General features: G+C 65.4%; 44 protein-coding genes. 23 read left to right on the top strand and 21 right to left on the bottom strand.

Translation table 11 applies throughout. The features are described 5' to 3' along the window. Window positions 1–69: 69 nt before the first annotated feature. Window positions 70–615, bottom strand: a complete 546-nt coding sequence (locus J8847_RS18355) for an SRPBCC family protein (protein WP_211526155.1) — start codon at window positions 613–615, stop codon at window positions 70–72. Between the two features lie 283 nt (window positions 616–898). Between J8847_RS18355 and J8847_RS18350 the strand changes: the two genes are divergently transcribed. Together J8847_RS18350 and J8847_RS18345 are read left to right on the top strand one after the other, a co-directional pair. Beyond that, on the top strand, window positions 899–1,303 hold the full coding sequence (locus tag J8847_RS18350) for a GFA family protein (RefSeq protein ID WP_211526154.1): 405 nt from the start codon (window positions 899–901) through the stop codon (window positions 1,301–1,303). A gap of 115 nt (window positions 1,304–1,418) precedes the next feature. After that, on the top strand, window positions 1,419–3,737 hold the full coding sequence (locus tag J8847_RS18345; protein ID WP_211526153.1) for a UvrD-helicase domain-containing protein: 2,319 nt from the start codon (window positions 1,419–1,421) through the stop codon (window positions 3,735–3,737). An 89-nt stretch (window positions 3,738–3,826) separates the two neighbouring features. Here the strand turns inward: J8847_RS18345 and J8847_RS18340 are convergent, their stop codons facing one another. The 3 genes from J8847_RS18340 to J8847_RS18330 are packed head-to-tail and all read right to left on the bottom strand — an operon-like array spanning window position 3,827 to window position 6,086. After that, entirely contained in the window at window positions 3,827–4,612 is a 786-nt protein-coding gene (locus J8847_RS18340; RefSeq protein ID WP_211526152.1) for a BPSS1780 family membrane protein, read from the bottom strand. Continuing rightward, complete coding sequence (locus tag J8847_RS18335; protein WP_211526151.1) at window positions 4,609–5,568, bottom strand: homoserine kinase; 960 nt, start codon at window positions 5,566–5,568, stop codon at window positions 4,609–4,611. The genes J8847_RS18340 and J8847_RS18335 overlap by 4 nt, the downstream gene beginning before the upstream one ends. A 56-nt stretch (window positions 5,569–5,624) precedes the next feature. After that, window positions 5,625–6,086 carry a hypothetical protein gene (locus J8847_RS18330; protein ID WP_211526157.1) on the bottom strand — a complete coding sequence of 154 codons (462 nt, stop codon included), beginning with the start codon at window positions 6,084–6,086 and terminating at the stop codon, window positions 5,625–5,627. Window positions 6,087–6,278: 192 nt separating this feature from the next. Here J8847_RS18330 and polA point away from each other — a divergent pair, with 192 nt between their 5' ends. Further along, the gene (gene polA, locus J8847_RS18325) at window positions 6,279–9,053 is read left to right on the top strand and encodes a DNA polymerase I (RefSeq protein WP_211526150.1); all 2,775 of its coding nucleotides are present in this window, start codon (window positions 6,279–6,281) and stop codon (window positions 9,051–9,053) included. 79 nt (window positions 9,054–9,132) lie between these two features. On the opposite strand, the gene J8847_RS18320 is transcribed toward polA, so the two are convergent. Next, entirely contained in the window at window positions 9,133–10,323 is a 1,191-nt protein-coding gene (locus J8847_RS18320; RefSeq protein WP_211526149.1) for an MFS transporter, read from the bottom strand. Further along, on the bottom strand, window positions 10,320–12,176 hold the full coding sequence (locus J8847_RS18315; protein WP_211526148.1) for an IucA/IucC family siderophore biosynthesis protein: 1,857 nt from the start codon (window positions 12,174–12,176) through the stop codon (window positions 10,320–10,322). The genes J8847_RS18320 and J8847_RS18315 overlap by 4 nt, the downstream gene beginning before the upstream one ends. Window positions 12,177–12,448: 272 nt before the next feature. Here J8847_RS18315 and J8847_RS18310 point away from each other — a divergent pair, with 272 nt between their 5' ends. The 3 genes from J8847_RS18310 to J8847_RS18300 all read left to right on the top strand — a co-directional run bounded on the left by J8847_RS18310 (window position 12,449) and on the right by J8847_RS18300 (window position 15,494). Next, complete coding sequence (locus J8847_RS18310; protein ID WP_229513005.1) at window positions 12,449–13,654, top strand: DUF4382 domain-containing protein; 1,206 nt, start codon at window positions 12,449–12,451, stop codon at window positions 13,652–13,654. Between the two features lie 88 nt (window positions 13,655–13,742). After that, on the top strand, window positions 13,743–14,642 hold the full coding sequence (locus J8847_RS18305) for a dienelactone hydrolase family protein (protein ID WP_211526147.1): 900 nt from the start codon (window positions 13,743–13,745) through the stop codon (window positions 14,640–14,642). A gap of 114 nt (window positions 14,643–14,756) precedes the next feature. Beyond that, entirely contained in the window at window positions 14,757–15,494 is a 738-nt protein-coding gene (locus J8847_RS18300; RefSeq protein WP_211526146.1) for a ZIP family metal transporter, read from the top strand. Window positions 15,495–15,624: 130 nt separating this feature from the next. Here J8847_RS18300 and J8847_RS18295 read toward each other — a convergent pair whose 3' ends face one another. From J8847_RS18295 to J8847_RS18285, 3 genes are read right to left on the bottom strand one after another with little or no spacing between them, the layout of a single operon-like run. Further along, complete coding sequence (locus J8847_RS18295) at window positions 15,625–16,479, bottom strand: sulfurtransferase (protein ID WP_211526145.1); 855 nt, start codon at window positions 16,477–16,479, stop codon at window positions 15,625–15,627. Window positions 16,480–16,487: 8 nt separating this feature from the next. Then, on the bottom strand, window positions 16,488–17,408 hold the full coding sequence (locus J8847_RS18290) for a DMT family transporter (RefSeq protein WP_211526144.1): 921 nt from the start codon (window positions 17,406–17,408) through the stop codon (window positions 16,488–16,490). A gap of 12 nt (window positions 17,409–17,420) precedes the next feature. Continuing rightward, window positions 17,421–18,494, bottom strand: a complete 1,074-nt coding sequence (locus J8847_RS18285; RefSeq protein WP_267876289.1) for an aromatic ring-hydroxylating dioxygenase subunit alpha — start codon at window positions 18,492–18,494, stop codon at window positions 17,421–17,423. Here J8847_RS18285 and J8847_RS24245 point away from each other — a divergent pair. From J8847_RS24245 to dxs, 4 genes are all read left to right on the top strand, one after another. Further along, window positions 18,387–18,752 (top strand): hypothetical protein, encoded by a 366-nt coding sequence (locus J8847_RS24245; RefSeq protein WP_229513001.1) that lies wholly within the window; start codon window positions 18,387–18,389, stop codon window positions 18,750–18,752. The genes J8847_RS18285 and J8847_RS24245 overlap by 108 nt on opposite strands. Window positions 18,753–18,980: 228 nt before the next feature. Beyond that, window positions 18,981–19,229 (top strand): exodeoxyribonuclease VII small subunit, encoded by a 249-nt coding sequence (locus J8847_RS18280; RefSeq protein ID WP_211526142.1) that lies wholly within the window; start codon window positions 18,981–18,983, stop codon window positions 19,227–19,229. Continuing rightward, complete coding sequence (locus J8847_RS18275) at window positions 19,226–20,119, top strand: polyprenyl synthetase family protein (RefSeq protein WP_211526141.1); 894 nt, start codon at window positions 19,226–19,228, stop codon at window positions 20,117–20,119. Before J8847_RS18280 ends, J8847_RS18275 begins: the two co-directional genes overlap by 4 nt. Next, window positions 20,120–21,991 (top strand): 1-deoxy-D-xylulose-5-phosphate synthase, encoded by a 1,872-nt coding sequence (dxs, locus tag J8847_RS18270; RefSeq protein WP_211526140.1) that lies wholly within the window; start codon window positions 20,120–20,122, stop codon window positions 21,989–21,991. A gap of 122 nt (window positions 21,992–22,113) precedes the next feature. On the opposite strand, the gene J8847_RS18265 is transcribed toward dxs, so the two are convergent. Together J8847_RS18265 and J8847_RS18260 are read right to left on the bottom strand one after the other, a co-directional pair. Further along, a complete protein-coding gene (locus J8847_RS18265) occupies window positions 22,114–22,812 on the bottom strand; it encodes a 2OG-Fe(II) oxygenase (protein WP_211526139.1) in 699 nt (232 codons plus the stop codon). 35 nt (window positions 22,813–22,847) lie between these two features. After that, entirely contained in the window at window positions 22,848–23,402 is a 555-nt protein-coding gene (locus J8847_RS18260) for a cob(I)yrinic acid a,c-diamide adenosyltransferase (RefSeq protein WP_211526138.1), read from the bottom strand. An 81-nt stretch (window positions 23,403–23,483) separates the two neighbouring features. On the opposite strand from J8847_RS18260, the gene J8847_RS18255 reads away from it, so the two are divergent. From J8847_RS18255 to J8847_RS18240, 4 genes are read left to right on the top strand one after another with little or no spacing between them, the layout of a single operon-like run. Next, entirely contained in the window at window positions 23,484–24,977 is a 1,494-nt protein-coding gene (locus J8847_RS18255) for an FAD-linked oxidase C-terminal domain-containing protein (RefSeq protein WP_211526137.1), read from the top strand. A gap of 10 nt (window positions 24,978–24,987) precedes the next feature. Further along, on the top strand, window positions 24,988–26,043 hold the full coding sequence (gene glcE, locus J8847_RS18250) for a glycolate oxidase subunit GlcE (protein WP_211526136.1): 1,056 nt from the start codon (window positions 24,988–24,990) through the stop codon (window positions 26,041–26,043). A 1-nt stretch (window position 26,044) separates the two neighbouring features. Beyond that, entirely contained in the window at window positions 26,045–27,265 is a 1,221-nt protein-coding gene (gene glcF, locus J8847_RS18245) for a glycolate oxidase subunit GlcF (RefSeq protein WP_211526135.1), read from the top strand. Between the two features lie 40 nt (window positions 27,266–27,305). Then, window positions 27,306–27,620 carry a hypothetical protein gene (locus tag J8847_RS18240; protein ID WP_211526134.1) on the top strand — a complete coding sequence of 105 codons (315 nt, stop codon included), beginning with the start codon at window positions 27,306–27,308 and terminating at the stop codon, window positions 27,618–27,620. Here J8847_RS18240 and J8847_RS18235 read toward each other — a convergent pair. Next, window positions 27,617–28,915 (bottom strand): sodium:proton antiporter, encoded by a 1,299-nt coding sequence (locus tag J8847_RS18235; RefSeq protein ID WP_211526133.1) that lies wholly within the window; start codon window positions 28,913–28,915, stop codon window positions 27,617–27,619. The genes J8847_RS18240 and J8847_RS18235 overlap by 4 nt on opposite strands. 221 nt (window positions 28,916–29,136) lie before the next feature. On the opposite strand from J8847_RS18235, the gene J8847_RS18230 reads away from it, so the two are divergent. Continuing rightward, window positions 29,137–31,176 (top strand): glycoside hydrolase family 97 protein, encoded by a 2,040-nt coding sequence (locus tag J8847_RS18230; protein ID WP_211526132.1) that lies wholly within the window; start codon window positions 29,137–29,139, stop codon window positions 31,174–31,176. 4 nt (window positions 31,177–31,180) lie between these two features. Here J8847_RS18230 and J8847_RS18225 read toward each other — a convergent pair whose 3' ends face one another. Further along, entirely contained in the window at window positions 31,181–31,663 is a 483-nt protein-coding gene (locus tag J8847_RS18225; RefSeq protein WP_373999939.1) for a glutathione peroxidase, read from the bottom strand. A 164-nt stretch (window positions 31,664–31,827) separates the two neighbouring features. Between J8847_RS18225 and J8847_RS18220 the strand changes: the two genes are divergently transcribed. Next, a complete protein-coding gene (locus tag J8847_RS18220) occupies window positions 31,828–32,160 on the top strand; it encodes a DUF805 domain-containing protein (RefSeq protein WP_211526130.1) in 333 nt (110 codons plus the stop codon). 41 nt (window positions 32,161–32,201) lie between these two features. Here the strand turns inward: J8847_RS18220 and J8847_RS18215 are convergent, their stop codons facing one another. Together J8847_RS18215 and J8847_RS18210 are read right to left on the bottom strand one after the other, a co-directional pair. Continuing rightward, complete coding sequence (locus J8847_RS18215) at window positions 32,202–33,338, bottom strand: PilT/PilU family type 4a pilus ATPase (protein ID WP_211526129.1); 1,137 nt, start codon at window positions 33,336–33,338, stop codon at window positions 32,202–32,204. A gap of 19 nt (window positions 33,339–33,357) precedes the next feature. After that, entirely contained in the window at window positions 33,358–34,401 is a 1,044-nt protein-coding gene (locus J8847_RS18210; protein WP_211526128.1) for a type IV pilus twitching motility protein PilT, read from the bottom strand. 74 nt (window positions 34,402–34,475) lie between these two features. Between J8847_RS18210 and J8847_RS18205 the strand changes: the two genes are divergently transcribed. Both J8847_RS18205 and proC read left to right on the top strand, forming a co-directional pair. After that, complete coding sequence (locus J8847_RS18205) at window positions 34,476–35,189, top strand: YggS family pyridoxal phosphate-dependent enzyme (protein WP_211526127.1); 714 nt, start codon at window positions 34,476–34,478, stop codon at window positions 35,187–35,189. A 1-nt stretch (window position 35,190) separates the two neighbouring features. Next, window positions 35,191–36,003 (top strand): pyrroline-5-carboxylate reductase, encoded by an 813-nt coding sequence (gene proC, locus J8847_RS18200; protein ID WP_211526126.1) that lies wholly within the window; start codon window positions 35,191–35,193, stop codon window positions 36,001–36,003. 162 nt (window positions 36,004–36,165) lie between these two features. Here proC and J8847_RS18195 read toward each other — a convergent pair whose 3' ends face one another. The 5 genes from J8847_RS18195 to ubiA form a co-directional block, all read right to left on the bottom strand. After that, window positions 36,166–38,379: a S8 family serine peptidase gene (locus tag J8847_RS18195; RefSeq protein ID WP_211526125.1), complete on the bottom strand. Its 2,214-nt coding sequence runs from the start codon at window positions 38,377–38,379 to the stop codon at window positions 36,166–36,168. Between the two features lie 271 nt (window positions 38,380–38,650). Then, window positions 38,651–38,953 carry a hypothetical protein gene (locus J8847_RS18190; RefSeq protein WP_211526124.1) on the bottom strand — a complete coding sequence of 101 codons (303 nt, stop codon included), beginning with the start codon at window positions 38,951–38,953 and terminating at the stop codon, window positions 38,651–38,653. After that, window positions 38,943–39,320: a phage holin family protein gene (locus tag J8847_RS18185; RefSeq protein WP_211526123.1), complete on the bottom strand. Its 378-nt coding sequence runs from the start codon at window positions 39,318–39,320 to the stop codon at window positions 38,943–38,945. The genes J8847_RS18190 and J8847_RS18185 overlap by 11 nt, the downstream gene beginning before the upstream one ends. Beyond that, window positions 39,320–39,619, bottom strand: a complete 300-nt coding sequence (locus J8847_RS18180) for a YqjD family protein (RefSeq protein WP_211526122.1) — start codon at window positions 39,617–39,619, stop codon at window positions 39,320–39,322. Before J8847_RS18180 ends, J8847_RS18185 begins: the two co-directional genes overlap by 1 nt. A 41-nt stretch (window positions 39,620–39,660) precedes the next feature. Further along, entirely contained in the window at window positions 39,661–40,515 is an 855-nt protein-coding gene (ubiA, locus tag J8847_RS18175; RefSeq protein WP_211526121.1) for a 4-hydroxybenzoate octaprenyltransferase, read from the bottom strand. Window positions 40,516–40,727: 212 nt separating this feature from the next. On the opposite strand from ubiA, the gene J8847_RS18170 reads away from it, so the two are divergent. The 3 genes from J8847_RS18170 to J8847_RS18160 all read left to right on the top strand — a co-directional run bounded on the left by J8847_RS18170 (window position 40,728) and on the right by J8847_RS18160 (window position 43,409). Continuing rightward, window positions 40,728–42,230 carry a PhoX family phosphatase gene (locus tag J8847_RS18170; RefSeq protein ID WP_211526120.1) on the top strand — a complete coding sequence of 501 codons (1,503 nt, stop codon included), beginning with the start codon at window positions 40,728–40,730 and terminating at the stop codon, window positions 42,228–42,230. Window positions 42,231–42,259: 29 nt separating this feature from the next. Then, window positions 42,260–42,841: a PEP-CTERM sorting domain-containing protein gene (locus J8847_RS18165; protein WP_211526119.1), complete on the top strand. Its 582-nt coding sequence runs from the start codon at window positions 42,260–42,262 to the stop codon at window positions 42,839–42,841. Between the two features lie 109 nt (window positions 42,842–42,950). Next, window positions 42,951–43,409 (top strand): N-acetyltransferase family protein, encoded by a 459-nt coding sequence (locus J8847_RS18160; RefSeq protein ID WP_373999938.1) that lies wholly within the window; start codon window positions 42,951–42,953, stop codon window positions 43,407–43,409. On the opposite strand, the gene J8847_RS18155 is transcribed toward J8847_RS18160, so the two are convergent. After that, window positions 43,410–44,999: a DUF4139 domain-containing protein gene (locus J8847_RS18155; RefSeq protein WP_211526117.1), complete on the bottom strand. Its 1,590-nt coding sequence runs from the start codon at window positions 44,997–44,999 to the stop codon at window positions 43,410–43,412. A gap of 179 nt (window positions 45,000–45,178) precedes the next feature. Here J8847_RS18155 and J8847_RS18150 point away from each other — a divergent pair, with 179 nt between their 5' ends. Beyond that, a complete protein-coding gene (locus J8847_RS18150) occupies window positions 45,179–45,640 on the top strand; it encodes a YaiI/YqxD family protein (RefSeq protein ID WP_211526116.1) in 462 nt (153 codons plus the stop codon). 98 nt (window positions 45,641–45,738) lie between these two features. Further along, window positions 45,739–46,749, top strand: a complete 1,011-nt coding sequence (locus J8847_RS18145; protein ID WP_211526115.1) for a family 43 glycosylhydrolase — start codon at window positions 45,739–45,741, stop codon at window positions 46,747–46,749. Window positions 46,750–46,912 lie beyond the last annotated feature (163 nt).

The following is a 46,912-nucleotide window of genomic DNA, read 5'->3' as shown; positions in this document are numbered from 1 at the left end:
TTGAAGAAGGACCTTAACTGAACGGCATTACACCATGAAGGTGGCGTTTTTCATCAGCAGGCAAGCGAATCAGTGCTGGCTGATCTTCCCACGCCAGGCGCCAGTCTCCGACCCGCGCTTCTCCAGCAGCTCCTTGAAGTTCGACAGGTTGGCGCGCGCTTCCATGCGCACCGCGCCGAAGGCGTCGCCGATCGCCTCCATCGCACCTTCCGGCTCGTAGTCCATCTGCAGCGCGATGCGGGTGCAGGTGTCCGAGATCTTGTGGAAGGTCACCACGCCGCCGTTCTTCACGCCGGTGACGCTGCGCCATGCGATGCGCTGGTCCGGGATCTGCTCGGTGATTTCGGCATCCCATTCCTTCTCTTCGCCGGCCACGTTCGCGCGCCAGTGCAGGTGCTTGTCGTCCAGCTGGCGGATTTCCTTCACGCTCTTCATGAATTGTGGGAAATCTTCGAACTGGGTCCACTGGTTATAGGCGGTGCGGACAGGCACGTTCACTTCGATCGTTTCGACGATCGACGAGCTGGCGCCATAGCCCTTGTTTTTCTTCAGTTGCTTCGACAGCATCATGCCACCCACAGCGAGGGCGGCGACAGTAACCACGCGATTCAGCATTTTCTGATCTCCTTAAGGGCAAGAAGCGGCGCCGCATGCATCCACGATGTGGCCCATACCGATAGGCATGCGGTCAGCCGGCTTCGGCTTCAAAAACGACCTTGGTGTTGATAAGGCAGGCCACGCGATCCGTTGCGCGAATTGTTGCGATTCGTCGCAAACCTTCCATTTAAAATAAGCGAAAAGACAATCAGGCGGCGCGCGAAAGGCTGGGGTCCGCTGGCCGCGCTTCATATAGATGAGCTCGATTCGTCGAGCTGTTTTTTCTCGGCAAGGAGAACGCATGAGCTTGCGAGGCGGATGTTATTGCGGCGCCGTACGCTACGTTGCGAACGGCAAACCTTTCAACAGTACCTTGTGCCATTGCACCGATTGCCGCAGGGTATCCGGCGCGCCCGCGCTGGCCTGGTTCAGCGTCAAGTTTGCCGATCTGCACTGGACCGGTACGCCCACGCGTTTCTCTTCCAGCGCCGGCATCGAGCGCGGCTTCTGCCCGTCCTGCGGCACCACGCTGAGCTTCCACGACAGCCGCTGGCCTGAGGAAATCGACATCGCCACCGCCACCCTCGACGATCCTGAACAACTGCCGCCCGGCGACCATACCTTCGCGCGCAGCCGTCTCGGCTGGATGAAGCTGTGCGACGATCTGCCCGCCTACCCGACGACACGCTCGGCCGGCATGGGCTAGTGTCCTCGGGGCGCACCGTTGGCGCACTTTTAACGCTGTCGAAAAGGCAAGGCGCGTCAAGGAAATCACCCATCGAGCGGCGATTCTCCGTGTCACCGGACGGTATAATGGCCGGATGCAGAATCTCCTCCATAACCTCAATCCCGAACAACTTGCCGCCGTCACCCTGCCTCAGCAGAGTGCGCTGATCCTGGCTGGCGCCGGCTCTGGCAAGACCCGCGTGTTGACCACGCGCATCGCCTGGCTGATCCAGACCGGGCAGGTGTCGCCTGCCGGCATCATGGCGGTCACGTTCACGAACAAGGCCGCCAAGGAGATGCTGACCCGCCTGTCCGCCATGTTGCCCGTCAATACGCGCGGCATGTGGATCGGCACCTTCCACGGCCTGTGCAACCGCCTGCTGCGCACGCACTACCGCGACGCGGCGCTGCCCCAGACTTTCCAGATCCTCGACTCCCAGGACCAGCTGTCGCTCATCAAGCGCATGCTCAAGGCCCACAACGTCGACGACGAGAAGTACCCGGCCAAGAACCTGATGTATTTCATCAACAACGCGAAGGAGCAGGGCCTGCGCGCGGGGCAGATGGAGGCCTACGATCCGATCGAGCGCCGCATGGTCGAGCTGTACGAGCTCTACGACCAGCAATGCCAGCGCGAAGGCGTGGTCGACTTCGCCGAGCTGCTGCTGCGCTCCTACGAACTGCTGGCGCGCAACGCACCGCTGCGCCACCACTACCAGATGCGCTTCCGCCATATCCTGGTGGACGAGTTCCAGGATACCAACGACCTGCAATACAACCTGCTCAAGCTGCTGGCGGGGCAGGGCGAAGCGGGCGGCGGCGCGCTGTTCGCCGTGGGCGACGACGACCAGAGCATCTATGCCTTCCGCGGCGCGAACGTCGGCAACATGACGGCCTTCGAGCGCGACTTCCAGGTCAAGAACCTGATCAAGCTGGAGCAGAACTACCGTTCGCACGGCCACATCCTCGACAGCGCCAACTACCTGATCGCCAACAACGCCAAGCGCCTGGGCAAGAACCTGCGCACCGACGCGGGCCAGGGCGAGCAGGTGCGCGTCTACGAAGCCTCGTCCGACCTGGAAGAGGCGCAGTGGATCATCGAGGAAGCCAAGAGCCTGATGTCGGCCGGCATGCCGCGCAGCGAGATCGCCATCCTGTACCGCTCCAACGCGCAGAGCCGCGTGATCGAACATGCGCTGTTCGCGGCCGGCCTTCCCTACACCGTGTACGGCGGCCTGCGCTACTTCCAGCGTGCCGAGGTCAAGCACGCCATCGCTTATTTGCAGCTGATGGATAACCCGCACAACGACTCGGCTTTCCTGCGCGTGGTGAACTTCCCGACGCGCGGCATCGGCGTGCGCTCGATCGAGCAGCTGCAGATGGCGGCCGACACCTATGGCATTTCGCTGTACGCGGCGGTGCCCTACATGACCGGCAAGGCCGGTTCCTCGCTGGGCGCCTTCGTGAAGCTGGTCGAATCGGCGCGCTTCGAGACCCAGCAGCTGGCGCTCCCCGAATTGGTGCGCGTGGTGCTCGAGCGCAGCGGCCTGCTGCAGCACTACCAGAACGAGAAAGAGGGCGCGGACCGCATCGAGAACCTGGAGCAGATGGTCAACGCGGCCACCCAGTTCGTGCAGGAGGAAGGCTTCGGCGTCCAGGCGCCGGCCCACCTCGGCCCGCCGGCAGCGCCGCAGGCCGGCGAAGCCTTGCTCGACCAGGACGGCATCGAAGTGCTGGACGGCGGCGCGCCGCTGCCCACGGTGATGTCGCCATTGTCGGCCTTCCTGACCCACGCTTCGCTGGAAGCGGGCGACGCCCAGGCGCAAGCGGGCCAGGACGCGCTGCAGCTGATGACGGTGCACTCGGCCAAGGGCCTGGAATTCGACGCGGTGTTCATCACCGGCCTGGAAGAGGGCCTGTTCCCGCACGAGAGCAGCGCGCGTGAAACCGACGGCCTGGACGAGGAACGGCGCCTGATGTACGTGGCGATCACGCGCGCGCGCCGGCGCCTGTACATCAGCTTCACCCAGCAGCGCATGCTGCACGGCCAGACGCGCTTCAACATGAAGTCGCGCTTCCTGGAAGAGCTGCCGGAAGAGTCGCTCAAGTGGCTGTCGCCGCGCGTGCAGACCAACTGGTTCGCCGGACGCAAGTCGACGACGGCCTGGGACGATGCGGAATTCCGCAACGGCACCGACAACCGGATCGCGCAGCAGATCACCCAGAAGTCCAGCAACGGCGGCGGCAGCGGCTGGCGCGTGGGCGAGGCGGTATCGCACGCCAAGTTCGGCGAGGGTGTGATCGTGAATATCGAAGGCGGTGCGGGCGCGGCGCGTGCGCAGATCAACTTCGGCTCTGCCGGGATGAAGGTGCTCGACCTGTCGGTGGCGAAGCTGGAACGCTTGTCCCGTTAAATTTCACCACTACCTATAAAACGTCATTGCCGCCAGTGGCGGGAATGACGTTTACAGGGGGCGGGCCTGGCGTGTAGCGGTGACGGCGCTTACTTGGTCAAATCCACCTTCGCCGCCACATCCTGCACCTGCGGCTTCCCAAAAATCTCCCGATACGCCGCATACATCGCGCACTGCAGCAGCAGGATGAACAGGAACATCAGCCACATCAGCAAGACCCGCATGAGGTTGCTTCCACCCAGCAGCGCCGACAGCACCACCGTAATCGCAAAGAAAATACCGAACCAGGCCAGCAGCAGCACGATGAACACGCGGGCGCTGCGCAGCACGGCGAAGAAGCTGTAGAAGGCGGCTTTCCCCGCCGTCATCTTTTGCCAGTAGGTGAGCGGTCCCGCGAAGCACATCGCCATCATGCCCGCCAGGCTCAGCACGACGGTCAGGAACATGCTCAGCATGAAGGAAGCCGGCAGCATCACCGGCTGGCCGTCGGCGCGGCTCTGGCGCGCCATCTCCTGCAAGGCTTCCGGATCGATCGTGGTCTGCACCAGGATCAGCTGGATGACGCCAATGCCCAGGTAGACCAGGCCGATCTTGCACAGCGCCGCAAATGCCGGTTTGCGGAATCCCGTCAGCAGCACCCCGGGCGTGACCCGCTGGCCGTTCTCGATCATCAGGCAGGCCTGCATGAAGGCCATCGAGAACGACGGAATCAGCACCGCAACGATCAGGCCCCCGAGGAAGGGGATGGCGCTGATGGCGATGCTGATCAGGATGTTGGCGAAGAGCAGGGCGGTCAGCGCGGCAGGCTGTTGGCGAAACAGGCCGGCGCCTTGCTTGAGCCAGGTCCAGCCGGTAAGTGCAGGCAGTTTGTTCATGTAGGCAGTTCAGGCGCGGGGCTGTTGATGCGTTCGCGCAGGATGCGTTCGAAATGGGTGGGATCGTGCGGCGTGAGCAGCTCCGCCGCACGGGGAATATGCAGATCGTACAGGCGCGACAGCCAGAATCGCAAGGCGCCCGAGCGCAGCATGGGCTGCCATGCGGCCTGTTCGTCGGCCGTGAAGGGACGCACCGCATGGTAGGCATCGAGCAGGGCGCGCACGCGCGCCGCGTCCAGCACGCCCGTGGCCAGCTCGACGCACCAGTCGTTGACGGTGACGGCCACGTCGAACAGCCAGGTGTCGCAGCCGGCGAAATAGAAGTCGAAGCAGCCGGTCAGGCGCTCGCCTTCGAACATGACGTTGTTGCGGAACAGGTCGGCGTGCACCGGCCCGCGCGCCAGGCGGCCATAGGTGGCGCCGGCGGCGAAAGCCTGCTGGAAGGCGACTTCGTCGCGCAGCAGCGTGGCTTTGGTCTCGCTCAGGTAGGGCATGACTTGCGGCGCGGTGGCGCTCACCCAGTCCAGGCCGCGCAGGTTGGGCTGCTGCAGCGCGAAGTCCTGCGCCGCCAGGTGCATGCGCGCCAGCATGCGGCCCACTTCGGCGCAATGCACCGGCTGCGGATCGAGCTGGGAGGCGCCGCTCAGGCGGCTGACGATGATGGCCGGCTTGCCGTGCAGGGCCACCACCAGCTCGCCGTCCTGGTTGGGAACGGGGGCCGGCACCGGGATGCCGCGCTCGGCCAGGTGGCGCATCAATTGCACGTAGAAGGGAAGCTGCTCGAAACTCAGGTTCTCGAAAATCGTCAATACATACTCGCCCTGCTCGGTCGTCAGGAAGAAGTTGCTGTTGTCGATGCCGGAGGAAATGCCTTCGAGCCGGAGAGCCTGGCCGAGGGCGAATTGCTTGATCCACTGGGTAAGGTCATCCAGCGAGACCGCGGTGAAAACTGCCATGTGCTAGCAAAGTGTCAGGTGAGTGATGCTGGCGGCCGCCGCGCGGCCGCACAGGATTATTGTTTCCGGGTCTGTTCGAGCGGGGGCGGGGGCGGCGCTTCGGCGCGGGCCGGCGTACCGGGCTTGGCCGGGGCCGGGGCTACCGGCTGCTCGGTCGCACCCTGCTTCTTGGGATTGCCAAAATCGAACTCCATCACCTGCCATTGTGGGGCACGGATTGCACTGCTCTGGGCATCGCCTGGTTGGGCGTTGCCTGCTGGAACGTTGGGCTTCATGATGTAGCGGCTGGGGCCGCTTTGCACTTCCACCTCGGTGACCTGGCCATTCTGCTTTTTCTCCGTGATGCGGGTACGTTCTTTCGGCGGAATGGTGGTGGCCGGCACGTCGCTGCCCGGCTCGATACGGTCGAGTTTCGGCGGTTCCTGGCTCGGCGGTTGCTGCTGTTGCTGGGCTGCGGCGAGGCCGGAGGCAAGCAGACACAGCGTTAGGAGGGCGGAGCGGGAAGATGTGCGCAGCATGATGGTCACCTAGTGTCGTTTAGTCCATTTTAACAAACGGCGTCGCTTCCCTGTGAAAACTGTGTTTTGTCCCTATATAGAGACGAAGTCCCCGACGGGGAAGTTGTGCTTTCTCCAATCCGATTCTGCGATAATGCCGGACACCCGGCGCGCCGCTGTTGGCGCCTTTCGCCCCACCCAGATTTTCGCCCTATGGACAATACCCTGCTGCTCGTTGACGGTTCCAGTTATCTCTATCGCGCCTACCACGCGCTGCCCGACCTGCGCAGCCCGGACGGCTTCCCGACCGGCGCCATGCACGGCATGGTCAACATGCTGCGCCGCCTGCGCGCCGACTTCCCGGCGGCCTACATCGCCTGCGTGTTCGACGCCAAGGGCAAGACCTTCCGCGACGACCTTTATCCGGAATACAAGGCCACGCGCGCCTCGATGCCGGAAGACCTGGGCAAGCAGATCGAACCGATCCACGAAGTGGTGCGCCACATGGGCTGGCCGATCCTGATGGTCGAGGGCGTGGAAGCGGACGACGTGATCGGCACCCTGGCCGTGCAAGCCTACGCGCGCGGTATGAACACCGTGATCTCCACCGGCGACAAGGACCTGGCCCAGCTGGTCAACGACAAGGTCATGCTGATCAACACCATGACCAACGACAAACTCGACGAAGCGGGCGTGATCGCCAAGTTCGGCGTGCCGCCGAACCGCATCATCGACTACCTGACCCTGATCGGCGACACCGTCGACAACGTCCCCGGCGTGAACAAGTGCGGCCCCAAGACCGCGGTCAAGTGGCTGACCCTGCACGGCTCGCTCGACGGCGTGGTCGAGAACGCGCACAGCATCACCGGCGCGGTCGGCGAGAACCTGCGCGCGGCGCTCGAATGGCTGCCGAAGGGCCGCGAGCTGATCACCGTGAAGACCGACTGCGACCTGGCCGGGCACGTGATCTCGTTCGAGGAAACCCTGGTCGGCCGTCCCGAGGACGCCGAGGCCCTGCGCGACTTTTTCCAGCGCTACGGCTTCAAGACCATGCTGCGCGACCTGGGCGGCGGCGGACGTGCGGACGGCGCGGTCGCCCCTGGACGCGGCGCCGGCCCCGGCGGCGCCCCGCTGAATTCGCCGGAAGGCGCCAGCGGCCACCTGCCGGGCATGGCCATCATCAAGGGCGAGTACGAGACCGTGCTCACCGACGAACAACTGGACAAGTGGCTGGCCCTGGTCGACGCGGCCGAGCTGACCTCGGTCGACACCGAAACCACCTCGCTCGACCCGATGGCGGCCGAGATGGTCGGCATCTCGCTGTCGGTGGAAGCGGGCAAGGGCGCCTATATCCCGGTGGCGCACCGTTACGCCGGCGCGCCGGACCAGCTCTCGCGCGAGCACGTGCTGGAGCGCATGCGCCCCTGGCTGGAGAACCCTGACAAGCCCAAGCTCGGCCAGAATCTGAAGTACGACATGCACATCTTCGAGAACCACGGCGTCAAGCTGAAGGGGATCGTGCACGACACCCTGCTGCAGTCCTATGTCTTCGAGTCGCACAAGCCGCACGACATGGACACCATGGCCATGCGCCACCTGGGCTACACCACGATTCCTTTCGTCGACGTGTGCGGCAAGGGCGCCAACATGATCTGTTTCGACCAGGTCGAGCTGGGCCGCGCCACCGAATACGCGGCCGAGGATTCCGACATCACGCTGCGCCTGCACCAGACCATGCTGCCCCATGTCGAAAGCGACGCCGGCCTCACCCGCATCTACCGCGAGATCGAGATGCCGACCATGGAGGTGCTGCAGAAGATCGAGCGCAACGGCGTGCTGATCGACAGCGCGCTGCTCGAAGTGCAGTCGTCCGAACTGGGCAAGCGCCTGCAGGAGCTGGAACAGCAGGCGTACGAGCTGGCCGGCGGCCCCTTCAACCTGGGTTCGCCCAAGCAGATCGGGGAGATCTTCTTCGGTAAACTCCAGCTGCCGGTCATCAAGAAGACCGCCACCGGTGCACCCTCGACCGACGAAGAGGTGCTGCAGAAGCTGGCCGAGGATTACCCGCTGCCGAAGATCCTGCTCGAGCACCGCGGCATGTCCAAGCTGAAGTCGACCTATACCGACAAGCTGCCGAAGATGGTCAACCAGAAGACCGGCCGCGTGCACACCAACTATGCGCAGGCGGTGGCCATTACCGGCCGTCTGTCCTCGAACGAGCCGAACCTGCAGAACATTCCGGTGCGTACCGCCGAAGGCCGCCGCATCCGCGAAGCCTTCGTGGCGCCGCCGGGCAGCGTGATCGTCTCGGCCGACTACTCGCAGATCGAGCTGCGCATCATGGCGCACATCTCGGGCGACGCGGCGATGCTGAAGGCCTTCGCGGAAGGCGAGGACATCCACCGCGCCACCGCGGCCGAGATCTTCGGCGTGCCGGCCGAGGAAGTGCAGAGCGAGCAGCGCCGCTACGCCAAGGTCATCAACTTCGGCCTGATCTACGGCATGAGCGCCTTCGGCCTGGCCCAGAACCTGGGCATCGAGCGGGGCGCGGCGGCCAGCTACATCGACCGCTACTTCGCGCGCTTCTCGGGCGTGAAGCAGTACATGGACGAGACCCGCCTGCAGGCCAAGGCGCGCGGCTACGTCGAGACCGTGTTCGGCCGCCGCCTGTGGCTCCCGGAGATCAACTCCCCGAACGGCCCGCGCCGCGCCGGCGCCGAGCGCGCTGCAATTAATGCGCCGATGCAGGGCACGGCGGCGGACCTGATCAAGCTGGCCATGATCGCGGTGCAGGGCTGGATCGAGAGCGAGAAGCTGGCGACCCGCATGATCATGCAGGTGCATGACGAACTGGTGCTCGAAGTGCCGGAGGCGGAGCTGGAACTGGTGCGGGTCAAGCTGCCGGAATTGATGGCGGGCGTGGCCGAGCTGAAGGTGCCGCTGGTTGCAGAGACGGGCGTGGGCAAGAACTGGGAAGAGGCCCACTAATAGCGCCTCCATCACCGCTAACCCTAAAACCGTCGTTCCCGCGCAGGCGGGAACCTAAGTTCGTCGAGTAGCCGTAAACTTAGGTTCCCGCCTTCGCGGGAACGACGGGACGGCGGCTGCGGATCAAGCGTATGCCGATGGCGGAAACGCCATACACCCCCGCCACCGGCCAGAACATGTGCTCCACCGGCACCCAGGCCAGCATCACCCCGCCCAGCCCCGCACCCACCAGCGCCCCGGCCTTCGCCGCACTGTTCCCCGCCCCCAGCACCATTCCCTGTTCGCCACTGCCCGCCTCACGCGACAGCAGCCCGTAAAACACCGGCAGTAGCGCCGCCAGGCAGATGCCCCACATCAGCCGCACCAGCAGGACCAGCTCGATCCCGCGTGCCAAGGCCTGCAGCGCCACGATCCCCACGCACGCCCAGCAGATCCACTCCACCTGCCTCAGCACCTGCTGGCGCCCCAGCCTGTCGAAGCGCTTTCCCCAGAACGGCGCCGCAAGGCACAGCCCCAGCGCCGTTGCGCCATAGCACCAGCCGGTCGCCTGCCTGGACAAATGCAGCACATCGTCCGCATACAGCCCGAAGAAGCTCTGCGGCATCATCTTCCCGGCCTGGACCAGCACGATCCCCGACAACAGCCCGCCCATCACACCGTGCAGGACCGGGCTTTGGGATGCCTTGCCGGCAGCAGGAGCCGAGCGGAACCCGGACACCGCCGGGAGCACGAACGCCGCCACGACCGCGCAAGCCAGGCAGACGGCAGCCGCAGTCAGGTTCACCGTGCGGAAGCCCTGCACATCGAACAGCCAGCCGCCAGCCACCGGCCCGGCGACCGAGCCGATCGCCGTCGCCACCTGCAAGCGCGTCATCAGGATGGCGCGCTCCTGCCTCGACACCAGCGTCGTCCCGTAGGCCTGGGCCGCTGCGATGAATCCCGCCAGCGCCCCTTGCACGAGGCGGATGCACAGGATGAGCGCCACGCTGTCGGCCAGCGCAATCCAGCACTGGGTCGCCGCCAGTGCGAGCAGGGCGCGCAGGATCATCGGCTTGTGGCCCACCCGGTCGCCGAACCGCCCCCACCAGGGCGTGAAGCACATCGCCGTCACCATCGGCCCGGCGTAGGCGATGCCGCTGGCCCAGGCCAGGGTCTGAGGCGACAGGCTTTCCAGCGCGCGGAAATGCAGCGGCCAGAACGGACCGCTCATCTCCATCGCGCCCATCGAGACCAGCTGGATCGCGAACAGCCAACGGAGCGCTGGTGTCATGGCGTCGTCTTCAAGGGATTCGGCATGGTGCCGTGGACGTCGTCCGAGGTATCGCTCAGGCGCATGCGCAGGAAGGACTTGGCCGGCCAGTCTTCTTCGAGCAGGGCGCGGCGCTCGGTCTCCCAGCGCGACGGATCGGCGCGCCCGCGCAAGCGCTCGAAGGCCAGCTCCACCTCCTGCCGCAACACGCCCCAGTAGCGGGCCTGCGGATGCCCGTAGGTGCGCGACAGCAGCAGCGCCAGCTCCACGACGTGGCAGAGCAGCACCGCATGCAGCAGCTTGTCGCGCACGGGTTCGTCGGTCTCGTACACGGTGTGGCCGGGGCGGTAGGCCTCGAGCGTCAGGCCTGCGGCGCGCAATGTTGGGCCATGCACGCGCAGGTCGCCGAAGTCGCGCGCCAGCAGCTGCACCGGCTCGTAGCGCTCGTTCACCATGATGAAGCTGTTCTGCTGGTGGGCTTCGAAGGCGATGCCGTACAGCAGATAGGACGACAGCGTCGCGCCCAGGACGGTCGCGGCATAGCGCCGGAAGAAGGCGACGGCGCCGGCGGCATCGTCGCCACAAGCCAGCGCCACCAGCTCGGTGACCAGCGGCCGGCCGCTGAACGGCGAATCCGCGAACAGGCTCCCGACAGGGATCGGGAACAGCTCCAGCGTGCGCTTGGCCATGGGATTGGCGCGGTACAGAATGGCCAGGTGGCGCGCCCGGTCGTCATTGCCGTCCGGGTCGATGTAGTGCACCCCGACGTCTTCGTGCACGATATCGAGCACGCCGCCGAAGCCGGCTTCGCGCTCGACGATCGTGCGCAGCAAACGAGTCAGGCGCGGGCCCATGACGGCCGACTTGGGCGACACGGTGCGCTGCACGCTGGTCAGGCGCAGCGATACCGGCAGCTTCATGTGCGGCAGCGCCGGCGAGCCCTCGGGAACGACGGTCCGGAACGACATGGTGGGCGTCGCCGCAATGGCGGCGTCCTGCAGCAGCAACAGGTCGCCGCGCGCGATGTCGGCGGCGAACTGCTGCGGGATCTGGCGAGCGGCCTGGTAGGGATGCAGGGGCAGGGGCAGCCATGCGGCGGCCTCCTCGCCGGCCGCGCGCAAGGCGTTCTCCCAGCGGCCCCAGGCTTGCGGGAAGGTGCGTGCGAACCAGGTGCGATAGCCCGTCTCGTCGCCGGCGAAAGCGACCTGCGCCCGGGTTGCGCGCAGCGCCGCCAGCGGCACGTCCAGCTGCGCCTGGAACTCGGGCGAGAGCGCCTTCACCTCCTCCTGCGACAGCCCGAGCTTGGTCTTGAAAGTGGGATGCCAGGGATGGCCGAGGGTGCCCCATTGTTCCAGCAGCAGCGCGGGATTGGCGTGGCCGCTCAGGCGCAAGGCCGCGATGAAGTGCTCGTGCACCGGCCCGAAGCTGTCGACCAGCTGCGGAGCCCAGGACTGCCTGTAGCGCAGGCACAGCACGTCGTTGTCCAGGCTGTTGTCGAGCTCCTGGACCAGCCTTTGCACATCCTCCGCCGCGGGTTGGCCGGGCAGGGAAGGTGCGATGCAGGCGAGCAGGGCGGAGGCGGTCGTGATGGGTTGAGGACCCTGTCCGCTGCGGAACCAGGCGATTGTCCCGTCGATCCGGCAATCGCCGATGCGGCCGAGCTGCAAGCCTTCGAAGCGCAGCATGGCTTGCTGCGGCCAGAGCGGGAGCCAGGCCACCCGGCCTTCGACGATCAGGTGCTCCCGATGCAACAGGTGTTCGCGGAACAAAGCCTGCAGCATGCGCTGCAAACCGCGGCGGCTGGCCTGCGCCAGCGCCAGAGCAGCGTCGGAATCGGCATGCGTATCGGAGATCGGTTTCAGGAGTGCGTTCATAGTTTGCCTTCTCGCATTTAACATTTGTATTAACGGGACGGCAAGATAACGTAAACGATAATGATTATCAATCGCATTCGAAGGCACGGCCGTGTTTTATGCGAATCGGGCAAAAATTTCCATGTGGAAATAATGAAACAGAATGCTTGGCTTATCTGTAAAGACTGTAAGCAAGTGTTTCAATGTGCGTTAGCTCACATAAAAGTTGCTTTTTGGAATGTTAGGATAGCCTCAACCGTCGACGTCCGGCGGATTCACAAGGTACGCATAACATGTCCAAGACCCCATTCCGTTTCGCCCTGATGGGCGCCTCCGCTCTCAGCGCCGCCGTTCTCGTCGCCTGTGGCGGCGGAGGCGGCGACTCGGCTCCGGCCGCGCCGGTCAGCACCATGGGCACCCTGGCCGTCTCGATGACCGACGCGCCGGCCTGCGGCTTCGACGCCGTCAACGTGACGGTCTCCAAGGTGCGCGTGCACCGCAGCGACACCGCGGCGGAAGGGGATACCGGCTGGACCGACATCACCCTGAGCCCGGCCAAGAAGGTCAACCTGCTGAACCTGACCAATGGCGTGCTCGAAGCCCTGGGCCAGACCTCGCTCGAAGCGGGGCGCTACACCCAGCTGCGCCTGGTGCTCGACAGCGCCGCTAATGCCAACACCGTCGTGCCGACCGGCGGCACCGCCGAGAAGGCGCTGGTCACCCCGAGCGGCATGCAGAGCGGCATCAAGCTGATCGGCCAGTTCGACGTGGCCGCCGGCCAGAAGAGCGACGTGGTGCTCGACTTCGACGCCTGCAAATCGGTCGTCACCCGCGGCCAGGGCAGCTATGCGCTCAAGCCCGTGGTCAAGGTCATTCCGGCTGCGATCAACGGCATCTCGGGCTTCGTCAGCACCGCGGTGCTGGGCAGCGGCGTACAGGTGTCGGCGCAGCAGAACGGCGTGCTCGTGAGCTCCACCACCCCGAACGCCACCACCGGCGAATTCTTCCTGTCGCGCCTGGCGCCGGGCAGCTACGACGTCGTGCTGACCGCCGCCAACAGCGCCGCCAGCGTCATCGCCGCCGTGCCGGTCGCCTCGACCACCAGCACCACGGCCCTGAGCACCGCCGCAGCGCCGCTCGTGCTCGCACCGGGCAACACCGGCTCGATCGCCGGCACCGTCACCATGACCCCGGCCAGCAGCGAAGCAGCCTACGTCTCGGCCAAGCAGAGCTTCGCGTCCGGTCCGACCGTGACCATCAAGTACCAGGGCGCGGACCTGACGACCGGCGCCTACACCCTGGCCAACCTGCCGGTGGCCGCGCCCCAATACGCGACCTACAGCGCCACCCTGCCGCTGAGCTTCAGCGCCAGCACCGCCACCACGCCGGGTAAATACCGCGTCGAGGCGGCCGCGACGGGCTATGCCGTCAAGGGCGTGGATGCCGTGGACATCACCGCGGCCAACCAGAGCGGCGTGAATTTCACCCTGACGCCGTAAGCGACGCTGTAGAAGCTTCGGCTCTAGCGTGCGCCCCCGAGGTCTTTGCTAAACTAGCAAGCCTGTCCAACCGACTAAGGGGGTGAGCATGAAAGATCTCGTATCCGATGGCAGCAGCCTGGTGGGCGCCAGCGCTTTTGGCGACGGTGTCGACCGCCGCGGTATCGACCGCCGCGGCTTTATCAAGGCGGCGGTCGGCAGCGGTTTCGCCGCCGCCTCGCTGCCCGTCGTCGCCCAGACGATGATCAAGACCGACACCGACGGCCTCGACGCCGGCGACCACATCGTCGTCATCGACGGCCAGGATGTGCCGGTCTACCGCGCCCAACCCAAGGACCGCACCAACCTGCCGGTGGTGCTGGTCATCTCCGAAATCTTCGGCGTGCACGAACACATCAAGGACGTGACGCGCCGCTTCGCCAAGGCCGGCTACCTGGCCGTGGCTCCCGACCTGTTCGTGCGCCAGGGCGACGCCACCAAGGTGGCGAACATCGCCGACCTGATGCGCGACATCGTCTCCAGGACGCCGGACGCCCAGGTGATGTCCGACCTCGACACGGTCGTCAAGTGGACCAGGCAGCGCGGCGGCAATACCGACCGCCTGGGCATCACGGGCTTTTGCTGGGGCGGCCGCATCACCTGGCTGTACGCGGCGCACAACCCCAACGTGAAGGCCGGCGTGGCCTGGTACGGCCGCCTGGTGGGCGAGGCCTCCGCCAACCAGCCCAGGCATCCGATCGACATCGCCCAGAACCTCAAGGCGCCGGTGCTGGGCCTGTACGGCGCCAAGGACCAGGGCATTCCCCTGGAGTCGGTGGAACGCATGCGCAAGGCGCTCGACGCGGGCAACAGCCGTTCGAAGATCCACGTCTACCCGAATTCGGGACATGCCTTCAACGCCGACTACCGTCCCAGCTTCAACGCCGCCGACGCCAAGGACGGCTGGAGCAAGGCGCTCAACTGGTTCTCCACCCACGGCGTGGCCTGATCTTGCACGGCCGCGGGCCGGGGACGGTACAATCTCCGGTTTGCGGTTGTTCGCAAGACCAGTACAAGAGGCTTACAAATCGATCCCATTCTCGGCTCCATCCTGCTGGCGACCATGGTCGCCGGTGTCCTCAGCATCACCGGGGCGGCCATTTTTTCGTTCGCGCTGCTCTCGAAGGCGGTGGAGCGGATGGTCAGCCTGTCGGTGGGCATCATGCTCGCGACCTCGCTGCTGCATGCCTTGCCGGACGCCTTCGAATCCGGGGCCAATACGCGCAGCCTGTTCGCGACCCTGCTGGGGGGATTGCTGACCTTCTTCGTGCTCGAGAAGCTGGCGATCCTGCGCCATTCGCACCACCACGAGGGCGACGGGCATCATCACGCCCATGGGCACGACAAGCACGAGGCGGGCAAGTCCGGCTGGATGATCCTGCTGGGCGACGCGATGCACAACTTCACCGACGGCATCCTGATCGCGGCGGCCTTCCTGGCCAATCCTGAACTCGGGATCGTGACCGCGCTGGCGATTGTCGCGCACGAGATTCCGCAGGAGATCGGGGACTTCATCGTGCTGCTCAACGCGGGCTTTTCGCGCCTGCGCGCGTATGTGTTCAACCTGCTGTGCAGCCTGATGTCGGTGGCGGGGGGATTGCTGGGCTACTTCACGCTCGATAATGCGAGCGGGCTGATTCCCTACGTGCTGGTGTTCGCGTCGTCGGGGTTCATTTATATCGCGGTGGGGGATTTGATGCCGCAGATGCAGCGGCGGACGACGCCGCGGGAGTTTCTGCCGCAGGTGGCGCTGGTGGCGCTGGGGGTGGGGGTGGTGCTGGTGCTGAAGCGGCTGGTTTGAAGTTTGTAGCTGCTCGGCGAACTTAGGTTCCGGCCGAGGGGGACGCCGAGTCCCGGAACGACGGTTTTAGAGCTTGCCACTAACGCTTGAGTCGTCGTCCCGGCGAAGGCCGGGACCTAAGTTTGCGTGATCAATCAGAACCTTTAGCAACAGGCCGCGCCGCATCGCCCACCCACTCGCTCCACGACCCCGGATATAGCGCCGCACCGGACATCCCGGCCACTTCCAGCGCCAGCAGGTTATGACAGGCAGTCACCCCGGACCCGCACTGCATGATCGCCTTGGCCGGATCCTCGATCACTTTCGAGAAATCCTGGCGCAGCTCCTCAGGCGACTTGAAGCGCCCATCCGCCTGCAGGTTATCCTTGAAGAAGCGATTCCGCGCCCCCGGGATATGCCCGCCCACCGGATCGATGGTCTCGTTCTCCCCGCGGAAACGGTCTTGCGCGCGCGCATCGATGACGATGCGCTCGCCCTTGTCCAGGTTCTCCATCACCTCGGCCACCGTCACGGTCGGCACGAACGGCGCCCTGATCGTGAAGCGCCCCGGCGCGCGCGCCGGCACATCGGTGGTCAGCGGCTTGCCCAGCGACTGCCAGGCCGCCATGCCGCCGTCCAGCACCGCCACGGCCTCGTGGCCGAGCCAGCGCAGCATCCACCACAGGCGCGCCGCGTACATGCCGCCATGGGCATCGTAGGCCACGACCTGGGAATCGTCGTTCACGCCCCAGCTGCGCAGCAGGGCGGCCAGCGCTTCCTTGTCCGGCAGCGGATGGCGCCCGCGGAAGGCGCCGTCCGTCCCGTACTTCGAGCCCGACAGCTCGGTTTCCATGTCGCCGAACACCGCGTTCGGCAGGTGGCCGATGGCGTAGCCTTCGCGGCCGGCGGACAGGTTCATCAGGTCATGGCGGCAATCCACCACGATCCAGTTCGGGTCGTCGATGTGGGCAGCCACATCCAGGGCGGTGATCAGGGTCTTGAACATACGGCTCCTCAGGTTTCGCTGGCGATCGGATCGGTCTTTTCCTGCACGGCCCCGCGGGCCGTCTTCTGCGTATTGTAGAACGTCGCGGCGATGCCGGAGGCGAGGATGATGCCGATGCCAAGCCAGACGTGCCAGTCGAAGGTGTCGCCCCATAGCGCCAGCCCCCACAGGCTGGAGAACACGATGCCGGTGTACTGCAGGTTGGCGACCACCAGTACCTTGCCCACGCGGTAGGCGCGCGTCATCGCCATCTGCGCCAGCAGGGCGGAGAAGCCGATCCCCAGCAGCAGCGCCGCGCTATATGGCGTATGCGCATGGAAGAGCGCGTCCTTCGGCCCGTCGCCCAGCAGCGTGCCGGCCAGGCCGGTCAGGGTTGTCGTGAGCGAGAAGTAGAACACCACGCGGTACTCCGGCTCGCCCGTCTGCCCCAGCCTGCGCACCTGCATGTAGGCCATGGCCGAGATCACCGAGGAGCATACGCCGGCCATGCCGCCCAGCCACTGCTGGCTTTCGACGGCCGGCTGCAGCACCAGGATCACACCCACGAAGCTCATGCCGATCGCCAGCACCAGCGGCCATTCGGCATGCTTGGTGCCGATCCACCAGCCCATGGCGAACATCCACGCGGCGATCCAGATCGGCGCCATGTAGTTGAGCGTGACGGCGGTGGCCAGTGGCAGGCGGGTAATGGCGAAGAACCATAGCCACAGCGAGGTGACGCCGACGACGCTGCGCCAGATGTGGGCTTTCGGGAAGGGAGTCTTGAAGGTGCCGCCCTGGTGGCGCACCATCAGCATCAGCATGACCGTGCCGATCAGGCCTCGGTACATCAGGAGTTCGGAGGTGGAATAGAACTCGGAAGCCAGCTTCACACCCGCGCCCATGGCGGCAAATGCGAAGCTGGCGAACAACATCCAGAGAGAGGGCATCAGATTCCTAGATTACAGCTCCAGCTTGCTGCGGTACCACTCATGGAAGTGCTGCATCCCGTCTTCCATCGGCGACTGGTAGGGGCCGACTTCGTTGACGCCGCGCTGAAGCAGGATCTTGCGGCCGGCGTCCATGCGCAGCGCGATCTCGTCGTCCTCGACCGCGGTTTCCATGTAGGCGGCGCGCTCGGCCTCGACGAAGCCGCGCTCGAACAGCACGAACTCCTCGGGGTAGTAGAACTCGACCACGTTGCGCGTCTTCTGCGGGCCGACCGGCCACAGGGTCGACACCACCAGCACGTTCGGATACCACTCGACCATGATGTTCGGGTACAGGGTCAGCCAGATGGCGCCATACTTCGGCGGCTGGCCGTTGTTGAACTTCAGGACCTGTTCCTGCCACTTCTTGTAGGCGGGCGAGCCGGCCTTCTGCAGGGCGCGGTTCACGCCCACGGTCTGCACGCTGTAGTCGCGGCCGAATTCCCACTTCAGGTCGTCGCACGAGACGAAGTTGCCCAGTCCCGGGTGGAAGGGCTCGACGTGGTAATCCTCCAGGTAGACCTCGATGAAGGTCTTCCAGTTGTAGTCGCACTCGTGGATCTCGACGTGGTCGAACATATAGCCCGTGAAATCGAGGTCCTTCGTGACCTCCATGTTCTTGAGCTTGTCCATCACGTCGTAGCCGTTCTGCTCGAACAGCAGGCCGTTCCAGTTCTGGAGCGGCGTCTTCGACAGGTTCAGGCACGGCGTTTCCGCGAAATGCGGCGCGCCGATCAGTTCGCCCTTCAGGTCGTAGGTCCAGCGGTGCAGCGGGCACACGATATTGTTCGCGTTGCCGCGGCCATTGAACATCAGCGCCTGGCGGTGACGGCAGACGTTGGACAGGACTTCGATGCCGCCTGCATTACGCACGAGCATGCGGCCTTCGTGTTCGGAAGCGAGAGTCGCGAAATCACCGATTTCCGGGACCATCAGCTCATGGCCGATGTACCTCGGGCCCTTCTGAAACAGTTGCTGCATCTCGCGCTGCAGCAGCGCTTCGTCAAAGTAAACGTTTACCGGAAGCTGAGCGCAGGAGCGCGCCAGCTTGGCGTGGGTAGCCAGATCGGACATCCCAACCCCCCTTTAATTAATCGATACCAAAGAAGAGAAAGAATCCAAAGACCAGTATTTCGGAAGCTCGATAAGCTGCTGCGCGTTGCACTGTCGTCCTGCGATGCTCGCTGTACTAAAGTACAGCTGCGCTTCTCGGACAACATTGCTGCCGCTCGCGACGCTTCTCGAGCCTCCTTTAAGAAAAAGGAATACGGTATTTCGGACAGAACCGGAGATTATACCGCGTAACGGGCTCTACAGTCTCGGACCCGCCCGGGAATGTGGCACGGGGGTGCACAAAAATTGCCTGAACGGCATCGTTTTCATGAGGAGGAAGGGGATTCGGCTAAAATATGGCCTGGTAAACTAGTTGCGGTAGGTGCAACGCGCGCACCCCTCGAAGAGTGGATTGATCTAAAATACGCGATTGGACCGACCCATGGCGCACAACTGATGCCGCCTTCACGAAACAATTCTATGTCAAACACGATTACCGCCGCGCCGCCCGCCTCCTTCGAGGAAGCCATGGCCGAGCTCGCCCAGCTGGTCACCCAGATGGAATCCGGCCAGTTGCCGCTGGAAGCTTCGGTCGCCGCCTATGCGCGTGGCTCGGAACTGGTGAAATACTGCGCCGCCCAGCTGGAAAAGGTCGAGGCCCAGGTCAAGGTCCTGGAAGGCGACATGCTCAAGCCGTTCTCGAACGGCGAGGAAGAGGGCGCGCAATGACGGAACTCGCCTTCAGCGCCTGGGTCCAGGACGTCCAGGCGGATGTCGAGCGCGCGCTCGAAACCTTCCTGCCCGAAGCCGCCGCCATCCCGCACAAGCTGAACGAAGCGATGCGCTACACCGCACTCGGCGGCGGCAAGCGCGTGCGCCCGCTGCTGGCCTACGCCAGCGGGGACCTGTTCGGCGCCGACCGCCGCGCGCTGGCGCGCGTTGCCTCGGCAGTGGAAATGATCCACGTGTATTCGCTGGTCCACGACGACATGCCCTGCATGGACGACGACGACCTGCGCCGCGGCAAGCCGACCGTGCACGTGGCCTATGACGAAGCGACCGCGCTGCTGGTCGGCGATGCGCTGCAGGCCCAGGCCTTCCAGGTGCTGGCCGAGGCCGACACCTTGCCGCCCGCGCGCCTCGTCGGCATGCTGCGCCTGCTGGCCGAAGCGGCCGGGACCAAAGGCATGTGCGGCGGCCAGGCGATCGACCTGGACAGCGTCGGCCTGTCCCTGACCCGCGAAGAACTGGAGCGCATGCACCAGCTCAAGACCGGCGCCATGCTGCGCGTCTCGGTCATCCTCGGCGCCATGGCCGGCCGCGACCTGGAGCCGCGCGAGCTGGAAGCGCTGGCCACCTATTCGAAAGCCATCGGCCTGGCCTTCCAGGTGGTGGACGACGTGCTCGACGCGACGGCCGATTCGGCCACGCTCGGCAAGACCGCCGGCAAGGATGCCGCGGACAACAAGCCGACCTATGTGTCGATCCTTGGGCTGGAGCCGTCGCGGGCGCTGGCCGAGCAATTGCGGCGCGAAGCGCATGAGGCGCTGGCGCCATTCGGAGAACAAGCACAGCGGCTGCGCGAACTCGCGGACCTGATCGTGCAGCGGAAGGCATAAATGAAACTGCTAGAAACCATCAACGAACCCGCCGACCTGCGCCAGCTCCCGCGCACGCAACTGACCCCGCTCGCCCATGAGCTGCGCCAGTTCCTGCTGGACTCGGTCTCCAAGACCGGCGGGCACCTGTCGTCCAACCTGGGCACCGTCGAGCTGACCATCGCGCTGCACTACGTGTACAACACCCCGCGCGACCGCATCGTGTGGGACGTGGGCCACCAGACCTATTCGCACAAGATCCTCACCGGCCGCCGCGAGCGCATGCCGACCCTGCGCCAGCTGAACGGCCTGTCGGGCTTCCCGAAGCGCGACGAGAGCGAGTACGACACCTTCGGCACCGCCCACTCGTCGACCTCGATCTCGGCGGCCCTGGGCATGGCCCAGGCGGCCAAGCTGAAAGGCGAGGACCGCCACGCCATCGCCGTCATCGGCGACGGCTCCATGACCGCCGGCATGGCCTTCGAGGCCCTGAACAACGCGGGCGTGGAAGACGACATCAACCTGCTGGTGATCCTGAACGACAACGACATGTCGATCTCGCCGCCGGTGGGAGCGCTCAACCGCTACCTGGCGCGCCTGATGAGCGGCCAGTTCTACGCCGCCGCCAAGAACGTCGGCCGCAGCGTGCTGCCGGGACCGATGCTGGACCTGGCGCGCAAGCTGGAAGAACATGCCAAGGGCATGGTGGTCCCGGCCACGATGTTCGAGGAATTCGGCTTCAACTACATCGGCCCGATCGACGGCCACGACCTGGAATCCCTGATTCCGACCCTGGAGAACATCAAGAAGCTCAAGGGCCCGCAGTTCCTGCACGTGGTGACCAAGAAGGGCCAGGGCTACAAGCTGGCCGAGGCCGAGCCGATCCTGTACCACGGCACCGGCAAGTTCAATCCGGCGGAAGGCATCAAGCCGGCCAGCGCGCCGAGCAAGATCACCTACACCGAAGTGTTCGGCAACTGGCTGTGCGACATGGCGGCCGTCGACAAGCGCCTGGTCGGCATCACGCCGGCGATGCGCGAAGGCTCGGGGATGGTGCGCTTCCACCAGGAATACCCGTCGCGCTACTTCGACGTGGGCATCGCCGAGCAGCATTCGGTCACATTCGCCGGGGGCATTGCCACCGAAGGCTTGAAACCCGTCGTGGCGATCTACTCGACCTTCCTGCAGCGCGCCTACGACCAGCTGATCCACGACGTGGCGCTGCAGAACCTGGACGTGACCTTCGCGCTCGACCGCGCGGGCCTGGTGGGTGCCGACGGCGCGACCCACGCGGGCAACTACGACCTGGCCTACCTGCGCTGCATCCCGAACATGGTCGTCATGGCCGCGTCGGACGAGAACGAATGCCGCCAGATGCTGACCACGGGGTATCACTACCCGGGTCCGGCGGCGGTGCGCTATCCGCGCGGCGCCGGTGTCGGCGCGGCGATCCAGCAGGAGCTGAGCTCGATCGAGATCGGCAAGGGCGTGGTGCGCCGCGAGGGCAAGGACATCGCGATCCTGGCCTTCGGTTCGATGGTGGCGCCGAGCCTGGCGGCCGGCGAAGAGCTGAACGCGACCGTGGCCAATATGCGCTTCGTGAAGCCGCTGGATGTGGAGCTGGTCAAGCGCCTGGCGAAAGATCACGAGTACATCGTGACGGTGGAAGAGGGCTGCATCATGGGCGGCGCGGGCGCTGCCGTGGCCGAAGCGCTGGCCGCTGAGGGCCTGGCCAAGAAGGTGCTGATGCTGGGCTTGCCGGACAAGTTCATCGACCAGGGCGATCCTGCGGCGCTGCTGGCCTCGGTGGGGCTGGATGCCAAAGGCATCGCGGCGTCGATTCGCCAGCGGTTTGCGGGTGGGGAGCCGAGGCTGGTGGTCAACAATATCTGACGCTGAGCGTCCAGATGCAAAAAGGGGTTCTGTGCGTAAGCCAGAACCCCTTTTTCATTGTTACCCCCAAAACCGTCATTCCGGCGAAGGCCGGAATGACGGTTTTGGGGGTAACGCAACGCTCAAGCTTTGCCGAACAGCGTCTCCGCCCGCTGATACAAAATCCACGACGTCGCAATATACTTGTCCCCGCTCGTCGGCATATGCCCCTTGTGCGTATGCGTGAACCCCGCCGGCGCGATCACCAGCCGTCCCTTCTTCGGCGCGATCTTGCGCTGCTGGTACAGGAACTCGGTCTCCCCGCCTTCCTCCACATCGTTCAGGTAGAACTGCCACAGCAGCACCCGGTGCAGCGTCTCGCACGAGGCATTCTGCGGGTAAATCTCCGAATGCCAGTGGTGATATCCGCCCGATCCCTTCATGTACTTCTGCAGGTTGATCGTGCCCGGCCGGTACAGGGTGCGCATCAGCTCCTCGAGATGCGGCTTGCCCACCTCGTCGAAGTTCTCCATCGACAGCGCCGTCGGCTTGCCGGTCTGCGGATGGGCCAGGGAAGGGGAGAGCGAGCCCATTACCAGCATGCGGTAACGGTCGATGTACTCTTCCAGGTGGCGCGACATGGTCTGCAGCAGCATCCCGCTCACGTCGTTCCACTCCGGGAACTGGGTGATCGTGATGTCGTAGCTGTCCTTCTTTTCCACGTCCACGCCCATGCCGGTGCGCCCGCGCCCCACCTTGTCGCTGGCGTCGAAACGCGCCACCAGGGCGTCGCACTGCTCCGGGCTCAGGGCGCCGTCATACACTCCGATAAAGTCGTCCACCGCTGCCGTCTCCGTAGTTGTTGTAAGTGTAAATCTCAGCCGCGCTTGCGCTCGTGCTGCCACAGCACGTCCGAGCCGCCCGCGAAGCGGTTCAGCACGCGCGCCAGCACGAACATCAGGTCCGACAGGCGGTTCACGTATTGACGCGGATGAGCGTGGATCTCCTCGGCCTTGGACAGCGCCACGATGGCGCGCTCGGCGCGGCGGCACACGGTGCGGCACACGTGAGCGGTCGCGGCGGCGCGCGAGCCGGCCGGCAGGATGAATTCCTTCAGGATCGGCAGGTCGGCGTTGTACTTCTCCAGCAGGCCGTCCAGGCGCGCCACATGCTCTTCCTTGATCATCTGGTAGCCGGGGATGCACAGCTCGCCGCCCAGGTCGAACAGGTCGTGCTGGATCGAGACCAGCTCTTCGCGCAGCTCGGCCGGCATCTCTTCGCACAGCAGCAGGCCGACGAAGGAGTTCAGCTCGTCCACTTCGCCGAGCGCATGGATGCGCGCGCTGTCCTTGCCGGTACGGCTGCCGTCACCCAGCCCGGTGCTGCCGTCGTCGCCGGTGCGCGTCGCGATTTTAGAAAGTCGATTGCCCATGATGATTTGTAATGTACAGTGTTAAAAAAACGATAGGCCGAGCATACGACAAATCGCAGCAATTGTGCTTACAATCAGACCATGTCCGCCCCCATTTCCGCATCAGATTCAAGCCATGCCGAACGACGGCAGCAGGTCGCCAGCGCCCTGCGTGAGCGGCTTCCCGACGGCCGCGTGCTCTCCGACCCCGAAGATACCCGTCCGTACGAATGCGACGGCCTGGCCGCCTACCGCCAGCTGCCCCTGATCGTCACCCTGCCGTCCAGCGAAGCCGAAGTGCTGGCGATCATGGATGTGTGCCGCGAACTGAACGTGCCCATCGTTCCGCGCGGCGCCGGCACCGGCCTGTCGGGCGGGGCGCTGCCGATCGCGGATGGCGTGGTGATCTCGACCGCGCGCATGAACCGCATCGAACGCGTCGACGCCTATGCGCGCACCGCCGTCGTGCAGCCGGGCGTGCGCAACCTGGCGATCTCGGAAGCGGCGGCTCCCTTCGGCCTGTATTACGCGCCCGACCCGTCCTCGCAGATCGCCTGCACCATCGGCGGCAACGTGGCCGAGAATTCGGGCGGCGTGCACTGCCTCAAGTACGGTCTGACGGTCCACAACGTGCTGCGCGTGCGCGTCGCCACCATCGACGGCGAGATCGTCGAGCTGGGCGGCGAAAGCCTGGACGCGCCGGGCCTGGACCTGCTGGCCGTGTTCATCGGCTCGGAGGGCATGCTCGGCATCGTCACCGAGGTGACGGTCAAGCTGGTGCCGAAACCCGCCGTGGCCCAGGTCATCATGGCCTCCTTCGACGACGTGGTCACTGCCGGCAACGCGGTGGCCAACGTCATCGCCGCCGGCATCATCCCGGCCGGCCTGGAAATGATGGACCGCACCTCGGTGCGCATGGTCGAGCCTTTCGTCAAGGCCGGCTACGACCAGGACGCGGCCGCCATCCTGCTGTGCGAGGCGGACGGCACGGCGCTGGAAGTGGCCGAGGAAATCGAACGCATGAGCGCGGTGCTGGAAAAGGCTGGGGCGACGGCCATCGCCGTGTCGCAGAGCGAAGCCGAGCGCGTGCGCTTCTGGTCCGGACGCAAGAACGCCTTCCCGGCGGCGGGCCGCATCTCGCCCGACTACTACTGCATGGACGGCACCATCCCGCGCAAGCAGCTGGCGCGGGTGCTCTCGGCCATCGAGGGCATGGAACAGACTTTTGGCCTGCGCTGCGCCAACGTGTTCCATGCGGGCGACGGCAACATGCATCCGCTGATCCTGTTCGACGCCAACCAGCCGGGCGAATTCGAGCGCGCCGAAGCCTTCGGCGCCGCCATCCTGGCGCTGTGCGTGGAAGTGGGCGGCACCATCACCGGCGAGCATGGCGTGGGCATGGAGAAGATCAATTCGATGTGCGTGCAGTTCGGCCGCAAGGAGCTGGACGCCTTCTTCGAGGTCAAGCGCGCCTTCGACCCGCTCATGCTGCTCAACCCGGACAAGGCGATCCCCACGCCGCACCGCTGCGCCGAATTCGGCAAACTGCACGTCCATGGCGGCGAGCTGCCGTTCCCGGACCTTCCGCGTTTCTGAGAGAGCCATCATGCAGTCGATCGAACAACTACAGGAACGGGTGCGGGAAGCCGCCGCCAAGGGCCACAAGCTGCGCATCCGCGGCGGCGGCACCAAGGACTGGTACGGCCAGCGCCTGGAGGGCGAGATCCTCGACACGCGCGGCCACGCCGGCATCGTCGATTACGAGCCCACCGAACTCGTCATCACCGCGCGCTGCGGCACGCCGCTGCGCGAGATCGAAGCCGTGCTGGCCGAACGCAAGCAGATGCTGGCCTTCGAACCGCCGCACTTCGGCTCCGACGCCACCCTGGGCGGCGCCATCGCGGCCGGCCTGTCGGGCCCGCGCCGCGCGGCGAGCGGCGCCGTGCGCGACTTCGTGCTGGGCGCCAAGCTGCTGGACGGGAAGGGCGAGGTGCTGGGCTTCGGCGGCCAGGTGATGAAGAACGTGGCCGGCTATGACGTCTCGCGCCTGCTGGCCGGTTCGCTCGGCACCTTGGGCGTGCTGCTGGAGATCTCGGTCAAGGTGTTGCCGCGTCCCTTCGCCGAAACCACGCTGCGCTTCCGCATGAGCGAGATCGACGCCATCCGCAAGCTCAACGAATGGGGCGGCCAGCCGCTGCCGGTGTCGAGCAGCTGCTGGCACGACGGCGTGCTGGCGCTGCGCCTGTCTGGCGCCCAGGCGGCGGTCGATGCCGCCGTGCGCTCGCTCGGCGGCGAAGTCATGAACGATTGCGGGCCGTTCTGGGCCAGCCTGCGCGAGCAGCGCCACCCCTTCTTCGCCGGCGAGGGCGCGCTGTGGCGCTTGTCGGTTCCCTCGACGACGGGCGCCATCGTGCTCGGCGGCTCCCAGCTGATCGAATGGGGTGGGGCGCAGCGCTGGCTGCGCGCCGGCGGCGATGCTGATAGCGCCGCCACGATCCGCCGCACCGTGAGCGCCTGCGGCGGCCACGCGACCCTGTTCTGCGGCGGCGACAAGAGCGTGGGCGTGTTCCAGCCCCTGCAGCCGACGCTGGCCAGGATCCACGAACGCCTGAAGGCCTCTTTCGATCCGTCGAACGTGTTCAACCCGGGACGGATGTACTGACATGCAAACCAATCTCGCCGATTTCATCAAGGGCACGCGCGAGGGCGAGGAAGCCGAAGCGATCCTGCGCGCCTGCGTGCACTGCGGCTTCTGCACCGCCACCTGCCCGACCTACCAGCTGCTGGGCGATGAACTCGATGGCCCGCGCGGCCGCATCTACCTGATCAAGCAGGTGCTGGAAGGCGCCGAGCCGACCCGCAAGACCCAGCTGCACCTGGACCGCTGCCTTACCTGCCGCAACTGCGAAACCACCTGTCCGTCGGGCGTGAAGTACGGCCGCCTGGTCGACATCGGCCGCCGCGTGGTGGAGGAGCGCGTGCCGCGTCCCTTCAAGGACAAGCTCAGGCGCACTACGCTCAAGGAATTCCTGCCGCGCACCAGCCTGTTCAAGCCGGCGTTCATGACGGGACAGGCGGTGCGCCCGCTGCTGGGCAAGGACTTGCAGGACAAGCTGCAGCCCGCCCGCGCCGCGGGACGCTGGCCGGCGCGCGTGCATGCGCGCAAGATGCTGGTGCTGGACGGCTGCGTACAGCCGGCGATGGCGCCCAACATCAACGCCGCCACGGCGCGCGTGCTCGATGCGCTCGGCGTGCAGCTGATCACGGCGCCGAGGGCCGGATGCTGCGGCGCGGTGCGCTATCATCTGAACGACCAGGCGGCGGGGCTGGACGACATGCGCCGCAATATCGACGCCTGGTGGCCCCATGTCGACCAGGTCGAGGCGATCGTCATGACCGCCTCCGGCTGCGGCGTGACCGTCAAGGAATACGGCCACCTGCTGGCCCATGACGAAGCCTATGCCGCCAAGGCGCAGCGCATCTCGGCGCTGACGAAAGACCTGTCCGAGATCATGCCGGCCTTCCAGGACCAGCTGGCGGCCAAGCTCAAAGGCCGTATCACGAAGCGGGTGGCCTACCACCCGCCGTGCACCCTGCAGCACGGCCAGCAGATCCGCGGCAAGGTCGAGGGCGTGCTGCACGCGGCCGGCGTCGACGTGGTGCTGTGCGGCGACAACCACCTGTGCTGCGGCTCGGCCGGCACGTATTCGGTGCTGCACCCGGAAATCGCGCACGAACTACGCGACCGCAAGCTGGCCAGCCTGGCGGCGACCGGGGCCGAGGAAATCGTCTCGGCCAACATCGGCTGCCTGACCCACCTGCAATCCGGCACGACGACGCCGGTCACGCACTGGATCGAATTGCTCGACCGCGTACTTTCCTAGCGCGTGGTAGCATCGCGGCCTGTTTTGAAAGGACGCGATCATGAGTTTTGTATTCCAGCTCCTGCGCGAGGACGAGGGCATGCCGCCCGCGGTCGTCTTCGAAGACAGCACCAGTCCGGGCTTCGTGCCCCTGTGGGAGGAAATCGGCGTCTACGATGCGCTCTACAACAGCGACGGCAGGCAGGCGCGCGATATCTCGCGCGCGATCGCCTTCGGCGTCGACCGTGCCAGCGAGGAAGCCGCACTCGGGCACCTGCTGCCTGCCGGCCTGACGCTGGACGAGGCGGTGCGCTTCCTGGAAAACGTGCACCGCGGCTGCACCACGCATGCGGTGGCCGAGGTCAGGACCCGCTAGCCGCGGCCGGGATCGCGCCAGAACCGGTTCAGCAGCGGCGTCACGCTGGCGCCATGCAGGACAATCGACAGGATGATGACGGCCAGCGTGGCGTTCACCAGGCTGCGCGAAGTCGAGGGCGGCAGGCCATGGTTGATGGCATAGGTCAGGTAGTAGATCGAACCGATCCCACGCACGCCGAACCAGGCCGCGATGGCCGTGGCGCGGCCACCGATACCGGCGCCGGCCATGCTCGCGAGCACGCTGGCGGGACGGGCGACGAACAACACGAACAAAGCGAGCGCCCACGGACGCCAGTCCGCCAGGTACCAGGTGGCGGCGCCTCCCAGCAGCAGCACCAGCGTCAGCTCCGACAGGCGCTCGAGGTGCTCCTTGAACACCAGCGCGCCGCCGCTGACGGTGGGTTCGACCGGCACGACGGCAGGGGCATGCGCGTCGTCCGTTTCCGGTTCGAGCAGGCCTTCAGGATTCGTCGGCGCGTGGATCAGGCGCAGCTCGGTCTGGCGCAAGGCCACGCCTGCGGCGAACACCGCCAGGAAGCCATAGGTGTGCAGGGACAGCGCAATCCCATACGAGAGCCCGATCAGCCCGAGCCCGAGGAGGTCGTCCAGCACCTCGTGCCTGGCATAACGCTTGCGCAAGGCTGCGCTGAGATAGGCCAGCGCGGCGCCGCACCCGGCGCCGACGGCCAGCCCACCCAGGGTCGCCCACACGACGTCCACCAGCAGCCAGTGCGACCCGAGATCTCCCAGTTCATGCAGGCCAAGCAGCCCGAGCCCGAGCATCACGAAAGGAAAAGCGCTGCCGTCGTTCAATCCGGCTTCGCAGGTGAGGGTAAAGCGCAGCGGGTCCTTGTCGCCGGCGTGCCGCACCTGGACGTCGGTTGCGAGCACCGGATCGGTCGGCGCCAGGATCGCGCCAAGCAGAATCGCCGCGCCGATAGGTAGTCCCAGGACCAGCCAGCCGAAGCCGGCAATGCACGCGACGGACAAGCCCATGGCCAGCCACGCCAGCCTGATCGCGGGCATCCAGCGCGGCAGGATAAAAGGAACCGGCATCTTGATGGCGGCGGAAAACAGCGAGATGAGGACCGCAACCTCGGCCACGGGCTCAAGCAGGGCGGCTTCGTTCAGTGGATCGAAGGTGAACAGGTTCAGCGCCAGTGGGCCCAGGCACAAGCCGATCGCCAGGTAGATCGTGGCCGAGGTGAACGGAAGCTTCGCCACCGCGTGACCCCACAAGCCGCGCGCGACCATCAAGGCGCCGATCAGCAAAAACCATTGAAAATTCTGCAATATGGACTCCCGGGATGAGGACTGGCCGTCTGGATGCATGAACACGGCAAGTCTAGCGGCATGAAGGGCGAGCCTTTGTACCCGCACGCACGTAAGGAGATAAGCGCCGGTTTAGCTTGGGTAAGGTAATTACCCTACAAGTCCGGCGGTAAACACTGCATTGTTAGAAGAAATAAGGTAGTTTTGCTACTTCGACGCATCGATCACAGGAGACCGACCATATGCTCACCAGCCGCACCGCCGCCTTTCTGGCGGCATCCCTCACGCTTGCCTTGCCCGCCTGGGCGCAACAGGTCATCGCCAGCGCGGAATCGCCCGACAAGGTGATCGGCGTCGAGGTGCAGATCGATGGCGGCGGCAAGCTGGGCTACGCGGTCAAGCGGCGCGGCAAGGAAGTCATCGGCCTGTCGCGCCTGGGCTTCAACCTGGCCAATGCACAGAAGCTCGACGGCGGCTTCAGCCTGCGCGAACAACAGGTCAGCGAGCACGATTCGACCTGGGAGCAGCCCTGGGGCGAGCGCCAGTTCGTGCGCAACCGCTACCGCGAGCTGCGCGTCGCGGTCGAGCAGAAGAACAAGGGCAATCGCCGTCTCGACATCGTGTTCCGCATCTACGACGACGGCGTCGGCTTCCGCTACGAATTCCCGGCCCAGCCGCAACTGCGCGATGTCGAGATCCTCGACGAGCTGACCGAGTTCACCGTGACGCAACCGGCCACGGCCTGGTGGATTCCGGCGGGCGAATTGCCGGGACTGGAAGAAGTGGTGCGCAAGGCGCCGCTCAAGGAAATCGGCATCGCCAATACCCCGCTCACCGTGCGCCTGGACGACGGCACCCACATCGCCTTTCACGAAGCGGCGCTGGTCGACTACGCCTCCATGTGGCTGCGCAAGGTCGAGGGCCAGAAGCTGCGCGCCATGCTGGCGCCGTCTTCCTACGGCCCGGCGGTGGTGAAGCACGGCGCCTTCACGACGCCGTGGCGCACCATGCAGATCGCCGACAACGCGGCGGGCCTGTATATGTCGGACCTGGTCCTCAACCTGAACGAGCCGAACAAGCTGGGCGACGTCTCCTGGGTCAAGCCGTCGAAGTTCGTGGGTGTGTGGTGGGAGATGCACCTGAATAAGGGGAGCTGGAACGCGGGTCCCAAGCATGCTGCCAACACCGCCAACACGAAACGCTATATCGACTTCGCTGCGAAGAATGGCTTCCGCGGCGTGCTGGTCGAAGGCTGGAACCAGGGCTGGGAAAGCGACTGGGGCCATGGCGGCGCGGACTTCAGCTTCACCAAGTCCTATCCCGACTTCGACCTGCCGGGCCTGGCCGCGTATGCGAAATCGAAGGGCGTGCGCCTGATCGGCCACCACGAGACCGGCGCCAACGTGCCTGCCTACGAAAGGCAGATGGACGCGGCCTACAAGCTGTACGCAAAACACGGCGTCGACAGCATCAAGTCCGGCTATGTGCACGAAGCGGGCAGCGCACTGTTCACGGGCCGCGACGGCAAGCCGCGCTTCGGCCACTACGACTCGCAGGACGGCGTGCGCCACTTCGTGAAGGCGGTGACTGAGGCAGCGAAATACCGCATCGCCATCGACACCCACGAACCGGTCAAGGACACCGGCCTGCGCCGCACTTATCCGAACTGGCTGACGCGCGAAGGCGCGCGCGGCGTCGAGTACAACGCCTGGGGCAACCCGCCCAACGCGGTCGACCACGAGGCCAAGCTGGTATTCACGCGCATGCTGAGCGGCCCGATGGATTACACGCCGGGCGTCCTGAGCCTGGTGGGCGCGGACGGCAAGGTGTTCAATTCGACCCAGGCCAAGCAGCTGGCCAACTTCGTGGTGATCTATTCGCCGCTGGTGATGGCGGCCGACCTGCCGGAGAACTACGAGAAGTATCCCGCGGCCTTCAAGTTCATCCGCGACGTGCCGACCGACTGGTCCGACACCCGCGTCATCCACGGCGAAGTAGGGGAGTACGCGACCATCGCGCGCAAGGCCAGGGGCTCGCAGGACTGGTATGTGGGCGCCGTCACCGACGGGCAGGCGCGCACCCTGGCGCTGCCCCTTGCCTTCCTGGATGCCGGCAAGCGCTACGTCGCCGAGATCTACCGCGACGGCGACGCGGCCGACTACCGCAGCGAGCGCCGCTTCGACCTGGTGACGGAAACGAAGCTGGTTGCCGCGGGCGATACGCTGCAGCTGAAACTGGCGCCGGGCGGCGGCCAGGCGATCCGCTTCTCGCCGCAGCAGTAACTTATCAACCCAGCAGCTTCTCGATGTCGCTGCTGATCTCTTCCGGCTTGGTCTGCGGCGCGTAGCGCTTGACGACCTTGCCGTCCTTGTTGACCAGGAACTTGGTGAAGTTCCACTTGATGCCCTCGGTGCCGAGCACGCCGGGCGCTTCGCCTTTCAGGTAGGTGTAGAGCGGGTGGGCGTTGTCGCCATTGACGTCGATCTTGGCGAACATGGGGAAGCTGACGCCGTAGTTCTTTTCGCAGAAGGCGCCGATCTCGGCTTCGGTGCCCGGTTCCTGCTTGCCGAACTGGTTGCAGGGGAAGCCCAGCACGGCCAGGCCCTGGCCGGCATAGCGGCGGTGCAGTTCTTCCAGGCCTTTGTATTGCGGGGTAAAACCGCATTCGCTGGCGGTGTTCACGATGAGCAGGACCTTGTCGCGGAATGCGCCAAGGTCGACGGGCTTGCCGTCAAGGGATGCGGCCTGGAAGTCGTAGACGCTCATGATTCTTGTCTCCATCTTGGAAAAGCTGAAGTTTACGACAATGCCGGGCGGCGTGCCGGTTGCCGCCGGAAAGTGAGAATGTGCGCCTTTTTACTCAAGACGACCGTGCTATGTTGCTCTCCTGAATCAAACCTGCCGTCCCACGGCTTTATTTCACGAGAGCGACAATGACATTTACCGAATCGATTTCCACCTGCTTCCGCAAATATGCCACCTTCGAGGGCACCGCTTCGCGCTCCGAGTACTGGTGGTTCTGGCTGTTCCTGGTGCTGGTCTCCGTCGGGCTGAACATCGTCAGCGAGCAGCTGTCCGCGATCTTCAGCCTGGCCACTCTGCTTCCTTCGATCGCCGCCGGCGCCCGCCGCCTGCACGACACCGACCGCAGCGGCTGGTGGCAGCTGCTGATGTTCCTGCCGGTCGTCGGCTGGATCGTGCTGCTCGTGTTCGAAGTCCAGGAAGGCCGGCCGAACCGCTACGAGGTGCAAGCCGTCGCGGCCTGATGGGATGACGGCCGTGCCTCCCCGGCACGGCCTTGCGCGACTCAGACCAGGCCGAGGCTTTCGGTACCGGCCGAGAAATCGCGGTTCTTCGCGTGTTTGCTGTTGAGCTTGATGTTCAGGCGCAGGTCGTTCACCGAGTCCGCATTGCGCAGCGCATCTTCGTAGGTGATCTTGTCCGCTTCGTACAGGTCGAACAGCGCCTGGTCGAAGGTCTGCATGCCCAGCTCGCGCGACTTCTTCATGATCTCCTTGATCTCATGGACTTCGCCCTTGAAGATCAGGTCGGAGATCAGCGGAGAATTCAGCAGGATCTCCATCGCCACCACGCGGCCCTTGGCTTCCTTCTTCGGGACCAGGCGCTGCGAGATCAGGCCCTTCAGGTTGAGCGACAAGTCCATCAGCAGCTGCTGGCGGCGCTCTTCCGGGAAGAAGTTGATGATGCGGTCCAGCGCCTGGTTGGCGCTGTTGGCGTGCAGGGTGGCCAGGCACAGGTGGCCGGTTTCCGCGAACGCGATCGCGTGTTCCATGGTCTCGCGGTCGCGGATCTCGCCGATCTGGATCACGTCCGGCGCCTGGCGCAGCGAGTTCTTGAGCGCCGCTTCGAAGCTGTCGGTGTCCACGCCCACTTCGCGCTGCGTGATCACGCAGTTGCGGTGCGGGTGCACGAACTCCACCGGGTCTTCGATGGTGATGATGTGGCCGTAGCTGTTCTCGTTGCGGTAGCCCACCATCGCCGCCAGGGTCGTCGACTTGCCCGAACCGGTGGCGCCGACCATGATGACCAGGCCGCGCTTGGTCATGATCACATCCTTCAGCACTTCCGGCAGTTCGAGGTCTTCGAATTTCGGAATCGTCGTGGTGATCACGCGCAGCACCATGCCCACGGCGCCCATCTGCATGAAGGCCGAGACGCGGAAGCGCCCCAGATCGCCCGGGCTGATCGCGAAGTTCGATTCCTTGGTCAGCTCGAAGCCGGCCGCCTGCTTGTCGTTCATGATGGCGCGCGCCAGGTCGGCCGTGTGCGTGCCGCTCAGCGCCTGGTTCGACACCGGTGTCATCTTGCCGTCGATTTTCATCGCCGGCGGGAAGCCGGCCGTGATGAACAGGTCCGAGCCGCCTTTCGCCGTCAGCAGGCGCAGCAGGTCGAACATGAATTTGGATGCCTGGTCGCGTTCCATTGAGATTCCTCGCAGTTTCTTAACCTGGGAAGTTTTCCGGGATCTTGGCGGCGAAGCGGGCCGCGCTGCTGGAGATGAGGTTGCGCCGCACCAGGTCGGTCAGGTTCTGGTCGAGCGTCTGCATGCCGACGCTGCTGCCGGTCTGGATCGCCGAGTACATCTGCGCGATCTTCGCTTCGCGGATCAGGTTGCGGATCGCCGGGGTGCCGATCATGATCTCGTGCGCGGCCACGCGGCCCGAACCGTCCTTGGTCTTGAGCAGAGTCTGCGAGATGACGGCCTGCAGCGACTCCGACAGCATCGCGCGCACCATCTCTTTTTCCTCGGCCGGGAACACGTCGACGATACGGTCGATGGTCTTGGCGGCCGAGGAGGTGTGCAGGGTGCCGAACACCAGGTGGCCGGTTTCGGCCGCCGACAGCGCCAGGCGGATGGTTTCCAGGTCGCGCAGCTCGCCCACCAGGATCGCGTCCGGGTCTTCGCGCAGCGCCGAGCGCAGCGCGTTGTTGAAGGACAGGGTGTGCGGGCCGACTTCGCGCTGGTTGATCAGGCACTTCTTGGAGTCGTGCACGAATTCGATCGGGTCCTCGATGGTGAGGATGTGGCCGTACTCGTTTTCGTTCAGGTGGTTGATCATCGCCGCCAGGGTGGTCGACTTGCCCGAGCCGGTGGGGCCGGTGACCAGCACCAGGCCGCGCGGCTTGAGCGCCAGGTCGGCGAAGATCTTCGGCGCGTTCAGTTCTTCCAGCGACAGGATCTTGGACGGAATGGTACGCAGCACCGCGGCAGCGCCGCGCTCCTGGTTGAAGGCGTTGACGCGGAAGCGCGCCAGGCCCGGGATCGCGAACGAGAAATCGCACTCCAGCACTTCTTCGTACTGCTTGCGCTGGCCGTCGTTCATGATGTCATAGATCATGCCGTGCACGTCCTTGTGCTCCAGCGGCGGCAGGTTGATGCGGCGCACGTCGCCATGCACGCGGATCATCGGCGGCAGGCCGGCCGAGAGGTGCAAGTCCGAGGCTTTGTTCTTGACCGAGAAGGCGAGTAATTCCGAAATGTCCATTTATAATCCCTGTGCCGCGCCGGGGGAGCAAAGCCCTCGTCTCGACTGAAAAATATTTCCTATAGAAAATCATTATGTCCACAATCGCTGAGAACTTGCAAGCTGTCGAAGCGACAATCGCCAGTGCCGCCGAGGCCGCAGACAGGCCCCGTTCCAGCGTCCAGCTGCTGGCCGTTTCGAAGACCTTCCCAGCGGAAGCGGTGCTGGAGGCGATGGCGGCGGGCCAGCAGGCCTTCGGTGAAAACTACCTGCAGGAAGCGCTCGACAAAATTGCGCTCGTCGCGCGCGCGCAACCCGAGGCGCCTGTCGAATGGCATTTCATTGGTCCGATCCAGAGCAATAAGACAAGACCGATCGCGTCCAGCTTCCAATGGGTACACACGGTGGAGCGCCTGAAGATCGCCCAGCGCCTGTCCGAGCAGCGTCCGCCGGAGCTGGGGCCGCTGGATGTCTGCATCCAGGTCAACATCAGCGGCGAGGCCAGCAAGAGCGGCGCGCACGAGGACGAGGTGCCGGAACTGGCGCGCCAGGTGGCCCAGCTGCCGAACCTGCGCCTGCGCGGCCTGATGGCGATCCCCGAACCCCAGGCCGACGTCGCGCTCCAGCGCCAGGCTTTTGCGCGCCTGCGCACGCTGGCCGAGCGCCTGCGCCTCGATGGCCTGGCGCTCGACACCCTGTCGATGGGCATGTCGGGCGACATGCAGGCCGCGATCATGGAAGGCGCGACCATCGTGCGCATCGGCAGCGCCATCTTCGGCGCCCGAACCTACGCATCCAACAAGGAGTGAGATGAAGATTGCATTTATCGGCGGCGGCAACATGGCCACCGCCCTGATCGCCGGCCTGGCCGGACAGCTTGCCAACGCGGCCGACCTGCACGTGGTCGATCCGAACGCCGACGCGCTCGAGCGCCTGGCGCAGCAGTATGGCGTGAGCACGGCGTCCGGCATCGGCGAGCAGGTCGCGGGCGCCGACGTGGTGGTGCTGGCGGTGAAGCCGCAGCAGATGCGCGAAGTGGCCGCCAGCCTGGCGCCGCAACTGCGCGGCCAGCTGCTGCTGTCGATCGCGGCGGGCATCCGCATCGCCGACCTGTCGCGCTGGCTGGGCGGCTATGGCGCCATCGCGCGCTCGATGCCGAATACGCCGGCCCTGATCGGCATGGGCATTACCGGCATGGTGGCGCAGGCGGGTGTGAGCGAAGCCCAGCGCGAGGCGGCGGACCAGGTCATGCGCGCGGTCGGCAAGACCGTGTGGCTGGATGACGAGACCAAGATCGATCCTGTGACGGCGGTGTCGGGCAGCGGGCCGGCGTATGTGTTTTTCTTCCTCGAGGCGATGCAGCAGGCGGCCGTCGAGATGGGCTTGAGCGCGGAGCAGGGCAGGGAGCTGGCGCTGGCGACCTTCACCGGGGCGGCGCAGCTGGCGGCGCAGTCGCAGGATCCCGTTGAGGTGCTCAGGCAGCGGGTGACGTCGAAGGGCGGCACGACCTATGCGGCGATCACCAGCATGGAAGCCAGCGGCGTGAAGCAGGCCATCGTCGAGGCGATGAAGGCGGCTGCGGCGCGGGGGCGTGAGCTTGGCGACGAGCTAGGTAAAGATTGAAGTGCTGCCGGCAAGCCGGCAGAGGGAAGTAACTTGGGTTCCGGCCTCCGCGGGAACGACGGTTTTAAGGTTGGCGTCCACAGCTACTGATCGTAGCCCGCTACCTTAGCCCGTCGTTCCCGCGAAGGCGGGAACCCAAGTTTGCAAGCAAACTACGAACGCTTATTTGCGCCCGATCGTCACTTGCTTCACGGCTTGCTGTCCCCCAGCATCCACCGCGCGCACCTCGACGGTCCACGGCGCCTTCCCCGACAACAGCACCGATTTCGAGAACACCAGCACATCGCCTTGCTGCACGAAAGCCGACTTGTCGAAGCTGTACAGCACCTTGCCCGCGCTGGTCGACACCGTCACGCGAGCCTCGGTCACGTTCGCCACGCCATTGCCGTCGCCAACCTTGGCATTGATCGCCACCGGCTGATCCCCGCTGACCTTGGTGCTGCTGACGCTCAGCTCCGCGGTCGGCGGCACATTGTCAGGCACCGTCACTTCGTACTTGCCCGTATACGCCGTCGACAGCAGGTTCACGCGTCCATCGACCCGCACATGCCACTCGCCCGGCACCGGGTACTTGACCTCGACCGAGCGATATTTCTGGATAGTGGTCAGCCCCGCCGATTGCGCAGCGAAGTTGACACCGCCGGCCGGATCGACACCCGGCGCATACAGCGTGATGTACAGGTTGTTGGCCTCCAGGTCCCACTGCGCATCCGCGAACAGCTTCATCGCCCCCGGTTCAACCGTCACCTTGTGCAGTCCATAGCCCGTATTGGTCTGGAAGGAATTGAGCGTGGCCGTCCCCGCATAGCTGCCGCTGTCGACGCGCACCGGGCCCGGATTGAAGTGCACCAGGTCGTTCGAGGTCACGGCAGCCGGGATCGCGCCGGCGGTGACCGCGTCCACCGCCTTGCGCGCGTCGATGAAGCCGGCGCCGGCGTCGAAGGTGTCGTAACCCTGCATGACCTCCTTGTTGGCCGTGACTTCCAGCACGCGGATCACGTCCAGCGGCGACAGGCGCGCACCGCCTTTGACGTCCTGGGCCTGGTGCACCAGCGCCGCGATGCCGCTCACGTGCGGCGTCGCCATCGAGGTGCCGGAGGCCGCGCCGTAGAAGGTGCCGCTGGTGGTCATCGGGTGGACAGGATTCTGGCTCGACACGATGTTCTCGCCCGGCGCCACGATGGCCGGGCGGTCGATGCCGAGCGGACGGGCAGCGTGGTCCCAGGCGGCCTGCTCCTCGGCGCTGGCGGCCATGAATGCCTTCAGGTTGGCCAGCGCAAGCTCGCGGTCATGGTTACCTTCCGGACGGCCGCGCGACGAGAAGTCGGCCATGCCGTAGGCCTTGTTGGTGGCGCCGATGCCCAGCGCGTAAGGCGCGTTCGAATACGGGTTCATCGTGTTCGGGCCTGGTCCGTCGTTACCCGCCGCGAACACCGACAGGATGCCCGCTTCGTACGCCAGGCGCGAGGCGACGTTGGTCGAGCGGTTGGGATTGAAGGGTTCGTAGGAGGAGCTGCCCCATGAGTTGCTGAGCACGCGGATGTCGGCCACGCCGTCGCGTTTGCTGGCGATCACGTGGTCGTAGGCTTCCAGCGTGAAGGGCAGGTTGATGCCGGTGCTGGTGGCATAGCTGATGATGTTCGCCTTGGGCGCCATGCCGCGCAGGTTGCCGTCGGATTCCATCCCGGTGCCGGCGATGGTGCCGATGCAGTGGGTGCCGTGCCCGTATTCGTCGGTGTTCCACTGTGCGCCCAGCAGGCCGGTATGCTGTTCGATGACCGAGGTCTCGACATCGATGCCGTCCGGCGTCAGCGAGATGTAGACCTGGGTCGGATCGATGCCCAGCGCGCCCGCCACCGCGTAGTTCTTCTTGACGTTGCCCAGGTCCGGATGCAGGCCGTCGGCGCCCGTGTCGATGATGGCCACCGTCACGCCGCTGCCGTCCAGGCCCAGCACGCGCTGCACTTCCTCGGCCTTGGTCATGGCCCGGCCTTCGGCATTGAACAGGCGCTGGCTGCGGCTCGGCTCGATGAAGCGGGTCTCGGGCCAGCCGGCCACCTGGTTGATCTCGGCCTTGGTCAGCAGCATGCGCGCCATCGGCAGCACTTTATAGGTCTTGACCTTACGCCCAAGGACCGACAGGCGCGATGTGCTTTCCTTCTTGTCGAACACGACGATGACGTCGTAGTAGACATTGGTGAGCTGCTTGTTGAGTTCCTGGGCGAACAGGCTGTCGATCTTGGCCGCGGCCAGGGTGCCGGAGGACGAGGCGCCGGGCAGGATGCCGGCCGATGCGGCGCCGGCAAGCGGGCCTTGTGCGCCCAATGCCAGGACCAGTGCTGCGACGAGTGAAAAACGACGACGGGATGATCTCACGACTGTGCTCCTCTTGATCTGTTGTTGTCTTGGGATGCTTCCGGTGAAACACGGCATTTCCGTGGTACCGCCTGATGAGTATTCCGTCGGCATATATGCACGTCAAACGTGCATACGGGCGTTAAAAATTTATTTCTGCAAACAGCAAAAAACGTTGCATCTGCGCCAATCTTCAATCGTGCGGGCAAGCGCTTGTGCTAGGTATGGATGAGCTGGCGGAATAGAAAAAGCCCGCACATGGCGGGCTCGAATGCGGGGGAGGGCGGCGCGCTCAGTGCACCTCGAAGCCCTTCCACCTGAGTACGGGCAGGGCGCGCTGGGCGAACTTGTAGAGCGACACGCCGGCGGTGACGAGGCCAACCGCCCACTTGGGTTTGGTGGCGAGGAAGCCCGCCGCCACACCGGCCACGATCAGGGCGGTCTTCTTGTGCGCGCTGACGTAGGCGGGGACGACGCCCAGGGTCTCGGGCGACTTCAGCACCGCGAACTCGTGCGCGACGACGGCGCGCTGCGTGGCGCAGCGCGCCACCAGTTCGGCGCGGCGGGCCGCAAGCATCTCGGATTTAGTGCCCATCTACCTGCTCTCCTTTCGCGAACTCGACGTCCTTGCGCAGCTCGGCCAGGGTGGCGCCGAGCAGCGGCGGACGCGAAGCCAGTCCGGTGCGCAGCTTCATGACCGCGAACCCGCAGCCAAGCGCGAACAGGACCGTCATGCCGCCCACCGCCAGCAGGCGATGGGTGTCCCAGAACAGCACCAGCACGAACAGCACGGCGAGGACGAGGGCGCCGAGCGCCAGGACCGCGGCCGCCAGCGCCCAGGCGAGGTAGCCGAACAGGCGCTGCGTTTCCTCCTGCAGCTCCACCGTGGCCAGCTCCAGGCGCGTGCGCGCCATGGCCAGCACGGTGCTGCCTATCCTGCCTACCGCCGTGGAGATACTCATTACTTGCGGGCGATCAGCATGCCGACCACGACACCGACCGCGGCGCCCAGGCCCACCGATTTCCACGGATTCTCTTTGACGTACTCGTCGGTCTTCTTGGCCGCATCGACCACGGTTTCCTGGTAGTGGGCCAGACCGGCCTTGGCGCTCGCCAGAGTCGTCTCGAACTTGGCCTTGAGTTCTTCGCCGCCGAGGGCGCCACCGTTGCGCAGCCAGGCTTCCGCGTCATGGATCACGGTCTTCAGGTCGGCCACCAGTTGTTCGCGGGTGCCGGTTTGGGTAGGGATCTTTTCAATCATGAGGACCTCTTTGTGGTGGAGTGAATGCCTTTTGAGCAATATTACCTGAATGCATAGTCTAGTGCGACACCGCTGAACAATGCCGCGCCCAGCCAATTGTTGTGACGGAAGGCTTTGAAGCAGGCCATCCGTTCGCGGTGGCGGATCAGAGTGTAGTGGTAGAGCGCCAGTCCGGCGGCGACCACGATGCCGGCCAAGAACCACCAGCGCAGGCCCAGGACCCAGCCGCACACCAGGTCGATGGCCAGGGCGGCGCCGTAGCACAGCATCACGGCGGCCACGTCGAAGCGGCCGAAGGTGATGGCCGAGGTGCGGATCCCGATCTTGAGGTCGTCGTCGCGGTCGACCATGGCGTATTCGGTGTCGTAGGCCACGGCCCAGAACACGTTCGCCACCAGCAGCCACCAGGCCACGGCCGGCACCTGGTCCTGCACTGCGGCGAAGGCCATCGGGATGCCGAAGCCGAAGGCGATGCCCAGGTAGGCCTGGGGAATGGCGAAGAAACGCTTGAAGTAGGGATAGGTGCCGGCCACCACCAGGGCCACCACCGACAGCTGCTTGGTCAGCGTGTTCAGGGGCTGGATCAGCAGGAAAGAGATCAAGGACAGCACCAGCGCCACCATCACCGCTTCCCAGCCGCGGATCTTGCCGCTGGTGAGGGGCCGGTCGACGGTGCGCTTGACATGGCGGTCGAAGTCGCGGTCCGCGTAATCGTTGATCGCGCAGCCGGCCGAGCGCATCAGGGCGGTGCCGAGCACGAAGATCGCCAGCACCATCATGTCCGGCACGCCGCCGGAGGCCATCCACAGCGCCCACAGGGTGGGCCACAGCAGCAGGAGGATGCCGATCGGCTTGTCGGCCCGGACCAGGCGGAAATAGAGCGCCAGCTTGTTCATGGATGAATCCTGTCTTGTCGAGCAAGAACTGTTGAGCAGAAGACAGCGATTCTAAAGCTTTTGCCGCGCTCGCGGCGAGCGGCGCCTGCACGGGTTAATGCAGCAATGTTGCCGTTTTGTTGTCATTGAACCGACATTTTTGTTTGTTTAAATGCATCGGTCCGTGCCATGGGGGTGGGGACATATGGCATCCACAAAGATGGAGAAGTTCAATGACTGACAAAGAATTGTCGCCGTCGCGACGCAATCTGCTCAAGGGCCTGGCCGGTGCTTCGGCCCTGCCTTTCGTCGGGGCTTTCGCCGCCATGCAGGCCCAGCAGGCCATGGCCGCCAACGGTTCCACCACGCTGGTGGACAGCCCGTACGGCCCGATCGCGCCCGTCAACGACCTGAGCACCGGCCTGCCGCTGCTGCAGCTGCCGGCCGGCTTCAGCTACAAGAGCTTCGGCTGGCGCGGCGACCTGATGACCGACGGTAAAACCTGCCCGGGCGGCCACGACGGCATGGGCGTGATCGCGTCGCGCAAGGTGGGGCGCAGCACCGAGCTGGTGCTGGTGCGTAACCACGAGATCGGCGGCACCGGCGCCGGCAACTTCATCAACGCCATCGGTGTCTACGACGGCGGCAATGTCAGCAATTCCACCGCCAACAAGTTCGGCGGCGGCACCACGAACCTGCTCTTCCGCGATGGCAGCTGGGTCAGCATGACGCCGAGCCTGGGCGGCACCCAGACCAACTGCGCCGGCGGCATCACGCCCTGGGGTACCTGGCTCACCTGCGAGGAAGTCGGCTCCGATGCCGTCAGCGCCTCGGGCAAGAAACACGGCTACGTGTTCGAAGTGACGGCCGATCCGGCCCAAACCACGGGCCAGCCGATCATCGGCATGGGCCGCTTCGCCCACGAAGCCGCGGCCGTCGATCCCGCCACCGGCTTCGTCTACCAGACCGAGGATTCGTCCGGCAAATCGGGCTTCTACCGCTACGTGCCGGACATCCGCACCGGCGCTCCGGGTTCGCTGGCCCGGGGCGGGATCCTGCAGATGGCGCGCGTGCGCGGCGTCCAGAACGCCAACCTGGCGGTGGCCTCGGTCAACGCCAGCTATGAACTGGAGTGGGTGCCGATCGCCAACCCGGACGCCGACCGCGGCAACGCCACCGGCCCTTCCGGCGTGACGATCACCAATGCGGCCGGTCCCTTCGTGCAGGGCTGGCTGCAGGGCGCAGCGCGCATGAACCGCGGCGAGGGCATCTGGTACGCGCAGGGCAAGATGTATGTCATGGACACCTCGGGCGGCGCGGTGCAGCGCGGCGCGATCTGGGAACTGGACCTGGCGACCCAGGTCCTCAAATGCATCTACTCGAGCCCGAGCCCGCTGGTGGGCAACATGGGCGACAACCTCACCGTGAGCCCGCGCAACGCCATCCTGATCTGCGAAGACGCCTCCACCGCCGCTACCGACATGTACGGCTTCGGCCAGCGCCTGATGGGCCTGACCGGAGCAGGGGATGCCTACATCTTCGCGAAGAACAACATCAACCTGACCGCGGCACAGCTGCAGGGCGCGGGCAAGCTGGCCTCGCTGGCGGACGACCATCGCGACAACGAGTTCGCCGGCGCCTGCTTCGACCCGACCGGCCGCTACTTGTTCGTCAACATCCAGACCCCGGGCGTGACTTTCGCGATTTCGGGTCCGTGGGCCAAGGGGCCTTTGTAATCAACGCCATCCATCACAGGGAAATCAACATGCAATTCACCAAGACGATCGCCGCCGCCTTCGCGGCACTGATGTTCTCCAGCGGCGCGCAGGCTGCAGTCCTGCTGTCGGCCTCCGGCTCGCCGGCCAACGCCGCCATTGATTACAGCGCGCCGGGCCTGGTGTCCTTCAACCTCGACCTGCAGGATCTCACGGCTACCCGCCTGGATTTCGTGCTGCAGGAAGAGGATCTGCTGGGTCCGCTGAGCCTGAGCGCCATGGTGCTGAACCTGAGCGGCATGCCGTTCTCGCACTTCAATTTTTACTTCCAGGGCATCGGCCTCGTCGGCGCCGGCAGCGTGACCCCGGCTTTCGGGACGCTGGGCAGCGTCAAGCACGACGCCGACAGCGTGGGCATCCACTTCGCCCAGGCCGAGCCGGCCGAGCTGCACTTCGGGAATCCGCTGGGCCTGCAGGGCCAGGCCGACTGGGTGCTGGATACCTCCGGCCTGCGCGCAGGCGACACCTTCTCCATCGTGGCCCAGGTGCCGGAACCCTCGACCGTGGCGCTGGTGCTGCCGATGCTGTGCATGGCCGGCCTGATGGCCGCGCGCCGCCGCAAGAAGGACTGAGCGTCCTTGCCCCTTCCGCCGCGCCTACGCCGGAAGGGGTAGTCATGCACCTGGCATTGCGCCAGCCGCAGGCTTATGCAATGATTCCGCGCTTTAGGCCCAGGGTTCCATCATGTCCATCCGCACCAGGGATGCGTCGCACGACGATCTCCCGCACATTGCCAAGCTGTTCGATCTGTACCGGCAATTCTATGAGCAGGCGCCGGATGCGGAACTCGCCCGCAGCTTCGTCGAACAGCGCTTCCTCAACCGCGAATCGCGGCAGCTGGTGGCGGAGAATGCGGCTGGGGAGATCGTGGGCTTCTCCCAGCTCTACCCCAGTTTCTGCTCGGTCGAAGCGGCGCCCATCTACGTGCTCTACGACCTGTTTGTCGCCCCCGACGCACGGCAAGGCGGAGTAGGGCGAGCGCTGCTGCTCGCGGCCGAGGCGCTGGCCAGGATGGAGGGCAAGGCGCGCATGGACCTGACCACGGCCAAGACCAATCTCGTGGCGCAGTCGCTGTACGAAGCGCTCGGCTGGACGCGCGACGAGGTGTTCCACACGTACAGCCGGCGCCTCGCTCCTTGATTACAGGCCCTGCACCGAGCCTTCCTTCGGATAGTCGATCACGTAATCGACCTTGAAGCGGGCGGTCTCGTTCGGCTTGAGCGAACGCTCCCAGCCGACCAGGCCGCGACGCTGTTCCCAGTCCCTGACGTTCGGTTCCGGATCGAACGCGATCTTCACGCTGACCTTGTCCGACTGGCTGACCGGGGTCGGCTCCAGCACCAGGATGTCGATCGGCTGGCGGTGGAAGCTGGTCACCGCGTAGGTGTCGGCGATGCGCTTTTCGTTGTCGCGCTTGAAGAAGCCGGTCTGGCCCGACATCTCGTTGCGATGCTCGATGGCGACGCGCGTCAGGGGATCGCGGCCGAAGGACAGCGTCAGCCGGTCGCTGGACTGGGGATCCCAGTGCAGCGCGCCGACGTAGGAACCGTCGCGGCGCAACTGCACCTGGCCGGGCAGCCAGACGCCGCCGGGGCGCGTCGTCTCCGCGGTCAGCACCGCGATGTCGTTGCTGGTGCGCGGAGCAATGCGGACGCGCTGCTTGACCTGCAGGCTCTGTGCGCCCAGCCCGACCGAGATCTCGCGGCCGTCCGCAGCCAGGTCGACCCTGGCCGGCACCTCGAATTCGGTGGTGAAGTTACCCTGCGTTTCCACTACCGGCGCCACGTAGTCGTCCGCTGCGCTGCGCGCCGACGCTCCCACCGCCATGCGGGGCGCGGGAGGAGGCGGTGGCGCGGAAGGCGCGTAAGCCATCTCCGACACCGCTTGCGGCGGCTGGTAATTCAGGAGCCATGGAGAAGGATTGGGCGCATGCGCGGACAGGTTGGGCTGGCCGGTCGACAGGCGCAATTTGACCTTGCTCCAGTCCTCGCCCGTCTTTTGCGAAATCGACGCCAGGCGCTCCAGATCGATGGTGGAGGCATTCGAGTCCAGCGAGGCGCGGTAGGTCGGCTTCCAGCCGGCGCGCGTCACCTGGTAGGAAAGGACCAGTTTACCCGCCTGCTTCGCCGCGACGGCGATCGTCATGATCCGGCTGTCCCGCGTATTGGCCTGCACCTTGGCGAGGTCGCGCTTGAGGACGTCCAGTTGCTTGGCCAGCGCGCGCTTCCTGAGCTCGGCGTTGTGCATGCGTTCCAGCGCATCGCCGCCGCCCTTGCGGATGGCGTCGAGGGTGCCGAGCAGCGATTTTCCGTCGGCGGGCGCGGCGCGGCCGGCCGCGGTGTCGCCGCCGCCCAGGCGCTCGAGGTAGCCCTGGACCAGCTGCGCCGCCTTGTAGTCGGCGTCGATCACGGCGATCTGGTCCTGCAGCGCCTGGATCCTGGCTTCCAGGTCGGCCTCGCGCGGGCTGGGACTCTCGGTCCTCCCCAGGTCGCGCGTGACCACCTGGCCCACCTGGATGCCTGGGTCGGCCTGCAGGCGGACCGTGTCGGTATTGAAGTTGGCCAGCAGACCGGTGATCTCGACCTGGGTCGTGCCGGGCGCCACCTCGACCACGCGCTCCACGGTGGCGCTGCCGGGATACAGGGTCACGCTGCGGATCGGCGCCTCGATCGCCCAAGCCGACGATGCGCACAGCGTGAGAAGAAGAGTCCAGTGCTGTCTGGTCATCATTTGGTTCCTCTCGGAAATAGATATGATGTTCCGAGCGTAACAGATCGTGCCCAAGAAAAGAGGGCAAATAGTTACCATTTGTTAAGGCGTCAGCGAGGACGTCCGAGGCTTCTGGCGTTATTCCCTTTGCGGCTACAATGGCCATCCGGCTGGTCTCCAGCGCTTTTTCCATCTCATTCATGCATATCTGGGTCGACGCCGACGCTTGTCCCGCGGTCATCAAGGATATCCTGTTCCGGGTCGCCGAGCGCCTGCAGCTGAACGTCACCCTGGTGGCGAATCAGCTGATCCGGGTGCCGGGCTCGCGCTTCATCCGCGCGCTGCAGGTGCCGGCGGGGGCCGATGCGGCCGATGCCGAAATCGTCGAGCGCGTCAGCGCGGGCGACATCGTGGTGACCGGCGATATCCCGCTCGCCTCGCTGGTGCTGGAGAAGGGCGGTTTGCCGCTGAACCCGCGCGGCGAGTGGTACACCAAGGACACCATCGCCCAGCAGCTGACGATGCGCGCCTTCATGGAGGAGCTGCGCGGCAGCGGCGTCGATACCGGCGGACCGTCCGCCTTCAGCCAGGCCGACCGCCAGAACTTCGCCAATGCGCTCGACCGCGAGCTGGCGCGACGAAAATCGTATCGGTCCGAGTAAAAAAGTTATTGGATCAAAGTGCAGGGCTTTCCGTACCATCGGTTTAGCTGATGGGCAGAGGTCACGCTCGTCAGGATAACGATTCCGGAGACACGAGCATGACCACACACCGCCTGGCCCTGGCCCTGGCAAGCGCTTTGTTGCTGTCCAGTGCAGCCGCCGCCGCTGAATTCGCCAACCCACTGGTGATGCAGCGCGCCGACCCGCACGTTACCCTGCATGCGGACGGCTTCTACTATTACACCGCCACCGTTCCGGAATACGACCGCATCGAGCTGCGCCGCACGCGCGACCTGAACGGCCTGGCGAAGGCGGAGACGAAGACCATCTGGCGCCGCCACGACAGTGGAGCGATGAGCCGCAACATCTGGGCGCCGGAGCTGCATCACATCGACGGCAAGTGGTATCTCTACTTCACAGCGGGACGGCTTGACGCGCCCTTCGACATCCGCCTGTATGTGCTGGAGAACGCCGCCGCCAATCCGTTGGAAGGGCAGTGGGTCGAACGGGGCCAGCTGAAGACCGGATGGGAGTCGTTCGCGCTCGATGCGACGACCTTCGCCCTGAAGGGACAGCGCTACCTGGTCTGGACCCAGCGTCCGCAGGGCTCCGACAAGCACATGACCGCCGTGTATATCGCGAAGATGGATACGCCGCTGTCGATCGCGGGCAAGGCGACGCTGCTGACCAAGCCGGATTATGCGTGGGAGAAGATCAAGTTCGACGTCAACGAGGCGCCCGCCGTGCTGGTCAAGAACGGCCGCGTGTTCATGACCTATTCTGCCAGCGCGACCGACGCCAATTACGCGCTGGGCATGCTGAGCGCCAGCGACAGCGCCAACCTGCTTGATCCGGCGGCGTGGAGCAAGTCGCCGGCGCCGGTCCTGGCCAGCAGCGCGGCCACCGGCCAGTACGGCCCCGGCCACAATTCGTTTACGACGAGCCCGGACGGCAAGACCGACATCCTGGTCTACCACGCGCGCAACTACCAGGAGATCAAGGGGGATTCGCTGCATGATCCGAATCGCCACACGCGGGCGCAGGTGATTCGCTGGCGCGCCGACGGTACGCCGGATTTCGGCGTGCCGGTCGCCGATGTGGTGCACTAGGAACCACTTTGATCAGCTACTTCCACTAGCCATGAAACCGTGGCCCCCCCCCCCCCCGGGGGGGGCGGGGGGGGGGGGCCGGGGCGGGCGGGGGGGGGGGGCCCCCCCCGGGGCCCCCCCCCCCCCCCCCCCCCCCGCCCGCGCCCCCCCCCCCCCCCCGGGC

The organism is Massilia sp. AB1, from assembly GCF_018119385.1.
Classification (GTDB): Bacteria; Pseudomonadota; Gammaproteobacteria; order Burkholderiales; family Burkholderiaceae_D; genus Telluria.
Note: the sequence above shows the minus strand (reverse complement) of the source record. Positions and strands in the feature narration are given on the sequence as shown.

Bases quoted from the DNA above. Each gene is read 5' to 3' on its own strand.
- J8847_RS18355 (WP_211526155.1), bottom strand. From the start codon at position 615: ATGCTGAATCGCGTGGTTACTGTCGCCGCCCTCGCTGTGGGTGGCATG.
- J8847_RS18350 (WP_211526154.1), top strand. From the start codon at position 899: ATGAGCTTGCGAGGCGGATGTTATTGCGGCGCCGTACGCTACGTTGCG.
- J8847_RS18345 (WP_211526153.1), top strand. From the start codon at position 1,419: ATGCAGAATCTCCTCCATAACCTCAATCCCGAACAACTTGCCGCCGTC.
- J8847_RS18340 (WP_211526152.1), bottom strand. From the start codon at position 4,612: ATGAACAAACTGCCTGCACTTACCGGCTGGACCTGGCTCAAGCAAGGC.
- J8847_RS18335 (WP_211526151.1), bottom strand. From the start codon at position 5,568: ATGGCAGTTTTCACCGCGGTCTCGCTGGATGACCTTACCCAGTGGATC.
- J8847_RS18330 (WP_211526157.1), bottom strand. From the start codon at position 6,086: ATGCTGCGCACATCTTCCCGCTCCGCCCTCCTAACGCTGTGTCTGCTT.
- polA (WP_211526150.1), top strand. From the start codon at position 6,279: ATGGACAATACCCTGCTGCTCGTTGACGGTTCCAGTTATCTCTATCGC.
- J8847_RS18320 (WP_211526149.1), bottom strand. From the start codon at position 10,323: ATGACACCAGCGCTCCGTTGGCTGTTCGCGATCCAGCTGGTCTCGATG.
- J8847_RS18315 (WP_211526148.1), bottom strand. From the start codon at position 12,176: ATGAACGCACTCCTGAAACCGATCTCCGATACGCATGCCGATTCCGAC.
- J8847_RS18310 (WP_229513005.1), top strand. From the start codon at position 12,449: ATGTCCAAGACCCCATTCCGTTTCGCCCTGATGGGCGCCTCCGCTCTC.
- J8847_RS18305 (WP_211526147.1), top strand. From the start codon at position 13,743: ATGAAAGATCTCGTATCCGATGGCAGCAGCCTGGTGGGCGCCAGCGCT.
- J8847_RS18300 (WP_211526146.1), top strand. From the start codon at position 14,757: ATGGTCGCCGGTGTCCTCAGCATCACCGGGGCGGCCATTTTTTCGTTC.
- J8847_RS18295 (WP_211526145.1), bottom strand. From the start codon at position 16,479: ATGTTCAAGACCCTGATCACCGCCCTGGATGTGGCTGCCCACATCGAC.
- J8847_RS18290 (WP_211526144.1), bottom strand. From the start codon at position 17,408: ATGCCCTCTCTCTGGATGTTGTTCGCCAGCTTCGCATTTGCCGCCATG.
- J8847_RS24245 (WP_229513001.1), top strand. From the start codon at position 18,387: ATGGCCGATGTACCTCGGGCCCTTCTGAAACAGTTGCTGCATCTCGCG.
- J8847_RS18280 (WP_211526142.1), top strand. From the start codon at position 18,981: ATGTCAAACACGATTACCGCCGCGCCGCCCGCCTCCTTCGAGGAAGCC.
- J8847_RS18275 (WP_211526141.1), top strand. From the start codon at position 19,226: ATGACGGAACTCGCCTTCAGCGCCTGGGTCCAGGACGTCCAGGCGGAT.
- dxs (WP_211526140.1), top strand. From the start codon at position 20,120: ATGAAACTGCTAGAAACCATCAACGAACCCGCCGACCTGCGCCAGCTC.
- J8847_RS18260 (WP_211526138.1), bottom strand. From the start codon at position 23,402: ATGGGCAATCGACTTTCTAAAATCGCGACGCGCACCGGCGACGACGGC.
- J8847_RS18255 (WP_211526137.1), top strand. From the start codon at position 23,484: ATGTCCGCCCCCATTTCCGCATCAGATTCAAGCCATGCCGAACGACGG.
- glcE (WP_211526136.1), top strand. From the start codon at position 24,988: ATGCAGTCGATCGAACAACTACAGGAACGGGTGCGGGAAGCCGCCGCC.
- glcF (WP_211526135.1), top strand. From the start codon at position 26,045: ATGCAAACCAATCTCGCCGATTTCATCAAGGGCACGCGCGAGGGCGAG.
- J8847_RS18240 (WP_211526134.1), top strand. From the start codon at position 27,306: ATGAGTTTTGTATTCCAGCTCCTGCGCGAGGACGAGGGCATGCCGCCC.
- J8847_RS18230 (WP_211526132.1), top strand. From the start codon at position 29,137: ATGCTCACCAGCCGCACCGCCGCCTTTCTGGCGGCATCCCTCACGCTT.
- J8847_RS18220 (WP_211526130.1), top strand. From the start codon at position 31,828: ATGACATTTACCGAATCGATTTCCACCTGCTTCCGCAAATATGCCACC.
- J8847_RS18215 (WP_211526129.1), bottom strand. From the start codon at position 33,338: ATGGAACGCGACCAGGCATCCAAATTCATGTTCGACCTGCTGCGCCTG.
- J8847_RS18210 (WP_211526128.1), bottom strand. From the start codon at position 34,401: ATGGACATTTCGGAATTACTCGCCTTCTCGGTCAAGAACAAAGCCTCG.
- J8847_RS18205 (WP_211526127.1), top strand. From the start codon at position 34,476: ATGTCCACAATCGCTGAGAACTTGCAAGCTGTCGAAGCGACAATCGCC.
- proC (WP_211526126.1), top strand. From the start codon at position 35,191: ATGAAGATTGCATTTATCGGCGGCGGCAACATGGCCACCGCCCTGATC.
- J8847_RS18190 (WP_211526124.1), bottom strand. From the start codon at position 38,953: ATGGGCACTAAATCCGAGATGCTTGCGGCCCGCCGCGCCGAACTGGTG.
- J8847_RS18185 (WP_211526123.1), bottom strand. From the start codon at position 39,320: ATGAGTATCTCCACGGCGGTAGGCAGGATAGGCAGCACCGTGCTGGCC.
- J8847_RS18180 (WP_211526122.1), bottom strand. From the start codon at position 39,619: ATGATTGAAAAGATCCCTACCCAAACCGGCACCCGCGAACAACTGGTG.
- ubiA (WP_211526121.1), bottom strand. From the start codon at position 40,515: ATGAACAAGCTGGCGCTCTATTTCCGCCTGGTCCGGGCCGACAAGCCG.
- J8847_RS18170 (WP_211526120.1), top strand. From the start codon at position 40,728: ATGACTGACAAAGAATTGTCGCCGTCGCGACGCAATCTGCTCAAGGGC.
- J8847_RS18165 (WP_211526119.1), top strand. From the start codon at position 42,260: ATGCAATTCACCAAGACGATCGCCGCCGCCTTCGCGGCACTGATGTTC.
- J8847_RS18155 (WP_211526117.1), bottom strand. From the start codon at position 44,999: ATGATGACCAGACAGCACTGGACTCTTCTTCTCACGCTGTGCGCATCG.
- J8847_RS18150 (WP_211526116.1), top strand. From the start codon at position 45,179: ATGCATATCTGGGTCGACGCCGACGCTTGTCCCGCGGTCATCAAGGAT.
- J8847_RS18145 (WP_211526115.1), top strand. From the start codon at position 45,739: ATGACCACACACCGCCTGGCCCTGGCCCTGGCAAGCGCTTTGTTGCTG.